Source organism: Stenotrophomonas sp. YJH_SMC_133 (assembly GCF_059370655.1).
Genome location: NZ_JCAFTW010000002.1, coordinates 224,128 through 279,906 on the forward strand (window position 1 = coordinate 224,128; position 55,779 = coordinate 279,906).

General features: G+C 66.2%; 53 protein-coding genes (2 of these 53 cut by a window edge). 34 read left to right on the top strand and 19 right to left on the bottom strand.

The window, feature by feature from the left end:
- From AC5P78_RS03565 to lpdA, 3 genes are all read left to right on the top strand, one after another.
- Positions 1-362: the 3' portion of a DNA-deoxyinosine glycosylase gene (locus tag AC5P78_RS03565; protein WP_005411139.1), read on the top strand. 154 nt of this gene lie to the left of the window's left edge; 362 of the gene's 516 nt are visible here — the last part of the coding sequence; its start codon lies off the left edge, out of view; the stop codon is at positions 360-362.
- A 167-nt stretch (positions 363-529) separates the two neighbouring features.
- Positions 530-2,242 carry a dihydrolipoyllysine-residue acetyltransferase gene (gene aceF / locus AC5P78_RS03570; protein ID WP_154329612.1) on the top strand — a complete coding sequence of 571 codons (1,713 nt, stop codon included), beginning with the start codon at positions 530-532 and terminating at the stop codon, positions 2,240-2,242.
- Between the two features lie 108 nt (positions 2,243-2,350).
- Positions 2,351-4,159: a dihydrolipoyl dehydrogenase gene (lpdA, locus tag AC5P78_RS03575; RefSeq protein ID WP_165711010.1), complete on the top strand. Its 1,809-nt coding sequence runs from the start codon at positions 2,351-2,353 to the stop codon at positions 4,157-4,159.
- Between the two features lie 441 nt (positions 4,160-4,600).
- Here lpdA and AC5P78_RS03580 read toward each other — a convergent pair whose 3' ends face one another.
- Positions 4,601-5,419 carry a hypothetical protein gene (locus AC5P78_RS03580; RefSeq protein ID WP_032967007.1) on the bottom strand — a complete coding sequence of 273 codons (819 nt, stop codon included), beginning with the start codon at positions 5,417-5,419 and terminating at the stop codon, positions 4,601-4,603.
- Positions 5,420-5,876: 457 nt separating this feature from the next.
- On the opposite strand from AC5P78_RS03580, the gene AC5P78_RS03585 reads away from it, so the two are divergent.
- From AC5P78_RS03585 to AC5P78_RS03625, 9 genes are all read left to right on the top strand, one after another.
- On the top strand, positions 5,877-6,242 hold the full coding sequence (locus tag AC5P78_RS03585) for a hypothetical protein (RefSeq protein ID WP_006394654.1): 366 nt from the start codon (positions 5,877-5,879) through the stop codon (positions 6,240-6,242).
- Positions 6,243-6,273: 31 nt separating this feature from the next.
- Positions 6,274-7,074, top strand: coding sequence for a F0F1 ATP synthase subunit A (atpB, locus tag AC5P78_RS03590; protein ID WP_005411134.1), 801 nt, complete (start codon positions 6,274-6,276; stop codon positions 7,072-7,074).
- Between the two features lie 73 nt (positions 7,075-7,147).
- Positions 7,148-7,453 (top strand): F0F1 ATP synthase subunit C, encoded by a 306-nt coding sequence (gene atpE, locus AC5P78_RS03595; RefSeq protein ID WP_005411133.1) that lies wholly within the window; start codon positions 7,148-7,150, stop codon positions 7,451-7,453.
- Positions 7,454-7,559: 106 nt separating this feature from the next.
- Positions 7,560-8,030, top strand: a complete 471-nt coding sequence (locus AC5P78_RS03600) for a F0F1 ATP synthase subunit B (RefSeq protein ID WP_005419512.1) — start codon at positions 7,560-7,562, stop codon at positions 8,028-8,030.
- 2 nt (positions 8,031-8,032) lie between these two features.
- Complete coding sequence (locus AC5P78_RS03605) at positions 8,033-8,560, top strand: F0F1 ATP synthase subunit delta (protein ID WP_005411131.1); 528 nt, start codon at positions 8,033-8,035, stop codon at positions 8,558-8,560.
- A 44-nt stretch (positions 8,561-8,604) separates the two neighbouring features.
- Positions 8,605-10,152 (top strand): F0F1 ATP synthase subunit alpha, encoded by a 1,548-nt coding sequence (gene atpA / locus AC5P78_RS03610; RefSeq protein WP_005411130.1) that lies wholly within the window; start codon positions 8,605-8,607, stop codon positions 10,150-10,152.
- 97 nt (positions 10,153-10,249) lie between these two features.
- Entirely contained in the window at positions 10,250-11,113 is an 864-nt protein-coding gene (gene atpG / locus AC5P78_RS03615; RefSeq protein WP_005411129.1) for a F0F1 ATP synthase subunit gamma, read from the top strand.
- A 37-nt stretch (positions 11,114-11,150) separates the two neighbouring features.
- On the top strand, positions 11,151-12,557 hold the full coding sequence (atpD, locus tag AC5P78_RS03620; RefSeq protein WP_005411128.1) for a F0F1 ATP synthase subunit beta: 1,407 nt from the start codon (positions 11,151-11,153) through the stop codon (positions 12,555-12,557).
- A gap of 113 nt (positions 12,558-12,670) precedes the next feature.
- On the top strand, positions 12,671-13,093 hold the full coding sequence (locus tag AC5P78_RS03625) for a F0F1 ATP synthase subunit epsilon (RefSeq protein WP_005411127.1): 423 nt from the start codon (positions 12,671-12,673) through the stop codon (positions 13,091-13,093).
- A gap of 303 nt (positions 13,094-13,396) precedes the next feature.
- Here the strand turns inward: AC5P78_RS03625 and AC5P78_RS03630 are convergent, their stop codons facing one another.
- The gene (locus AC5P78_RS03630) at positions 13,397-13,780 is read right to left on the bottom strand and encodes a GtrA family protein (protein WP_414498273.1); all 384 of its coding nucleotides are present in this window, start codon (positions 13,778-13,780) and stop codon (positions 13,397-13,399) included.
- Positions 13,781-13,864: 84 nt separating this feature from the next.
- Between AC5P78_RS03630 and glmU the strand changes: the two genes are divergently transcribed.
- A complete protein-coding gene (gene glmU / locus AC5P78_RS03635; RefSeq protein WP_059035493.1) occupies positions 13,865-15,232 on the top strand; it encodes a bifunctional UDP-N-acetylglucosamine diphosphorylase/glucosamine-1-phosphate N-acetyltransferase GlmU in 1,368 nt (455 codons plus the stop codon).
- A complete protein-coding gene (locus AC5P78_RS03640) occupies positions 15,201-15,734 on the top strand; it encodes a GNAT family N-acetyltransferase (RefSeq protein ID WP_241876328.1) in 534 nt (177 codons plus the stop codon). Before glmU ends, AC5P78_RS03640 begins: the two co-directional genes overlap by 32 nt.
- A gap of 56 nt (positions 15,735-15,790) precedes the next feature.
- On the opposite strand, the gene AC5P78_RS03645 is transcribed toward AC5P78_RS03640, so the two are convergent.
- The 7 genes from AC5P78_RS03645 to AC5P78_RS03675 all read right to left on the bottom strand — a co-directional run bounded on the left by AC5P78_RS03645 (position 15,791) and on the right by AC5P78_RS03675 (position 23,589).
- Entirely contained in the window at positions 15,791-17,143 is a 1,353-nt protein-coding gene (locus AC5P78_RS03645; protein ID WP_005414539.1) for a sensor histidine kinase, read from the bottom strand.
- The gene (locus AC5P78_RS03650) at positions 17,140-18,486 is read right to left on the bottom strand and encodes a sigma-54-dependent transcriptional regulator (RefSeq protein ID WP_495217149.1); all 1,347 of its coding nucleotides are present in this window, start codon (positions 18,484-18,486) and stop codon (positions 17,140-17,142) included. The genes AC5P78_RS03645 and AC5P78_RS03650 overlap by 4 nt, the downstream gene beginning before the upstream one ends.
- Positions 18,487-18,609: 123 nt before the next feature.
- Positions 18,610-18,987, bottom strand: coding sequence for a PDZ domain-containing protein (locus AC5P78_RS03655; RefSeq protein WP_024957071.1), 378 nt, complete (start codon positions 18,985-18,987; stop codon positions 18,610-18,612).
- A 16-nt stretch (positions 18,988-19,003) separates the two neighbouring features.
- Positions 19,004-20,221, bottom strand: coding sequence for an ABC transporter permease (locus AC5P78_RS03660; RefSeq protein WP_414498272.1), 1,218 nt, complete (start codon positions 20,219-20,221; stop codon positions 19,004-19,006).
- 20 nt (positions 20,222-20,241) lie between these two features.
- Positions 20,242-21,540, bottom strand: coding sequence for an ABC transporter permease (locus AC5P78_RS03665; RefSeq protein WP_043035642.1), 1,299 nt, complete (start codon positions 21,538-21,540; stop codon positions 20,242-20,244).
- A 10-nt stretch (positions 21,541-21,550) separates the two neighbouring features.
- The gene (locus AC5P78_RS03670; protein ID WP_005411118.1) at positions 21,551-22,276 is read right to left on the bottom strand and encodes an ABC transporter ATP-binding protein; all 726 of its coding nucleotides are present in this window, start codon (positions 22,274-22,276) and stop codon (positions 21,551-21,553) included.
- Positions 22,277-22,311: 35 nt separating this feature from the next.
- Positions 22,312-23,589, bottom strand: coding sequence for an efflux RND transporter periplasmic adaptor subunit (locus AC5P78_RS03675; protein WP_005414536.1), 1,278 nt, complete (start codon positions 23,587-23,589; stop codon positions 22,312-22,314).
- A gap of 203 nt (positions 23,590-23,792) precedes the next feature.
- Here AC5P78_RS03675 and glmS point away from each other — a divergent pair, with 203 nt between their 5' ends.
- Together glmS and AC5P78_RS03685 are read left to right on the top strand one after the other, a co-directional pair.
- Complete coding sequence (gene glmS, locus AC5P78_RS03680) at positions 23,793-25,631, top strand: glutamine--fructose-6-phosphate transaminase (isomerizing) (RefSeq protein ID WP_005414535.1); 1,839 nt, start codon at positions 23,793-23,795, stop codon at positions 25,629-25,631.
- A 446-nt stretch (positions 25,632-26,077) separates the two neighbouring features.
- Positions 26,078-26,509: a CBS domain-containing protein gene (locus tag AC5P78_RS03685; protein ID WP_005411115.1), complete on the top strand. Its 432-nt coding sequence runs from the start codon at positions 26,078-26,080 to the stop codon at positions 26,507-26,509.
- A gap of 67 nt (positions 26,510-26,576) precedes the next feature.
- On the opposite strand, the gene AC5P78_RS03690 is transcribed toward AC5P78_RS03685, so the two are convergent.
- Both AC5P78_RS03690 and gloA read right to left on the bottom strand, forming a co-directional pair.
- A complete protein-coding gene (locus AC5P78_RS03690; protein WP_005414534.1) occupies positions 26,577-27,005 on the bottom strand; it encodes a VOC family protein in 429 nt (142 codons plus the stop codon).
- Between the two features lie 94 nt (positions 27,006-27,099).
- Entirely contained in the window at positions 27,100-27,618 is a 519-nt protein-coding gene (gene gloA / locus AC5P78_RS03695; RefSeq protein ID WP_005414533.1) for a lactoylglutathione lyase, read from the bottom strand.
- A 125-nt stretch (positions 27,619-27,743) separates the two neighbouring features.
- Here gloA and AC5P78_RS03700 point away from each other — a divergent pair, with 125 nt between their 5' ends.
- Positions 27,744-28,856 (top strand): PLP-dependent cysteine synthase family protein, encoded by a 1,113-nt coding sequence (locus tag AC5P78_RS03700; RefSeq protein WP_005411112.1) that lies wholly within the window; start codon positions 27,744-27,746, stop codon positions 28,854-28,856.
- Between the two features lie 138 nt (positions 28,857-28,994).
- Here AC5P78_RS03700 and AC5P78_RS03705 read toward each other — a convergent pair whose 3' ends face one another.
- Positions 28,995-29,399 (bottom strand): hypothetical protein, encoded by a 405-nt coding sequence (locus AC5P78_RS03705; protein WP_044570892.1) that lies wholly within the window; start codon positions 29,397-29,399, stop codon positions 28,995-28,997.
- Positions 29,400-29,569: 170 nt separating this feature from the next.
- On the opposite strand from AC5P78_RS03705, the gene AC5P78_RS03710 reads away from it, so the two are divergent.
- On the top strand, positions 29,570-31,600 hold the full coding sequence (locus AC5P78_RS03710) for a M3 family metallopeptidase (RefSeq protein WP_262247932.1): 2,031 nt from the start codon (positions 29,570-29,572) through the stop codon (positions 31,598-31,600).
- A gap of 103 nt (positions 31,601-31,703) precedes the next feature.
- Here AC5P78_RS03710 and AC5P78_RS03715 read toward each other — a convergent pair whose 3' ends face one another.
- The 3 genes from AC5P78_RS03715 to AC5P78_RS03725 all read right to left on the bottom strand — a co-directional run bounded on the left by AC5P78_RS03715 (position 31,704) and on the right by AC5P78_RS03725 (position 33,654).
- Positions 31,704-32,507, bottom strand: coding sequence for an SDR family oxidoreductase (locus tag AC5P78_RS03715; RefSeq protein WP_060380788.1), 804 nt, complete (start codon positions 32,505-32,507; stop codon positions 31,704-31,706).
- Positions 32,504-33,070, bottom strand: coding sequence for a DUF1415 domain-containing protein (locus AC5P78_RS03720; RefSeq protein ID WP_005414530.1), 567 nt, complete (start codon positions 33,068-33,070; stop codon positions 32,504-32,506). The genes AC5P78_RS03715 and AC5P78_RS03720 overlap by 4 nt, the downstream gene beginning before the upstream one ends.
- A 101-nt stretch (positions 33,071-33,171) precedes the next feature.
- Positions 33,172-33,654: a YajQ family cyclic di-GMP-binding protein gene (locus AC5P78_RS03725; RefSeq protein ID WP_005411107.1), complete on the bottom strand. Its 483-nt coding sequence runs from the start codon at positions 33,652-33,654 to the stop codon at positions 33,172-33,174.
- Positions 33,655-33,780: 126 nt separating this feature from the next.
- On the opposite strand from AC5P78_RS03725, the gene AC5P78_RS03730 reads away from it, so the two are divergent.
- The 3 genes from AC5P78_RS03730 to AC5P78_RS03740 all read left to right on the top strand — a co-directional run bounded on the left by AC5P78_RS03730 (position 33,781) and on the right by AC5P78_RS03740 (position 36,572).
- A complete protein-coding gene (locus tag AC5P78_RS03730) occupies positions 33,781-34,677 on the top strand; it encodes a DMT family transporter (protein WP_005411106.1) in 897 nt (298 codons plus the stop codon).
- 201 nt (positions 34,678-34,878) lie between these two features.
- A complete protein-coding gene (locus tag AC5P78_RS03735) occupies positions 34,879-35,886 on the top strand; it encodes a methionine ABC transporter ATP-binding protein (protein WP_005411105.1) in 1,008 nt (335 codons plus the stop codon).
- Positions 35,883-36,572 carry a methionine ABC transporter permease gene (locus AC5P78_RS03740; RefSeq protein WP_005411104.1) on the top strand — a complete coding sequence of 230 codons (690 nt, stop codon included), beginning with the start codon at positions 35,883-35,885 and terminating at the stop codon, positions 36,570-36,572. The genes AC5P78_RS03735 and AC5P78_RS03740 overlap by 4 nt, the downstream gene beginning before the upstream one ends.
- A 70-nt stretch (positions 36,573-36,642) precedes the next feature.
- Here the strand turns inward: AC5P78_RS03740 and AC5P78_RS03745 are convergent, their stop codons facing one another.
- Positions 36,643-37,245 (bottom strand): lipocalin family protein, encoded by a 603-nt coding sequence (locus AC5P78_RS03745; protein ID WP_005411103.1) that lies wholly within the window; start codon positions 37,243-37,245, stop codon positions 36,643-36,645.
- 128 nt (positions 37,246-37,373) lie between these two features.
- Here AC5P78_RS03745 and AC5P78_RS03750 point away from each other — a divergent pair, with 128 nt between their 5' ends.
- Both AC5P78_RS03750 and AC5P78_RS03755 read left to right on the top strand, forming a co-directional pair.
- On the top strand, positions 37,374-37,700 hold the full coding sequence (locus AC5P78_RS03750; protein WP_024957062.1) for a hypothetical protein: 327 nt from the start codon (positions 37,374-37,376) through the stop codon (positions 37,698-37,700).
- Between the two features lie 69 nt (positions 37,701-37,769).
- A complete protein-coding gene (locus AC5P78_RS03755; protein ID WP_414498271.1) occupies positions 37,770-39,866 on the top strand; it encodes a prolyl oligopeptidase family serine peptidase in 2,097 nt (698 codons plus the stop codon).
- A gap of 128 nt (positions 39,867-39,994) precedes the next feature.
- Here AC5P78_RS03755 and AC5P78_RS03760 read toward each other — a convergent pair whose 3' ends face one another.
- Positions 39,995-41,188 (bottom strand): pyridoxal phosphate-dependent aminotransferase, encoded by a 1,194-nt coding sequence (locus AC5P78_RS03760; RefSeq protein WP_414498270.1) that lies wholly within the window; start codon positions 41,186-41,188, stop codon positions 39,995-39,997.
- A gap of 220 nt (positions 41,189-41,408) precedes the next feature.
- On the opposite strand from AC5P78_RS03760, the gene AC5P78_RS03765 reads away from it, so the two are divergent.
- The 8 genes from AC5P78_RS03765 (at position 41,409) to hslU (ending at position 48,973) form a co-directional block, all read left to right on the top strand.
- Positions 41,409-43,520, top strand: a complete 2,112-nt coding sequence (locus tag AC5P78_RS03765) for a S9 family peptidase (protein ID WP_180872573.1) — start codon at positions 41,409-41,411, stop codon at positions 43,518-43,520.
- A gap of 54 nt (positions 43,521-43,574) precedes the next feature.
- Positions 43,575-44,000: a YbaN family protein gene (locus tag AC5P78_RS03770; RefSeq protein WP_024957059.1), complete on the top strand. Its 426-nt coding sequence runs from the start codon at positions 43,575-43,577 to the stop codon at positions 43,998-44,000.
- A 161-nt stretch (positions 44,001-44,161) separates the two neighbouring features.
- Entirely contained in the window at positions 44,162-44,434 is a 273-nt protein-coding gene (gene lptM / locus AC5P78_RS03775) for an LPS translocon maturation chaperone LptM (RefSeq protein ID WP_005411097.1), read from the top strand.
- Positions 44,427-45,278 carry a diaminopimelate epimerase gene (gene dapF, locus AC5P78_RS03780; protein WP_033834522.1) on the top strand — a complete coding sequence of 284 codons (852 nt, stop codon included), beginning with the start codon at positions 44,427-44,429 and terminating at the stop codon, positions 45,276-45,278. Before lptM ends, dapF begins: the two co-directional genes overlap by 8 nt.
- On the top strand, positions 45,275-45,949 hold the full coding sequence (locus AC5P78_RS03785) for a DUF484 family protein (RefSeq protein ID WP_005411095.1): 675 nt from the start codon (positions 45,275-45,277) through the stop codon (positions 45,947-45,949). The genes dapF and AC5P78_RS03785 overlap by 4 nt, the downstream gene beginning before the upstream one ends.
- 13 nt (positions 45,950-45,962) lie before the next feature.
- Complete coding sequence (gene xerC, locus AC5P78_RS03790; RefSeq protein ID WP_005411094.1) at positions 45,963-46,859, top strand: tyrosine recombinase XerC; 897 nt, start codon at positions 45,963-45,965, stop codon at positions 46,857-46,859.
- An 85-nt stretch (positions 46,860-46,944) separates the two neighbouring features.
- Positions 46,945-47,496: an ATP-dependent protease subunit HslV gene (hslV, locus tag AC5P78_RS03795; protein WP_005411093.1), complete on the top strand. Its 552-nt coding sequence runs from the start codon at positions 46,945-46,947 to the stop codon at positions 47,494-47,496.
- Between the two features lie 103 nt (positions 47,497-47,599).
- Positions 47,600-48,973 carry an ATP-dependent protease ATPase subunit HslU gene (hslU, locus tag AC5P78_RS03800; RefSeq protein ID WP_005414521.1) on the top strand — a complete coding sequence of 458 codons (1,374 nt, stop codon included), beginning with the start codon at positions 47,600-47,602 and terminating at the stop codon, positions 48,971-48,973.
- Between the two features lie 96 nt (positions 48,974-49,069).
- Here hslU and AC5P78_RS03805 read toward each other — a convergent pair whose 3' ends face one another.
- Positions 49,070-50,062, bottom strand: a complete 993-nt coding sequence (locus AC5P78_RS03805) for a Gfo/Idh/MocA family protein (protein WP_065183237.1) — start codon at positions 50,060-50,062, stop codon at positions 49,070-49,072.
- 45 nt (positions 50,063-50,107) lie between these two features.
- Positions 50,108-50,767, bottom strand: coding sequence for an efflux transporter SmeDEF transcriptional repressor SmeT (gene smeT, locus AC5P78_RS03810; RefSeq protein WP_005411090.1), 660 nt, complete (start codon positions 50,765-50,767; stop codon positions 50,108-50,110).
- Between the two features lie 224 nt (positions 50,768-50,991).
- Between smeT and smeD the strand changes: the two genes are divergently transcribed.
- The 3 genes from smeD to smeF all read left to right on the top strand — a co-directional run.
- Positions 50,992-52,176, top strand: coding sequence for a multidrug efflux RND transporter periplasmic adaptor subunit SmeD (smeD, locus tag AC5P78_RS03815; RefSeq protein WP_005411089.1), 1,185 nt, complete (start codon positions 50,992-50,994; stop codon positions 52,174-52,176).
- A gap of 12 nt (positions 52,177-52,188) precedes the next feature.
- Entirely contained in the window at positions 52,189-55,311 is a 3,123-nt protein-coding gene (gene smeE, locus AC5P78_RS03820) for a multidrug efflux RND transporter permease subunit SmeE (protein WP_005411088.1), read from the top strand.
- A 92-nt stretch (positions 55,312-55,403) separates the two neighbouring features.
- On the top strand, positions 55,404-55,779 hold the beginning of the coding sequence (gene smeF, locus AC5P78_RS03825; RefSeq protein ID WP_012481298.1) for a multidrug efflux RND transporter outer membrane subunit SmeF. It continues 1,025 nt past the right edge of the window; 376 of the gene's 1,401 nt are visible here — the first part of the coding sequence; it begins with the start codon at positions 55,404-55,406; the stop codon falls past the right edge of the window.

Genomic DNA, 55,779 nt, shown 5'->3' on the forward strand with positions numbered 1-55,779 from the left:
TCTGCGGTTTCGACGCGGCTCTGCCCTATGTGCAACGGCTGCAGGCGTTGAACGCCGCGGGCATCGGCCTGTGGGATGTGATCGGCCGCTGCGAGCGGCGCGGCAGCCTGGATGCCGACATCGTGCGTGGCACGGAAGTGGCCAATGCGCTGCCGGAACTGATCGCCACGCTGCCTGAGCTGAAGCTGATCGGCTGCAATGGTGGTGCCTCGCTGCAGGCATTCCAGCGCTGGGTGCTGCCACGGCTGGAAACCCCGCCGAAGCTGGTCGCATTGCCGTCGACCAGCCCTGCCAATGCGGCGTGGTCGTTGCCGCGCCTGCGGCAGGCCTGGCAGCCGGTGGCCGACGCGCGGGCGACATGAAGCGGACATCGTCCGGACAATACGCTACCGACTGGTCGCGGCCGCGACCCATGGGCAACAGCCTGTCCCGGCTGCGTGCGTACTGAAAACACCTGTAACGGTTGGCGCTGGCCCCCGCTGGCCGCACAATAGACGTTTCCCTACACCAGATTGCCGGAGTTATCCCCATGGCCGAAATCAAGGAAGCACTTGTCCCCGATATCGGTGACTACAGCGATATCCCGGTAATCGAGGTGCTTGTCGCCGTCGGCGACACGGTCAAGAAGGACCAGGGCCTGGTGACGCTGGAAAGCGACAAGGCGACCATGGAAGTGCCGTCCTCGGTGGCGGGCGTGGTCAAGGAACTGAAGGTCAAGGTCGGCGACAGCCTGTCCGAAGGCAAGGTCGTGGCCCTGATCGAAGTGGCCGCAGGCGAAGCCGAAGCCGCCAAGCCGGCGGCTGCCGCGCCGGCCAAGGCCGCTGCCCCGGCTGCCGCTACCCAGAGCGCGCCGGCTCCAGCCGCAGCTGCGCCGGCCGCTCCGGCTGCCAGCGGTGGTGCGGTTGAAGCGCTGGTGCCGGACATCGGCGACTACTCCGGCATTCCGGTCATCGAAGTGCTGGTCGCCGTCGGCGACACGGTCAAGAAGGACCAGGGCCTGGTCACGCTGGAAAGCGACAAGGCCACCATGGAAGTGCCGTCGTCGGTGGCCGGCGTGGTCAAGGAGATCAAGGTCAAGGTCGGCGACACTCTGTCGCAGGGCAATGTGGTCGCCATCATCGAGGCCGAGGGCGCTGCCGCGCCGGCGCCGACCAAGGCGGCCGCTGCGGCCGCTCCGGCTGCCGCCGAGACCGCCACCAAGGTCGAGCCGGTCGCTGTGCCGGTGCAGCCGGACAAGCTGGCGGCCCGCGAGATCGCCTCGGCCGGTACCCCGTCCAGCCCGCCGGTGCAGTTCAACGCCGATGGCGTGCTGCCCGCCAAGGTGCCGTATGCCACCCCGGCGGTGCGTGTGTTCGCCCGCGAACTGGGCGTGGACCTGCTGCAGATCAACGGCACCGAGAAGGGTGGCCGCATCACCAAGGGTGACGTGCAGAAGTTCGTCAAGGCCGCGCTCAGTGGTGGCGTGCCGGCTGCCGGCGGTACTGCTGTCGCTGCCGGTGGTGGCCTGAACCTGCTGCCGTGGCCGAAGGTCGACTTCAGCAAGTTCGGCGAGACCGAAGTGCAGCCGCTGTCGCGCATCAAGAAGATCTCCGGTGCGAACCTGGCCCGCAACTGGGCGATGATCCCGCACGTCACCCAGTTCGAGCAGGCCGACATCACCGACCTGGAAGGCCTGCGCGTGGCGCTGAACAAGGAGAACGAGAAGGCCGGCATCAAGCTGACCATGCTCGCCTTCCTGATCAAGGCCAGCGCCGCAGCGCTGAAGAAGTTCCCGGAGTTCAACGCCTCGCTCGATGCCAGCGGTGAAAACCTTACCCTGAAGAAGTACTTCCACATCGGCTTCGCCGCCGACACGCCGAACGGCCTGGTCGTGCCGGTGATCCGCGACGTGGACAAGAAGGGCGTGGTGCAGATCGCGCAGGAAACCGGCGAACTGGCCAAGAAGGCGCGCGACGGCAAGCTCGGCCCGGCCGACATGAGCGGCGGCTGCTTCTCGATCAGCTCGTTGGGCGGCATCGGCGGCACCGCGTTCACCCCGATCGTCAATGCACCGGAAGTGGCCATCCTCGGTGTCTCCAAGTCGTCCATCCAGCCGGTCTGGAACGGCAAGGAATTCGCACCGAAGCTGATGCTGCCGCTGTCGCTGAGCTACGACCACCGCGTCATCGACGGCGCCCTGGCCGCACGCTTCACCACGTACCTGTCCCAGGTACTGGCCGACATGCGCCGCGTGCTGCTGTAAGGCACCCGCTTCGCCCCCACCGTGCGGCCGCAGCCCCTGGCGCGGCCGCGTGAACAGATGCAGTGACAGCCCACCGGCCATGCCGGGCGGGCATGAGGAAAACCCACCATGGCCACGATTGAAGTCAAGGTTCCCGACATCGGCGATTACAGCGATGTGCCGGTGATCGAAGTGTTGGTCGCCGTCGGCGACACGGTGAAGAAGGACCAGGGTCTGGTGACCCTGGAATCGGACAAGGCCACCCTGGAAGTGCCGTCCTCGGCTGCCGGCGTGGTCAAGGAGATCAAGGTCAAGCTGGGCGACACCCTGTCCGAAGGCGCCGTGGTCGTGGTGCTGGACGCTGAAGGCGCCGCCGAAGCCCCGGCCAAGGCCGCTGCGCCGGCTCCGGCTGCAGCCGCTCCGGCCAGCAAGCCGCCGGTGACCCCGTCGCACCGCGCCCCGGCCGAACCGGCTGCGCCGAAGCCGGCGCTGTCCAGCGGCAAGCCGGCCGACATCGAATGCGAGATGGTCGTGCTGGGCTCGGGCCCGGGCGGCTACACCGCCGCCTTCCGCGCTGCCGACGTCGGTCTGGATACGGTGCTGGTCGAACGCTACGCCAGCCTCGGCGGCGTCTGCCTCAATGTGGGCTGCATTCCGTCCAAGGCGCTGCTGCACGCCGCAGCGGTCATCGACGAAGTGGCCCACGCGGGTGATTTCGGCGTCGAATTCGGCAAGCCGACCATCACCCTGGACAAGCTGCGCGAGTACAAGGAAAAGGTCGTCAACCAGCTGACCAAGGGCCTGGCCGGCATGGCCAAGCAGCGCAAGGTCCGCAGCGTGCAGGGCGTCGGCAAGTTCATCTCGGCCAACGAGCTGGAAATCACCGCTGCTGACGGCAGCACCCAGCTGCTGCGCTTCCAGAAGTGCATCATCGCCGCCGGTTCGCAGGCGGTGAAGCTGCCGAACTTCCCGTGGGACGACAAGCGCGTGATGGATTCCACCGACGCGCTGGAGCTGGCCGAAGTGCCGGGCTCGCTGCTGGTCGTCGGCGGCGGCATCATCGGCCTGGAAATGGCCACCGTGTACAGCGCGCTGGGCAGCAAAGTCACCGTGGTCGAGTTCATGGACCAGCTGATGCCGGGCGCCGACAAGGACCTGGTCAAGCCGCTGGCCGACCGCCTGAAGAAGCAGGGCATCGAAGTGCACCTGAAGACCAAGGCCTCGGGCGTCACCGCCGATGCCAAGGGCATCACCGTCACCTTCGACGCCGCCGAGGAAGGCCAGGCGCCTGCGCTGGCGCAGGGCACCTTCGACCGCGTGCTGGTGGCCGTGGGCCGTTCGCCGAACGGCAGGAAGATCGATGTCGAGAAGGCCGGCGTGCAGGTCACCGACCGTGGCTTCATCCCGGTCGACCGCCAGATGCGCACCAACGTGCCGCACATCTTTGCCATCGGCGACATCGTCGGCAACCCGATGCTGGCCCACAAGGCCACGCATGAGGGCAAGCTGGCCGCCGAAGTGGCTGCTGGGCACAAGAAGGAATGGGTGGCCCGCGTGATTCCGTCGGTGGCCTATACCAACCCGGAAATCGCCTGGGTTGGCGTGACCGAGACCGAAGCCAAGGCCAAGGGCCTGAAGGTCGGCGTGGCCAAGTTCCCGTGGGCCGCCAGTGGCCGCGCGATCGGCATCGGCCGCACCGAGGGCTTCACCAAGCTGATCTTCGACGAAGAAACCCACCGCATCATCGGCGGTGCGATCGTCGGCGTGCACGCCGGTGACCTGCTGGCCGAGATCGGCCTGGCGATCGAGATGGGTGCGGAGGCGGAAGACATCGGCCACACCATCCATGCCCACCCGACGCTGAGCGAGTCGGTGGCGATGGCGTCGGAAATCTACGACGGCACGATCACCGATCTGTACATGCCGAAGAAGAAGTAAGGCGCCCGCGCCGTTCCGAACGAAAAGCCCTGGCATCTGCCGGGGCTTTTTGTTTCTCCGCTCCGGATTTTTGCGAGCGGTGGGGCCGCTGCGCGGGTGGCAGGTGTTTGGACAAATGTCCCCCGCCGCCCGCCTGCGGCGGTCGCCTCCTCCTTTACTTTGTCCAAACGCCTGCCACCCGCGCAGCGGCTCGGCTTGCGGATAGTCAGAGCCAGTGCCAAAGCCGCCCGGATTCCTGACACGCGGGGGGAGAGGGGCTTGTGTGCGAAGTAAAGGAGGAGGCGTCGGCCGTAGGCCGGCGCCGGGGGACATTCGCACGCAAGCCCCTCTCCCCCCGCGCTCGACCAACCTGCTTCTCTGCTCGACGATGCCACAAAAAACGCGGCCCCGATGTTCCGGAGGCCGCGCCAGGAGAGAGGGTGCCGTGGAAGGGGCGGGGGATCAGAACACGAAGCTGATACCGGCCACCGGGCCCTTGAATTCCTGCTTCAGGCCGACAGTACCGTCGCTGCCCTTCTTGTCCACGTCCAGCTTGAACCAGTCGTAGCCGGCGAACACGCCGAAGTTCTTGGTGAAGCGGTAATCGACGATGGCATTGGCGCGGCTCAGGTCGCCCTTGTAGTCATCGAAGCTGCCCCAGCGCGTGTTGAGGTACTGGCCCTGCAGCGTGATCATCCAGCGCTCGGACGGAGTGAAGGTCATGCGGGCGCCCACCACGGGTGCCACGCCATCGGCCTTCTCGTCGAGGAACTGGCCTTCGTACACCGTGCCCAGGTCGGCGTAGCCCTTGGTGCTGACCTTGGCGTATTCGCCACCGATCTGCAGGCCGAGGTCGAAGGTGTCGGTATCAACCACCGAGTAGTCATAGACCAAGCTGGCCACCTGGTACTTCAGCTCACCCTTCACGAAGCTGCCGGCCGGCACGTTCTCACCGCCGAAGGAAATGCCCTGGTCGAGGGTCTCGCGGCGGTCCTTGTCGTACTTGAAGTAGTTGAACAGGAGGCGCTGACGGTTGCTGATGCGGAACATGCCGTCGATGCGCGGCTCCCATTCCTTGCCACCCAGCTTGAAGTCCTGGTTCAGGGAGATGTCCTGGCCGGCCACGGTGGTGCTGCCGCGGAGGGTGTTGTCCGAATCGATGTTCATCGCACCCAGACGGATGGCAAAGCGGTCATCGCCTTCGGCGGCGTGGGCCGCATTGGCGAACGAGGCGCCGGCAGCGAGCAGGGAGAGGGCGAGCAGGGTGGGTACGGGGCGCATCGAAGAGTCCTTGCAGTGGTTCATCAGAATGAAGGCCACTGTGCCGGACAGGCCCGTCCACCATGCGTGAACGTATGGTCCATGGCATGTGTACGGTTCAGTGCTGTCGCGACGATGCAAAAAGATGGCCCCGGAGCCGGGCTTCGGGGCCATCGTGGGACCTGCGGGGCGGAGCCGACGAGGATGCTGCAGGCAGGTCGAATGATCGGACCGGCATGTCTGACGAAAGTTCCGCAGCCTGCGACCAAAGTTCAATAGTGCGTCGCAACATGGTGCGGACGTCATTGTCCCCCTGGTGGCACGCAAAAATGTAACCGTTACCGCAACTTGCGGCTTCCAGGGATGAACAGGGAGCGGTTGTCTCGCAAATTGTCCCATTGCTATAATTTGGCGGCTCGATGAGGCCCCCCTGCTGTAGCCGCCTCAGCCCTCCACTTGCAACCACGCGGGACGTCCTGTGCTGAACTCCGTTGATGCGGGTCGGCGACTGATGCTGCGCGCCGCGGTCTACCCGCTGGCCGCAGTGGCTGTCCTGGCCCTGGCCTTCCTGCTGGTAGGTCCGAAATACGCCCTCGGCGCGCTGGCGTCCGGTGTGGCCATTTCGGCCGGTGGCTGGGTGGCGGCACGGATGGCACTGGGCGGTGGGGCACTGGCCGCAGGATCGGCGATGGCTCGCCTGATCATTGCGATCGTGGCCAAGTGGGTCGTGGTTTTCGGCGTCCTGCTGGTGGGGTTCCTGGTCTTCAAGCTGCCTGCATTGGCGCTGTTGGCCGGTATCGCCGTCGGCTTGATGTTCCAGGTCCTGGCGATGGCCAGGCGTTGACAGAATTCAATTAACTGAAGGTTCCGGACACATGGCGGGCGAGGCTCTAACCCCTACCAGCTACATCCAGCATCACCTGCACAACCTGACCGCGCCGGTCGGCAAGGGTGAGGGTATGTTCTGGCATATCCACGTCGATACCTTCCTCACCGCGGTCCTGATGGGCCTGGTGATCGTTGTCGCGTTCTGGCTGGGCACCCGCAAGGCCACCGCCGGCGTGCCGGGCAAGTGGCAGGCCTTCGTTGAAATCTGCCTGGAGTTCGTCGACCGCCAGGCCAAGGACACCTACCACGGCAAGAGCAAGCTGGTCACGCCGATCGCCATCACCATCTTCTTCTGGATTCTGCTGATGAATCTGCTGAAGATGATCCCGGCCGATTTCATCGCCAAGCCGCTGGAATGGGCGGGCGTGCACTACTGGAAGCCGGTCCCGACCGCTGACGTCAACGCCACCCTGGGCATGGCCATCAGCGTGTTCTTCCTGATGCTGTTCTTCGCGCTCAAGTCCAAGGGCCTGGGCGGCTTCATCAAGGAATTCCTGACGGCCCCGTTCGGCAAGTGGATGATGCCGTTCAACCTGATCCTCAACATCGTCGAGTGGCTGAGCAAGCCGATCTCGCTGGCGATGCGACTGTTCGGCAACATGTTCGGCGGCGAAATCGTGTTCCTGCTGATCTGGGTGCTGGGTGGTGCCGGTTTCTTCGGTGCCATTGCCGGTGGTGTGTTCGGCCTCGGCTGGATGCTGTTCCACCTGCTGGTGATCCCGCTGCAGGCCTTCATCTTCATGATGCTGTCGATCGTGTACCTGAGCCTGTCGGAAGACGCTCACTGAGTTTCAAGCTTCAACGCGTTTCAACCTTCATCCGTTTCATCACCCTTAGCAACTTAAGTTCCTGGAGATAACCATGTACTTCGCCGTCCTGACCAACTTCGCGCAGATTCAGAGCTCCACCGCCCTTGCCGTCGGCATCATGATCGGCCTGGCCGCGCTGGGCGCCGGTCTGGGTCTGGCCATCATGGCTGGTAAGTTCCTGGAGTCGGCCGCCCGCCAGCCGGAACTGATCCCGGTCCTGCAGGTCCGCATGTTCATCACCGCCGGCCTGATCGACGCCGCGTTCATCATCTCGGTCGCCGTTGGCCTGCTGCTGGCCTTCGCCAACCCGCTGTCGGCTGCCTTCGCTGGCGCCGTCACCAAGGCTCTGGCCGGCTGATACAGCGGTTTGAGACGACCGGGTGCTGATGCACCCGGTTTCGGATGAAGGCCGGATGTGCCGCTACGGCGGCGCGTCCACCCCGAAACCAGCGATCGAGCTAACCATGAATATCAATTTCACCCTTCTTGCGCAGGCGCTGGCCTTCGCTGGTCTGATCTGGATCATCGCGACCAAGATCTGGCCGCCGCTGATGAACGCGATCGAAGAGCGCCAGCAGAAGATTGCTGAAGGCCTCGCTGCTGCCGACCGCAGCCAGAAAGATCTGGCCCAGGCGCAGGAGAAGGTCAACGAAGCGCTGAAGGAAGCACGCACCAAGGCCAACGAGATCATCGATCAGGCCCACGCGCGTGCCAACCAGATCGTTGATGCTGCCCGTAACGAAGCGATCACCGAAGCCACCCGTCAGAAGGAACTGGCCCAGGCTGAAATCGACGCCGCCGCCAACCGTGCCCGTGAAGATCTGCGCAAGCAGGTGTCCGCGCTGGCCGTGACCGGTGCCGAAAAGCTGCTCAAGCGCGAAATCGACGCCAACGCCCACAAGGCGCTGCTCGACGAGCTGGCCTCGGAGATCTAAGGATGAGCCAGGCCCTCACGCTTGCCCGCCCGTACGCCCGCGCCGCGTTCGCGACCGCGCGCGACGAAGGCGCGTTCGCGCCGTGGTCGGACGCCCTCGCGTTCTCCGCCCACGTCGCCGCCGACCCGCGCGTGGCGGCCCTGCTCGCCAACCCGGAGCTGGGTCGTGACGACGCCGTCGCCCTGCTGGCGCCGGTGTCCCACGGCGAGACCTACTCGCGCTTCCTGGCCATCCTGGCCGAATCGCATCGTCTGCCGCTGCTGCCGGAGATTTCCGGCATGTTCGACGCACTGCGCGCCGAAGCCGAGCACGTGGTCAAGGCTACCGTCACCTCGGCCGCCGAACTGTCGGCCGGTGAGCTGGACGCGATCAAGGTCGCGCTGCGCAAGCGCTTCAACCGCGAGGTCGACGTGACCACCGCGGTCGATGCCTCGCTGATCGGCGGCGCCGTGATCGACGCCGGCGACGTGGTCATCGATGGTTCGCTGAAGGGCAAGCTGGCCCGTCTGCAGACCGCGCTCGCTAACTGAATTCATTTAACGTCCGGCCCCGCTGCCGGCACTAGGACTTGACGATGGCAACCACGCTCAACCCCTCCGAAATCAGCGAACTGATCAAGAACCGCATCGAGAAGGTCAAGCTGGCCGCGGAATCGCGCAACGAAGGCACCGTGACCAGCGTGTCCGACGGCATCGTGCGCATCTTCGGTCTGGCCGACGTGATGCAGGGCGAAATGATCGAACTGCCGAACAACACCTTCGCACTGGCCCTGAACCTGGAGCGCGACTCGGTCGGCGCCGTGGTGCTGGGTGACTACGAGCACCTGCGCGAAGGCGACGTCGCCAAGACCACCGGCCGCATCCTGGAAGTGCCGGTCGGTCCGGAACTGCTGGGCCGCGTCGTGAACGCGCTGGGCGAGCCGATCGACGGCAAGGGCCCGCTGGGCACCGACCTGACCGCTCCGGTGGAGCGTGTTGCGCCGGGCGTGATCTGGCGCAAGTCGGTCGATCAGCCGGTGCAGACCGGCTACAAGTCGGTCGACTCGATGATCCCGATCGGCCGTGGCCAGCGTGAGCTGATCATCGGTGACCGCCAGACCGGCAAGACCGCGATGGCGATCGATGCCGTGATCAACCAGAAGGGCACCGGCATCAAGTGCGTGTACGTTGCGATCGGCCAGAAGGCTTCGACCATCGCCAACATCGTGCGCAAGCTGGAAGAGAACGGCGCGCTGGCCCACACCATCGTGGTGGCCGCGACCGCTTCCGAATCGGCTGCCATGCAGTACATCAGCGCCTACTCGGGCTGCACCATGGGTGAGTACTTCATGGACCGCGGCGAAGACGCGCTGATCGTGTACGACGATCTGTCCAAGCAGGCTGTCGCCTACCGCCAGATCTCGCTGCTGCTGAAGCGCCCGCCGGGCCGTGAAGCCTACCCGGGTGACGTGTTCTACCTGCACTCCCGTCTGCTCGAGCGCGCTGCCCGCGTGTCCGAGGAATACGTCGAGAAGTTCACCGAAGGCAAGGTCACCGGCAAGACCGGTTCGCTGACCGCGCTGCCGATCATCGAAACCCAGGCCGGCGACGTGTCCGCCTTCGTTCCGACCAACGTGATCTCGATCACCGACGGCCAGATCTTCCTGGAAACCGATCTGTTCAACGCCGGCATCCGCCCGGCCGTGAACGCCGGTATCTCGGTGTCGCGCGTCGGTGGCTCGGCCCAGACCAAGATCATCAAGAAGCTGTCCGGCGGCATCCGTATCTCGCTGGCCCAGTACCGCGAGCTGGCTGCGTTCGCGCAGTTCGCATCGGACCTGGACGAAGCGACCCGCAAGCAGCTGGAGCGTGGCCAGCGCGTCACCGAGCTGATGAAGCAGAAGCAGTACGCGCCGATGTCGATCGCCAACCAGGCACTGTCGATCTACGCCGTCAACGAGGGTTACCTCGACGACGTGCCGGTCAACAAGCTGCTGGCGTTCGAAGAAGGCCTGCACGCCCACTTCGCCAACACCCAGGGCGAGCTGGTCAGCAAGGTCAACGCCACCGGCGGTTGGGACAACGACATCGAAGGTGCCTTCAAGAAGGGCATCGCCGAGTTCAAGACCACCGGCAGCTGGTAATCGCGGTCCTGTAGAGCGGAGCCGCTGGCTCCGCTGGACCAGATGACAAACGGTTGAACAACGCGGGGCAGCAGCCCCGCGCCACGGGAAACAAGAGATGGCAAGCGGACGCGAAATCAAAACCAAGATCAAGAGCGTGCAGAACACCCGCAAGGTGACGCGCGCCCTGGAAATGGTCTCGGCCTCCAAGATCCGCAAGGCGCAGGATCGGATGAAGACCTCGCGTCCGTACGCGCAGGCGATGAAGCAGGTGATCGGTCACCTGGCCCAGGCCAGCACCGACTACCAGCATCCGTTCCTGGTCGAGCGTGAGCAGGTCAAGCGGGTCGGCTTCATCGTGATCTCCTCCGATCGCGGCCTGGCCGGCGGCCTGAACAACAACCTGTTCCGCAAGATGCTGGGCGAAGCCAAGGCATGGCAGGACAAGGGTGCGGAAGTGGACCTGGTGACCATCGGCCAGAAGGCTTCGACCTTCTTCCGCCGCGTGAAGGTCAACATGGTCGGCAGCGTGACCCACATCGGCGACGTGCCGAAGCTGGAATCGCTGATCGGTGTGATCAAGGTCATGCTCGACGCCTTCACCGAAGGCAAGATCGACCGCGTGTACCTGGTCTACAACCGCTTCGTGAACACCATGGTGCAGAAGGCCAGCTTCGATCAGCTGCTGCCGCTGCCGCCGGCTGAGAAGCAGGTCGCTCACCACGACTGGGACTACCTGTACGAACCCGATGCCGCGACCGTGCTCGAGCACGTGATGACGCGTTACATCGAGTCGCTGGTGTACCAGGCACTGCTGGAAAACGTCGCCTCCGAGCATGCGGCACGCATGGTTGCGATGAAGGCGGCGAGCGACAACGCCAACAAGCTGATCGGCACCCTGCAGCTCGTCTACAACAAGGCGCGCCAGGCAGCGATCACCCAGGAAATCTCCGAAATCGTCGGCGGCGCGGCAGCAGTCTGACCGCGTTCGTTCAAAGCACACATTAGAGGATGCAGCAATGAGTCAGGGCAAGATCGTTCAGATCATCGGCGCGGTCGTCGACGTCGAATTCCCGCGTGAATCGGTGCCGAAGGTGTACGACGCACTGAAGGTGGAAAACACCGAGATCACCCTCGAAGTCCAGCAGCAGCTGGGCGACGGCGTGGTGCGTACCATCGCCCTCGGTTCCACCGACGGCCTGAAGCGCAACCTGGTTGCCGTCAACACCGGCCGTGGCATCTCGGTGCCGGTCGGCGCCGGCACCCTGGGCCGCATCATGGACGTGCTCGGCCGTCCGATCGACGAAGCCGGCCCGGTGGCCGCCAGCGACAGCTGGGAAATCCACCGTGCGGCCCCGTCGTACGAAGACCAGTCCCCGGCCACCGAACTGCTGGAAACCGGCATCAAGGTCATCGACCTGATGTGCCCGTTCGCCAAGGGCGGCAAGGTCGGCCTGTTCGGCGGCGCCGGCGTCGGCAAGACCGTCAACATGATGGAGCTGATCAACAACATCGCCAAGGCGCACAGCGGTCTGTCCGTGTTCGCCGGCGTGGGTGAGCGTACCCGTGAGGGCAACGACTTCTACCACGAAATGAAGGACTCCAACGTCCTCGACAAGGTGGCGATGGTGTACGGCCAGATGAACGAGCCGCCGGGCAACCGCCTGCGCGTCGCCCTGACCGGCCTGACCATGGCCGAGTACTTCCGCGACGAGAAGGACGAAAACGGCAAGGGCAAGGACGTCCTGCTGTTCGTCGACAACATCTACCGCTACACCCTGGCCGGTACCGAAGTGTCGGCACTGCTGGGCCGCATGCCGTCCGCCGTGGGTTACCAGCCGACCCTGGCCGAGGAAATGGGCGTCCTGCAGGAGCGCATCACCTCGACCAAGAACGGTTCGATCACCTCGATCCAGGCCGTCTACGTTCCCGCGGACGACCTGACCGACCCGTCGCCGGCAACCACCTTCGCCCACCTGGACTCGACCGTTACCCTGTCGCGTTCGATCGCCTCGCTGGGTATCTACCCGGCCGTCGATCCGCTGGACTCCACCAGCCGCCAGATGGACCCGCTGGTCATCGGCCACGAGCACTACGACACCGCCCAGCGCGTCCAGCAGACCCTGCAGAAGTACAAGGAACTGAAGGACATCATCGCGATCCTGGGCATGGACGAACTGTCCGAAGAGGACAAGCAGGCCGTGTCGCGCGCCCGTAAGATCGAGCGCTTCTTCAGCCAGCCGTTCCACGTGGCCGAAGTGTTCACCGGTTCGCCGGGCAAGTACGTGCCGCTGAAGGACACCATCCGTGGCTTCAAGGCCATCGTCGATGGCGAGTACGACCACCTGCCGGAGCAGGCGTTCTACATGGTTGGCGGCATCGAAGAAGCGGTCGAGAAGGCCAAGAAGATGGCCGAGAAGGCCTGATCCGGGGCGGGCGGGAGCGATCCTGCCCGACCTGACGCCGGCGCCGGGCAACCGCCCGCGCCGGTGGACCCCCACGGTGGCATTGCGCCGCCGCGAACAGCGAAGAGATTTGCATGAGCACGATCCGTTGCGACATCGTCAGCGCCGAGCAGGAAATCTTCCGTGGCGAAGCGACCCTGGTCGTGGCCACCGGTGAGCTGGGCGAACTGGGCATCGCGCCCAAGCACGCGCCGCTGATCACCCGCCTGAAGCCGGGCAAGGTGGTGGTGACCACGCCGAATGGCGAGCAGCTGGATTTCGCCATTTCCGGCGGCATCCTGGAAGTGCAGCCGCAGGTGGTGACCGTGCTGGCCGACACCGCGATCCGCGCGCAGGACATCGACGAAGCCTCGGTCCGCAAGGCCAAGGAAGAAGCCGAGCGCATCCTGGCCAACCGCGGTGAAGCCATGGAAGTGGCCGAAGCCCAGCAGAAGCTGGCCGAAGCCGTCGTCCAGCTGCAGGCCCTGGAACGCCTGCGCAAGACCCTCAAGCACTGAGGTTCCGCGCTGCATCCACGAAAACGCCGGCCCTGCGCCGGCGTTTTTGTTCGGGTGGCTGGGTAGAGTCGACCGGGTGGATTCGACCGGGTAGAGTCGACTGGGTAGAGTCGACTGTTAGTCGACTGCTCTACGTTCAGGCCGCGAAAATCCCGCGCTGCGCGCGTTAGTCGACTACCAGTCGACTCTACCAGTCCCGGTCCCCAGTCCCGATCCCGATCACCGATCCCGATCACCGATCACCGATCCCGGTCCCCGATCCCGGTCCCCGATCCCGATCCCGATCCCGATCCTGGTGCCGTCTCAGCGATACACCACGTACCGCATCAGCAGGAACGACACACACGCCAGGCCGCCTTCCACCAGCGGTTTGGCAAGCCAGGTGTACTGCAGGCCCAGCGCATGGTCCACCAGGCTCACCAGCAATGTGCTCGCCACGGTGAGCAGCAGCCATAGACTGAAAAAGCGTGCAAATCGCTTCCATCCCAGCTTGCGGGTGCCAGCCTCGGCAAAGGTGTAGCGGCCGTTGAGCCAGAAGCCCAGCAGCATGCCGGCCAGGCGCCCGGCGATGTTGGCCGGCGCCACGGGCACGCCCAGCGCGGTGGTGACCACGAACACGAGCCAGTCGAGCAGCAGCTGCACGAGCCCGATGACGAGGTAGGCGCTTCCCTGGCGGACGAGGCTCATCGGCATGGCGAAGGGAGGAGGGATGCCCATGTTAACGGCGCACGCTCTAGAATCACCGGCAACGAACCACGGACCGCCGTTCCCATGACCCAACCCCTGCACGTCATCATCCTCGCCGCCGGCGCAGGCAAGCGCATGAAGTCGGTGCTGCCGAAGGTGCTGCAGCCGATCGCGGGCCAGCCGATGCTGGCGCACGTGATCGACGCGGCCCGTGAGCTCCAGCCGGCGGCGATCCACGTGGTCCATGGCCATGGCGGCGAGGCGGTGCGCCAGTACTTCGCCGGCCAGCCCGACCTGCAATGGGCCGAACAGGCTCAGCAGCTCGGCACCGGCCATGCGGTAGCGCAGGCGATGCCCCAGGTTCCCGACCTGGCGCAGGTGCTGGTCCTGTACGGCGACGTGCCGCTGATCCGTGCGCAGACCCTGCGCGACCTGCTCGCACAGCCGGGCCGGCTGGCGGTACTGGTGGCCGATGTCGATGACCCGACCGGATATGGCCGCGTGCTGCGCGATGCCGAGGGCAAGGTTGGCGCGATCATCGAGCAGAAGGACGCCACCGATGACCAGCTGCGCGTGCGTACGATCAATACCGGCATCATCGCCGCCGAATCGACTGCGCTGCGCCGTTGGCTGTCGCAGCTTTCCAACAGCAATGCACAGGGCGAGTACTACCTCACCGATGTCTTTGCGTTTGCCGCCCATGAATACACGCCGGCCGAAATGGCGCTGGTGGCCGACGCGCAGGAGGCCGAAGGGGCGAACGACCCCTGGCAGCTCTCGCAGCTGGAGCGTGCCTGGCAGCGTCGTGCGGTGCGGGCCTTATGCGCACAGGGGGCGCGCGTGCGCGATCCCGCCCGGCTCGACATCCGCGGCACTGTCACCGTGGGCAGCGACGTGCTGATCGACGTCGATGTCGTGCTCGAGGGCAACGTGGTGCTCGGCGACGGCGTCACCGTCGGTCCGTTCAACCGTTTGAAGGACGTCAACCTTGGGCCGGGCACCGAAGTGCGTGCGCACTGCGATCTGGAGGGGGTGGTTACCGAGGGTGCCGCGCAGATCGGCCCGTTCGCGCGCCTGCGACCGGGCACCGTGCTGGCCGATGGCGTGCACGTCGGCAACTTCGTCGAGACCAAGAAGGTCATGCTGGGTGTCGGTAGCAAGGCCAATCACCTCACCTACCTGGGCGATGCGGTGATCGGCAGCAAGGTGAACATCGGCGCTGGCACCATCACCTGCAACTACGATGGCGTGAACAAGTCGACCACCACCATCGGCGACAACGCGTTCATCGGCTCCAACAGTTCGCTGGTGGCACCGGTGACCATTGGCGACGGCGCGACCATTGCCGCCGGTTCGGTCATCACCCGCAACGCGCCGGACGGCAAACTGACACTGGCACGTGCCCGGCAGGAAACCATCGATGGCTGGAAGCGCCCGCTCAAGAAGTCCTGAGCCCCGCATTCCCCGCGCCGATGAACTCGGTGTGCTGCCCGGCATCGAGCAGCGCGCCGGCGAGGTGTTGAGGGGCCATGAGGCCTATCCGGTGTTCGCCGGGCATGGCCTGGACCTGCCGACACTACAGGATGGCCTTGAACGCGGGCAGCTGTGGGTGGTGGATGCGGCTGACGTTGGCATCGCCGGCTATCTGCTTGCCGGCGAACTGGCAGGTGAGTTCCACGTGCTGCAGATGGATGTGGATCCTGCACACGCGCGGCAAGGTCATGGGCGCACGTTGTTGCGCCATGCATTGGTACAGGCCCGGGCGAAAGGCTATCGCTCGGCCGTGCTGACCACGTTGTCCGACGTGCCGTGGAATGCGGCCTTCTATGCCAGCGAAGGTTTCGTCGCCGCACCGGAGGCGGAGTGGGGTGCAGGGCTGCAGGCGGTGATGGCCGAAGAGGCCGCGCTGGGGTTTCCGATGCATCTACGCGTGGCGATGCGGCAGGCCTGGTAGATGCCGGCCTCGGTCGGCATATCCACGCATCGCGTGGATCTACCCGATCGGTCCGCTCAACCCACCGGCAGCAGGATCGACACGCACAACCCGCCATCGCCGCGGTTCTGCAGTGACACCCGTCCGCCGTGGGCCTCCACGATCTCCCGCGTCAGCGCCAGCCCCAGCCCGGTGCCATTGCGCTTGGTCGAATAGAACGGCATCAGTGCGTTCTGCAGCACCTGCTCGTTCATGCCCTTGCCGCGGTCAAGCACGTCCAGGCGCAGCCACTGCGGCAGCCGGGTCAGCTGTACCTGCACATCGTCGTTGGGCGGCTCGGCTTCAGCGCAGGCTTCGTGCGCATTCTTCAGCAGGTTCAACAACGCCTGCCCGAACTGCGCGATGTCGATGCGGCTGCTCAGCTCCTCGTCCGGCTCACGTTCCATGCCGAACGGGATCTGCTGGCGCAGGCTGGACAGGAACGGCGCCCAGTGCACGGTCTGCAGCTGCGGCTGTGGCAGCTTGGCAAAGCGCGCATAGCCACGGATGAAGCCTTCCAGATGGCGTGCGCGATCCTCGATGGTGGTGAAGATCTCGGGCAGCCGGTCAAAGCGCTCACGCTGCACCAGCACGCCGCCGGAATGGGCGAGCGAAGCAATCGGTGCCAGTGAGTTGTTGAGCTCGTGGCTGATCACCCGGATCACCTTCTTCCAGGTCTGCACTTCCTGGCGGCGCAGCTCGGCGGTCAACAGGCGCACCAGCAGCAGGTCGTGCGGACGACCGTTGAGCTGGAAGGCACGCCGCGAGAGGTGATAGACCTGCTCGTCATCCTCATCGCCATCCTCGCCTTCGGCGTGCACCGCGAACAGGCTGTCACCGCCACGGGCGATGGCATCGCGCAGTTCCACCGGCACCTGTTCCAGCACGTCTTCCAGGCGCTGGCCTTCCAGCTTCCAGCCGCCGTGCAGCAGCTTGCGCGCGGCCAGGTTGGAGAACACCACGCGGGCGATGCCATCACCGCCGGAGGCGATCAACAGCATCGCAACCGGCGTGTTCTGCACCATGGTGTCCAGCAGCAGCTCACGTTGCACCAGACCCTGCCGCTGCTCACGCAGTACATCACCCAGCTCCCGGTGTGCCTGCACCAGGTCGCCGAGCTCGTCATTGCCGGGCCAGTGCACGCCGAAGTTGTATTCGCCGTCGCGATAGCTGCTGGTGGTGCCCGCCAGGGCCCGCATCAGCGACCGCACCGGGGCGGTGGCCCGACGCAGCGTCCACCACATCAGCGACAGCAGGATCAGCGCCGACACCGTGGTCACCACCCAGCCATGGTCCATCCAGTAGGCCAGCAGCCACGGCAGTGCCGCAGCCAGTGCCAGCACCGGCAGCAGGCGCAGGAACAGGCGGAAAGTGAACGAGCGCCGCTTCATTCGCGTGGAATACCGTGGCGGTCCATGCGCCGGTACAGCGCCTGGCGGCTCAGGCCGAGCTCGGCGGCAGCCTGGGCGATGACGCCATGGTTACGCGCCAGCACCTCCTCGATGCGTGCGCGGTCGGGATCATTGCCTGCGCTGGGTGCCGGTCGTGGTACGAAGGCTGCGCGCGGCAGGTTGAGATCGGCCACTTCGATGCGGTTGCCGGTGGCCAGCAGTTCGGCACGCTGGATCACGTTGCGCAGCTCGCGCACGTTGCCTGGCCACGGATGCCGCTGCAGTGCCGCGGTGGCGGCGCTGGACAGCGGCTTGCCAGCGGTCAGGAATCGCTCGGCCAGCGGCACGATGTCGCCCGGCCGGTCGGCCAGCGGCGGCAGCACCAGTTCCACCGTGTTGAGGCGGTAATAGAGATCTTCGCGGAAGGTACCGTCGCGGATCATCGCCGGCAGGTCGGCATTGGTCGCGCTGACCACGCGGACCTTGACCTGGCGCTCGCGGTTGGAACCCAGGCGCTCGAAGCGGCCGGTTTCCAGCACGCGCAGCAGCTTCATCTGCCCGCCGAGCGACAGGTTGCCGATCTCATCCAGGAACAGGGTGCCACCATCGGCGGCCTCGAACTTGCCTTCGCGCGCCTTGTTGGCGCCGGTATACGCACCGGCCTCGGCACCGAACAGTTCGGCTTCGATCAGTTCCGAGGGCAACGCGCCACAGTTGACCGCCACGAACGGGCCCTTGGCCACCAGCGAATTGGCCTGGATGATCTGCGCGATCTTCTCCTTGCCGGCACCATTCGCGCCGGTGATCAGTACCGGCAGTTCCGAGCGTGCGACCTGGCAGGCGAGGGCGATGACGCGCTCGCTGGCGGGGTCGGCGAAGACCGCGCCGCACAGGTCGTACTTCTCTTCCAGCGCGTTGCGCTGGTGCAGTTCACGGCTGCGGCGCCGGTCCAGTTCGCGGCGTGCCTCGGACAGTTCCAGCAGGTTGTTGACCGTGGTCATCAGCTTGCGGTCGTCCCAGGGCTTGGGCAGGTAGTCGGCCGCACCGGCCTTGACCAGGTCCACGGCACTGCTCAGGTGGGTCCAGGCGGTCAGCAGGATCACCGGCAGGTCCGGATGGCGCGCACGGATCTGCGCGAACAACGCTTCGCCCTCCTCACCGGAGGTGGTGTCCTCGCTGAAGTTCATGTCCTGGATCACCAGATCGACCGGCTGCGACTCGAGCAGGGCCAGCCCATCGGCGGGCGTGTGCGCCTGCAGGGTGTCGATGTCGTGCAGGGAGAACAGCACGTCCAGCGCAGTACCCACGCTGGCGTTGTCGTCGATGATCAGGATCGCAGGCATCAAGCGGTTCTGCAGAAAGGGATGGGCGGCGCCGATGGAGCCGTTCGTGTCCACGCACCGGGAGAGCCCGACGCCACCCATCAAGCATAGCCAAACCTGTGGCCGTGCAGGAGCGGATGATGCTCAGCGCCCGGGTGGGGCTGGCGGAGGTGGTGGCGCGGGTGGTGGCGGGACCTCCAATGCCTGTCGCCACGCAGCGGCGTTGACCGCCACCGTCAGTTCGCGCTTGTCGCGGCGCAGCAACAGATAGGCGCTGGCCGCGTGGGAATGGCGCAGTGCCTCGGCCAGATGTTCAACCCGGCGCACCGCCGTGTCGTCCACGCGGAGGATGCGATCGCCACTGCGCACGCCGAAGCGCACTTCCGGGCTGGCGGCCTCCACATGCACCTGGCCTTCGGTCGAGCGCAGCGACAGCCGCGCTCCATCGCGGCGCCATTCCAGCGTCTGTGCGCTGCCACCACCGGCCAGCGCCGGCAGGGGCAGGAGCAGCATCAGGCACATCGCGCAGGCACGCATCTCACGCGCCCCGCGTGGCGACCGCAGGCGGTACCGCCGCCGCACGCCGTGCCGGACCGAACACCGCAATCTGGCCCAGTATCCACAGCAGCAGCGCACCCAGCGGCAGGTAGTACAGCGGCATGCGCGGCAGCTCGTACAGGTTCATCAGGGCCAGGTTGATCGCGTACGCCGCCAGCATGCCCAGCACGATGCCCAGCGAGGCCAGCAGGAAGTTCTCGGTCTGGAAGTAGCGCAGGATCTGCCCGCGGGTGGCGCCCAGCGCACGGCGGATGCCGATCTGCTTGCTGCGCTGCTGCACCCAGAAGCTGGCCAGGCCGATGATGCCCAGCGCAGTGACCACCAGCAGCGAGATGCTGACGGTGATCAGCAGGCCGACCATCGCGCGGTCGTTCTTGAAGAAGTCCTTGCGCTGGTCTTCATAGGTCAGCTTGTCGCGCATCAGGCGGTTGGGGTCATTGCGCTCCAGCGCGGCGGCACCGGCATCGAGCACCTCCTGGCGGCGTTCCGGCGAAGTGCGCAACACGTACGTGCCACCCTTGTCGAAGCTGACCCGGATCGGCAGCAGCATCGAGTTGGTCCAGTTGTCATTCCAGCCATTGGGCGTGCTGAGCGTGTCGACGATGCCGACCACATGCAGCGACTGCTTGCCCATGTAGTAGGTCTTGCCCAGGGCGCTGCCGTTGGGCTCCATCTTGGCGGCGGTGGCCTGGGTGAGGATGACCGGGATGGCCTTTTCCTTGGCGCCACCCTTGCTGACGTCTTCGAAGTTCTGGTACTCGTCGGGCAGGAAATCGCGGCCGGCGATCAGATTGATGCCCATCGTGGCCAGCCCGTTCTCGGACAGGGTGTACATCGAAGCGTTGGTGGTCGGCCGTTCCTGGTCGATCACCCGCGAGATGCTGCTGCTGGAGGAGCCGTTGCGGAAGGGGACCTGGTTGATGATGGTGACGTTGCTGACGCCGGGAATCGCGCGCAGCGATGCCAGGTCCTCGCGGGTGCGGGACATGGCGTCGGTCTGCTTGCCGATGCCGCTGACGCGCAGCATCACCAGTTCTCTCTCGGCGATACCGCTGGGCATGCTGATTTTCTCCACGCGCTGGCTGACCAGGAACAGCGCGTTGCAGACGATGGCGCAGGTCAGTGCGACTTCCAGCACGATCAGGGCGGCAGCGGTCTTGTGCCGGCGCAGCGTGCTGAGGATGGGGCGGATGTCCATGGGAGTCCTCGTTCGGGTGCTTACTGCGACTTGAGCTGGATGGCCGGGGTGACCTGCATCGCGCGCCAGGCGGGCAGGAATCCGGCGGCGAGGCTGGCGAACAGGGTCAGGCCCAGCGCGAGCAGCAGCATGTTGCCGTCCAGGTGGGCCAGCTTTGCGTATTCCACCGGCTGCTGGCGCACCGCGAACAGGCCAAGCAGGGCAAGGCCGATACCCAGCACGCCACCGACCACGCCCACCGCGCCGGCTTCCACCAGGCACTGCAGGAAGATCTGGCCACGGCTGGCGCCGAGTGCACGGCGCACGCCGATCTCACCACTGCGGCGCAGGAACTTGGCCAGCAGCAGGCCTACCGTGTTGACCAGGCAGACACCGAGGAAGCCCAGCGCCAGCCACAGCTGCAGGCGCACGTCGCTGGGCACGGCACCATTGAAGTCCAGCCATTCCATCACGGTGCGCAGGCGCACGTTCGGTGGGTGCTTGAAGCGGCCTGCCTCGCGCTGCTGGGTCGAATAGTTCTCCAGGTAGCGGCGGTAGTCGCCGGCCTTGGCCGGGTCCATTTCCACCCAGTACTGCAGCCACGCGCACGGTGCATTGAGCGAGTAGCTGTTGCCGTCCGGGTTTTCGCCGAAGCAGTTCATGTTGCCGTTGTTGCCGAGCTTCAGGTCGAACGAGGTGGAGATCGGCAGCAGCAGGTCTTCGTTCTTGCCGTAGCTGCCGGTGGTCAGGTCGTAGAAGTGCGGCTCCGGGCTCCATTCCTTCATCACGCCGACGATGCGGTAACTCTGGCCTTCCATGCGCAGGTCGCGGCCCACGCTGTTGGCGCCCTGGTACAGCTTGTCGTTGAGCGCCTTGGAGATGACCACCACGCGTGCGCGGCCTTCATCGTCCTCGCGCGTCCAGGGGCGGCCGTACTGCATGGGCACCTCGAACATCGGGAAGAAATCGGCCGAGGTCCAGCGGGTGTCGATGCTGAAGGGCTTGAGCGTGCTGTTGTCCGGTTCGATGGTGCCGCCGCCGCCGCTCATCAGCGCCTGGCGCTCGCCCTTGGCCTCGCGCAGCAGCGCTTCACCGTCGAAGCGGGTCAGCTGGGTTTCCGGTTCCTCGCCGGCGACATAGGCGCCGGTCGCGGCATCGAGCTGCACGTAGAACAGGCGGTCACTCTTGCCCGGAATCGGGTCGCCGGACAGCACGTGGAATACGGTCAACGTGGTCATCGAGGCGCCGATGCCGAGCGCGATGGCGATCACCATCAGCGCGGTCAGGACCTTGTTGCGGCGGAAACTGCGCGCCGCCAATCGGGCGTAGTAGGCGAACATGGTCGGGCCCTCACTCGTTGACGGCGACGATGTGGCGCAACGGCGTGGCCAGCACCGGCTCGCGCACCAGGTCGGTCACCTGGCCATCGACGATGTGCACGTTGCGCTGCGCACGCGCGGCCAGTTCCGGGTCGTGGGTGACCATCACGATGGTGGTGCCGGCGGCGTTGATCTCCTCCAGCAGCTCCATCACGCCCCGGGCCATCTGCGTATCCAGATTGCCGGTCGGTTCGTCGGCCAGCAGCAGGCGCGGGCTGCCGGCCAGCGCACGCGCGATGGCCGCGCGCTGCTGCTGGCCACCCGACAGTTCATTCGGATAGTGCTTCATGCGCGAGCCCAGGCCGACCTGGGTCAGTGCCTTCTCGATGCGTTCGCGGCGCTCGTTGGCGCTCATCCTGCGATAGCGCAGCGGAACGTCGACGTTGTCGAACAGGTTCAGGTCGGGGATCAGGTTGAAGCCCTGGAAGATGAAGCCGATCTTCTGGTTGCGCAGGCGGCTGCGGGCGTCGTCGCCCAGCGTGCTCACGTCCTGGCCGTCCAGCATGTAGGTACCGCTGGTGAAGGTTTCCAGCAGGCCGGCGATGTTGAGGAAGGTGGTCTTGCCGGAGCCGGACGGGCCGGTGACCGCGACGAACTCACCTTCCTTGACCTGCAGTTCCAGCGAGCGCAGTGCGTGGGTTTCCACCTGTTCGGTGCGGAAGACCTTGGCGACCGAACGCATTTCGAGCATGTACATGGGGTGTCCTCTCTCCAGGATTCAGGTATCAGGTATCAGTTGACGGAGACGCGTTCGGCGTCCTTGAACAGGTCGCTGCCGGAGACCACGATGCGGTCGCCCGGCTGCACACCCGACTTGATTTCCACTTCGCCCAGGCTGCTGACGCCCAGTTCCACCGGACGGCGCACGGCGGTGCGGCCATCCATCACGTAGGCCATGCCATTGCCCTGTTCGACGAACGGGCCGCGCTCGACCTTGAGCACGTTCCTGCGGGTATCGAGCAGCACGCGCACCGACATCCGCTGGCTCTGGCGCAGGCCTTCCGGCTGCGCGCTGGCAAAGCGCACGCGGGCATTGACCTCGCCGTTGACCACTTCCGGCGACACCGCGCTGATCTCACCCGGGAACGGCTGGCCGTTGCCACCGGTCAGCTGTGCCGGCATGCCGATCGCCAGGTCGCGGGCGAAGCTCTCCGGCACCTTGATCTCGACTTCGAACTTGGACAGGTCGACCACGCCCAGCACCGGGGCATTGGCGGCCAGGTTGGTGGACTGCACCGCCTGCACCTGGCCGACCTGGCCATCGAACGGGGCACGCAGCGTCAGCGCATCGACCTGGCGCTGTACTTCGGCCACCACCGCCTTCTGGCGATCGGCCAGCAGGCGCTTGTTGCGGGCATCCAGATCCGCGCCCTGGCTCTGCAGGCGGGCATCGGTGGTGGCGTTGGCCAGGGTGATGTCGGCCTTCTTCAGCGAGTCCTTGGCCTTGGCCAGGTCGATCTGCGGCACCGCCCCGCCGTCGTAGCCGCGCTGGTAGCGCTGCAGGTCGCGGTCGGCGGCCTGCCGTTCGATGGTGGCCTGGTCGGTTTCCTTGCGCGACTTGGCGCGGGCCAGGGTGGCGTCCAGCGCGGCACGGCTGGCCTCGGCCTCCAGGCCGGCCAGGGTGGCCTGTTCCTGGGCCAGCTTGCTGCGCAGTTCGGGGCTGTCGATGACCGCCAGCTCCTGCCCCTTCTTCACCACGTCACCGGCGACCACCTTCAGGTCCACGGTGCCCGCAGAGATGGCATACAGAACCGGGCTGTTGGCGGCGATCACGCGGCCGTCGGCGGCGATGTCACGGACCAGGTCGCCCCGCTTCACTTCGGCGATGCGCACGCGGCTGCTGTCGAAGGAGCGGCTGGCGTTGGACCAGGCGTGCACGGCCCAGCCGATGCCGGCGAGCAGGGCGATCGTGCCCAGCGCCGGCCAACGGTAACGGAGCCAGTTGGCGCGCGGAGCGCTGGCCGGAGCGGAGGAAACGATCTGGTCCTGGGCGGAAGTGTCGCGGATCATCGGGTGCGTGCCTGACGGTGGTAGCCAGTACCAAGCACGTAGCGTGCCAACTTTAATTCCTTATGGGTCAATGAGTTGGGGTGTGATGTGAAGTGTCCGGGTGTCCGCGGACACCTTTCCGGACACTTTCATTAAGCGGACAGGAGGGGGAAGCCGGGCACGCAGGCTAGAATGCGACAATCGTCTTCAAGGAAACGCGTGACATGTGTGGAATCGTGGGTGCGATCGCTGATCGCGACGTAGTGCCGGTGCTGATCGAGGGTCTGAAGCGCCTTGAGTACCGTGGTTACGATTCCTCGGGTATCGCGGTGATCGACCATGCCGAGCGGTCGGAGGTGCGTCGCGTGCGTCGTACCGGCCGAGTGTCGGAAATGGCCACGGCGGCCGAGGCCGAGGGCTTCAACGCGGTGCTGGGCATCGGCCATACCCGCTGGGCCACCCACGGTGGTGTCACCGAGGCCAATGCGCATCCGCACATCAGCCAGGGCGTGGCGCTGGTGCACAACGGTATCATCGAGAACCACGAAGAGCAGCGCGAGAAGTTGCGCGCGCTGGGCTACACCTTCGAGTCGCAGACCGATACCGAAGTCATCGCACACCTGATCCACCACCACCTGAAGGATGGCGACGACCTGCTGGTGGCGCTGCAGCACACGGTGAAGGAACTGACCGGCGCCTACGCGCTGGCCGTGGTCAGCCGCGCCGAGCCGGAGCGCTTCGTCTGCGCGCGCATGGGCTGCCCGCTGCTGATCGGCCTGGGCGAGGGCGAGAACTTCGTTGCCTCCGACGTCTCGGCGGTGATCTCGGCCACCCGCAAGGTCATTTTCCTGGAAGAGGGCGATACCGCCGAGATCCGTCGCGATGGCGTGCGCATCTTCGACGAGCACGACCGGCCGATCGAGCGCGACGTGCATCTGTCCGATGTGTCGCTGGCATCGCTGGAGCTGGGCCCGTACCGCCACTTCATGCAGAAGGAGATCCACGAGCAGCCGCGCGCGCTGGGCGACACCATCGAGGCGGCGATCGACGCCGGTGGTTTCCCGGCCGGGCTGTTCGGCAAGAACGCCGAAGCGGTGCTGTCGGGCATCGAGGGTGTGCAGATCATCGCCTGCGGCACCAGCTACTACGCCGGCCTGACCGCGCGCTACTGGATCGAAGCCATCGCCGGCCTTCCGTGCAGCGTGGAGATCGCCAGCGAGTACCGCTATCGCGCGGCCTACGCGAACCCGAAGCATCTGATCGTCACCATCTCCCAGTCCGGCGAAACGCTGGATACGATGGAAGCGCTGAAGTACGCCAAGTCGCTCGGCCACAAGCACACGCTGTCGATCTGCAACGTGCCGGAAAGTGCGATTCCGCGCGCCAGCGAACTGGTGTGCTACACCCGTGCCGGTGCCGAGATCGGCGTGGCCTCGACCAAGGCCTTCACCACCCAGCTGGCGGCACTGTTCCAGCTGACCGTGGTGCTGGGCAAGCTGCACGGCCGCATCGACGCGGCGCAGGAAGCGGACTACCTCGAGCAGCTGCGCTTCCTGCCGGGCAGCGTGCAGCACGCATTGAACATGGAGCCGCAGATCGCTGCCTGGGCCGAGCGTTTCGCACGCAAGAGCAGCGCGCTGTTCCTGGGCCGTGGCCTGCATTACCCGATCGCGCTGGAAGGCGCGCTCAAGCTCAAGGAAATCTCCTACATCCACGCCGAGGCCTACCCGGCAGGCGAGCTGAAGCATGGCCCGCTGGCGCTGGTGGACGAGGACATGCCGGTGGTGGTGATCGCGCCGAACGACAGCCTGCTGGAGAAGGTGAAGTCGAACATGCAGGAAGTGCGCGCGCGTGGCGGTGAACTGTTCGTGTTCGCCGACCAGGACAGCAACTTCAACGAGTCCGAAGGCGTGCACGTGATCCGTACGCCGCGTCATGCCGGCGTGCTCAGCCCGATCGTGCACACCATTCCGGTGCAGTTGCTGGCCTACCACACCGCGCTGGCGCGCGGCACCGACGTGGACAAGCCGCGCAACCTGGCCAAGAGCGTGACGGTGGAGTAACACCCGTCAGCTCGGTTGGAGGTTGCAAGCGAAGGGGGCCGTGTGGGCCCCCTTTCGTTTGTGCCGGTGGCAGCGGCAAGTGGGACAGTCACAGGGTGTTCTGTCCACCGTCGGCAGCAGGCAATCAATCTTTAACGCGTGGCATCGCGTGTATTCAGCGGCGGTTTCAGCCGCGGTGCCATTCTCTGGATCGTCGGTTGGTTCCCACGACGAACTGTCCCATCGATGCCGGTAGTGACCGATGGTCGCAGTCGTAGAATCGATTTGACCGAGGTCCGGGTTGAGCGGTTGAGCCCACCTCGTTCGCGTTGCAGCACGTCGTCTGCCGATCCGTTCCAAGTGGCAGCCGGGTGCGCCAGACGTGCGCTGAAAGGTCTGTTCCCGGGGAGGGGGCGTATCGGAAGAGCACACTTTTTGACTTCAGTGACCTGCACCAGGAAACAAGAATGAACGTCCGCGAACTCCTGCAATCCAAGAAAGAAGCTGTCATCACCATCGATGCCGAAGACACCATCGGTGCCGCCGCCCACAAGATGAGCGCGAACAGGATCGCTGCACTGGTGGTGATGAAGGACGATGCCCCGGTCGGCATCATTTCCGAGAAGGACATCGTGCGTACCCTGGCCGACGACGGCCCGCAGGCCGGCCGCCGGGTGATTTCCAGCCTGCCGTCCACCGGCCTGGAGGGCATCGCCCCGGAGGCCACCCTGAAGCAGGCCATGTCGTTGATGACGTACTCGCGGCGCCGTCATCTGATGGTCACCGAAGGCACTCGTCTGGTCGGCATCCTCAGCCTGGGCGACATCGTGAAGAACCTGCTGGGCGAGCTGGAGCTGGAAAAGGCCGTGCTGCAGGACATCTACATGGCCGCCCACTGAGGGCTGCAGCGCTGGAAGCAGAGAAGCCGGGCATTGCCCGGCTTCTTCGTTCACGGCATCGGTGAAATCAGAAAGTGACCTTCACCGAGTCGGCGCTGTAGTTGGCTGGGCCGTGGTAGACCACTTCGATGTTGTTGCCATCCGGGTCGAGCACGAACGCACCGTAGTAGCCCGGGTGGTAAGGGCGTTCACCGGGCGCGCCGTTGTCGGTGCCGCCGGCGGCGATCGCGGCGGTATGGAAGGCATCGACGGTGGCGCTGTCGCGGGCCTGGAAGGCCAGATGGTGGCGGCCGGTCAGCTGGCCGGCGGCGGCCGTGCTGCTGGCGCTGGAAATGAACAGCTCATCGGCCCAGAAGTAGTCATCGCCTTCACCGGCGATCGGGATGCCGATCGTATCGAACACCGCCTGGTAGAAGCGGCGGCTGGCCGCCAGGTCGCGCACTACCAGCTGGATGTGGTCGATCAGGCGGCCACGGTGCAGTTCCATCGTTTCCATACCAACCTCGCAGAAAAAGGGGACGGAGGGGATTAAGTCGCTTCCAGCCCAATAATGCCAGAAACGACTTAATCCCCTCCGTCCCCTTTTCGGGTCAGACGTTGGCGATGATCTCGACCCAGTAGCCGTCCGGGTCCTTGATGAAAGCCAGGTTCTTCATGCGGCCGTCGGTCAGGCGTTTCTGGAAGGTCACGCCCAGATCCTCGAAGCGCTGGCAGGCAGCCTCGATGTCCGGCACCGACACGCAGATGTGGCCGAAGCCGCGCGGGTCGCTGTTGCCGTCGTGGTAGACCGCGCCGTCCTGGGTTTCGGTGCCGTGGTTGTGGGTCAGTTCCAGCACGCCCGGCAGCCCGGCCATCCACAGGCGGCGGGCGTTGTCATCTTCCGGCACCGTGACGCCAGCGGGCACGTAGGCCAGGAAGTACAGGCTGAACTGGGCCTCGGGGAAGTCGCGCTTGTCGATCAGCTGGTAGCCGAGCACGCGGGTGTAGAAGTCCAGCGAAGCGGCAATGTCCTTCACGCGCAGCATGGTGTGGTTGAACACGAAGCCGGTGGTTTCGGCCGGGGCCTGGGCGGCGACGCCGGGAACATCGCGCAGGGCGGGAATGGTCATGGGGGAGGTCCTTCAGACAGGGCCGTTGCCGGCCGGATGGCGCCATTCTACCGGCCAGCACCTGACGGCACTGCGACGTACAATGGCCGGATCGCACCGTTCCGTCCTGACAACGATTGCCCGCCATGTCGCAGCGTGAATGGGTGGCTGCCGCCATCCGCAAGATCGAAGCTGATTTCAACCGTTCCGCCGATACCCACCTGATCCCGCTGGCGCTGCCAGGGTTCGAGGGCATCGACCTGTACCTGAAGGATGAGTCGAGCCATCCCACCGGCAGCCTGAAGCACCGGCTGGCGCGCTCGCTGTTCCTGTATGCGCTGGCCAATGGCTGGTTGCGTGAAGGGCGTCCGGTGATCGAGGCCTCCAGCGGCTCGACCGCCGTGTCCGAAGCCTATTTCGCGCGGCTGCTCGGCCTGCCGTTCATTGCGGTGATCCCGGCCTCCACCTCGCCTGAAAAGATCGCCGCGATCGAGTTCCACGGCGGCCGTTGCCACCTGGTCGAACGTGCCTGCGACCTCAACTGTGATTCGGAAAAGCTGGCCCGTGAAACCGGTGGCCACTTCATGGACCAGTTCACCTATGCCGAGCGCGCCACCGACTGGCGTGCCAACAACAACATCGCCGAGTCCATCTTCAAGCAGATGGCCGAGGAGCCCAGCCCGGTTCCGGAATGGATCGTGTGCAGCCCCGGTACCGGCGGTACCGCAGCGACGCTGGGGCGCTATGTCAGCTATCGCCGGCATGACACCCGCATCCTCTGTGCGGACCCGGAAGTGTCGGTGTTCTTCGATGGCTACAAAGCCGCCGTGGCCGGTGAGCAGGACTGGCGCGGCCTGACCTGCAGCGGTGGCTCGCGCGTGGAAGGCATCGGCCGGCCGCGGGTAGAGGCGAGCTTCATCCCGACCAGTGTCGATGCGATGGTGAAGGTGCCCGATGCGCTGAGCCTGGCCGCGATGCGCCATGTCAGCCGCCAGCTGGGCCGCCGTGTCGGTGGCTCCACCGGCACCAACTTCATCGGTGTGCTGCAGGCGGCGCAGTGGATGCGCGAGGCGGGCCATCAGGGCAGCATCGTCAGCATCCTGTGCGACAGCGGCGAGCGCTACGCACAGAGCTACTACGACCCGTCGTGGTATGCGCGCCAGGGCATCGATGTCGACGGCGCCGATGCGCAACTGGCGGCGGCGGTGGCCGGGCAGGGACTGCCCGAATTGCCGTGGTGCAGCCTGGAAGCGTTGTAACGCGGCAACGCACGGCCGGCTGTGCGTCGGCTGGGTAGAGTCGACTGTTAGTCGACTGCTCCGGGTTCAGGTCACGAAAATCCCGCGCTGCGCGCGAAAGTCGACTAACAGTCGACTCTACCCGGTCGCCGGGGCGGCTCAATATCCCGCTGCAGTGAACGCGTCCAGCACCGCGTCGCGCAGTGCATCGGGCAAGGCCTCGATGTCCATCGCGCGATCATCCAGATGCAGGCTCGGGTCCAGGATGCTCGCTCGGCCCTGGGCCAGCGCCTGCAGCCACAGCAGCACGCAGATCACGAACTCGCGCTCATGGCCCAGCCGCAGTTGGCTGGCGCCGCGTTCGATCACCTCGAACGGGTACCACTCCTGGGCGTCGTTGAACGTGCCGCCCTGCTGCAGCACTGCCTGCAGTTGATGCAGGTGACGCTGGGCATCGTCGCCGGCATCGCACAATGCGGCGATCCAGGTCAGTTCGGCCGGGCTGGCGGACAATGCCAGTGACCGGGCCGGTGAGGCGGATGCAACTGCAGCCAGACCTTCCATGTAGGGCCTCGTTCGGTGCGTACCGCTGCGGACTCCCCCGCAGCCAGAGCTTCGGTGCGCGACCGTAAGGCCGACGTGAATGCCGGGCCGTGCCCCCTTGTCAGCCCCGCCTGCCAGCGCCATATCCTGCATGCTGCCCGCCTGCCGGGCCCGTACCCTGGAGATCTGCCGTGACCGTTGCCAACCCCCTGCTCGATTTTTCCGGCCTGCCGCGCTTCGAGGCCATCCGCCCCGAGCAGGTGGCGCCGGCGCTGGACGTGCTGCTGGCCGAGGCCGAAGCCGCCGTCAGCGCCGCCGAGCAGGTGCAGCCGGTCACCTGGCAGACCTTCGTTGCCCCGCTGGATGACGCCACCGAGCGCCTATGGCGCGCCTGGGGTCTGGTCGGCCACCTGCAGGGCGTGGTCAACACCCCGGAACTGCGTGAGGCCTACAACAGCAACCTGCCGCGGGTGACCCGCTTCGCCAGCGCGCTGGGCCAGAACCTGGCGTTGTACCGGCAGTACCAGACGCTGGCCGCCAGTGCCGAGGCGGCGCGATTCGACGCGGCCCAGCGCAAGGTGCTGGACAACACCCTGCGCGATTTCCGCCTCGGTGGTGCCGAGCTGGCGCCGGAGGCGCAGCAGCGCTTCGCGGCGATCAAGGAAGAACTGTCGGCGCTGTCGGCGAAGTTCTCGCAGAACGTGCTCGACGCTACCGATGCCTGGTCGCTGATCATCGAGGACGAAGCGCGGCTGAAGGGCCTGCCGGAAGACGTGAAGGCCGCCGCACATGCCGCAGCACAGAAGGACGGCAAGGCCGGCTGGAAACTGACCCTGCAGATGCCGTGCTACCTGCCGGTGCAGACCTGGGGTGAGGACCGCGACCTGCGCGAGATCCTGTACCGCGCCAGCGCACAGCGTGCGTCCGAATTCGGCGATGAGTCCCTGGACAACAGCGGCAACATCGATCGGATCCTCGCCCTGCGCGCTGAACTGGCCGCGCTGCTCGGCTTCGATTCGTATGGCGATTATTCGGTAGCGACCAAGATGGCGCAGGACCCGGCCGAAGTGCTGGGTTTCCTGCGTGACCTGGCCGCGCGCGCCAAGCCGTTCGCGGCCAGGGACCGGGCCGACCTGGAGCAGTTCGCACGCGAGCAGCTGGGCATCGACAGCCTGCAGGCCTGGGACCTGGCGTTCGCCGCCGACCGCCTGAAGCAGGCCCGTTACAGCTATTCCGAACAGGAAGTGAAGCAGTACTTCACCGAACCGAAGGTGCTGGGCGGCCTGTTCTCGGTGATCGAGCAGCTGTACGGCCTGCGCGTGCAGGAGGACAGCGCACCGGTGTGGCATGACGACGTGCGCTTCTTCCGTCTGGTCGATGCACAGGGCGCGCTGGTCGGCCAGTTCTATCTGGACCTGTATGCGCGCGAGGGCAAGCGTGGCGGCGCGTGGATGGACGATTGCCGTAACCGTCGCGTGCGCGCGGACGGCAGCGTGCAGACGCCGCTGGTCTACCTGGTGTGCAACTTCGGCTGCGGTGCCAATGGCAAGCCGGCCACCTTCAGCCACAACGAAGTGACCACGCTGTTCCATGAGATGGGCCATGGCCTGCACCAGCTGCTGACCCGCATCGGTGAGCTGGGCGTGGCCGGCATCAATGGCGTGGAATGGGATGCAGTGGAACTGCCCAGCCAGTTCATGGAGAACTTCTGCTGGGAGTGGGAGCACCTGCAGGCCATGACCGCGCACGTGGACACGGGCGAACCGCTGCCGCGCGCGCTGTACGAGCGCATGCTGGCCGCGCGCAACTTCCACAGCGGCATGGCCACGGTGCGCCAGCTTGAGTTCGGCCTGTTCGACATGCTGTTGCACAGCCAGTTCGAACCGGCGCAGGACAGCGTGCTGGCGCTGCTCGATCGCGTGCGTGCGGAGGTGGCGGTGAACCATCCGCCGGCCTGGAATCGCTTCCCGCACCAGTTCAGCCACATCTTCGCGGGCGGTTACGCCGCCGGCTACTACAGCTACAAGTGGGCCGAAGTGCTCAGTGCCGACGCCTATGCGGCGTTCGAGGAAGCACCGCAGGCGCTGGCAGAAACCGGCGCGCGCTTCCGCGATGAGATCCTGTCGCGTGGTGGCAGCCGTCCGGCGGCGGAGAACTTCAAGGCCTTCCGTGGGCGCGCGCCGCAGATCGACGCGCTGCTGCGCCACTCGGGCATGGCGTAAACCGTTGTGGTGGGTGCCAACCCTGGTTGGCACTTCACCGCCATCCACGCATGGCGTGGATCTACCGGAATGCCGGCCAGCGGCCGGCACTACCGAAGACCGGTCATTCGGCGTAGATCATCTTCCGGGTCATGCCGCCGTCGACGATGAAGTCCTGGCCGGTGCTGAAACCGGACAGCGACGACAGCAGGTACACCGCCAGTGCACCGATATCTTCAGGGCGGCCGACCCGGCCGACCGGATGCTGTGCGTGGTCGATGGCCGAGTACTCTGGTTCATGGCGCCGTGAGGGTGCCTGCCACGCAGTGGTACCGACCCAGCCGGGGCTGATGCTGTTCACCCGCACCGCCGGGCCGGCGCTGATCGCCAGCGCATGGGTGAAGGCCACCAGGCCACCCTTGGCTGCCGCATAGGCCTCGCTGTGCGCTTCGGATTGCCAGGCGCGGGTGGAGGCGATGTTGATGATCGCGCCCGCAGCACTGTCCGTCAGCGCCGGCAGCGCGTGCTTGCTGCACAGGAAGGCGCCATGCAGCGACGACAGCCGGCGTTGCCATTCGTGCCAGTCCATGTCCTGCAGCCGCGTGCCGTGCGGCCCGGCGATGCCGGCATTGTTGACCAGCCCGTCGATGTGGCCGAAACGCTGCAGCGCCTCGGCGATGAAGTCGCGCACGCTGGCTTCGTTGGTGATGTCCAAACGCTGGAACGCGGCATCCTCACCGCGCTGCCATTCGTCCAGGCAGGCCTGGCCGGCCTCCCTGTCGAGGTCGCCGATCAGCACGCGTCCGCCGGCACCGAGCACGGCCTGGGCAATACCGCGACCGATGCCGTTGGCGCCGCCGGTGACCAGCACCACCTTGCCCGACAGTGGCGCGGCCGGCCATGCGGCAATCGGCGGCACCGTGCTCACGTCAGGTCTTCGCCGCGCAGGCGACGACGCCAGCCGTCCACGCCGATGCGGTCCAGGGTCTGGATGTTGCGCTCGACGATCACGTCCGGGTCCGGATACACATCCACCGCGCGCGCCACGCTGTCTTCGCGCAGCAGGTGCAGGGTGGGGAAGGGCGCGCGGTTGGTGTAGTTGCTGGCGTCGTCGGCGGCCACGCCCTCGAACTGGTAATCCGGATGGAAGCTGGCCACCTGCAGGATCCCCTGCAGGTCCAGTGCCTCGATCGCCGCATCGGCGTTGTCGAGGAAGTCGTTGTAGTCGAGGAAATCGGTCAGCACCTGCGGATGCACGATCAGCGTCGTGTCGATCTGCTCGGCCGGCGTGTCGCGCAGCAGCACCAGCTCCTCGGCCAGCTGTTCAACCAGCGCTTCTGTCGTGGTCGCATCGCTGAGCACGATGCGGACCTGGTCCTTCACGTATACCGCCTTGGCGAACGGGCACAGGTTCAGGCCGATGACGATGCGCTCCAGCCACAGGCGGGTGGCGGCGATCGGGTCATCGGTGGACAGGTCGGAATCGGTCATGGCGGGCACGTCGGCTGGCGGGGCCGACATTGTAGGCGCGTCGCTGGCAACGCGCCGTCGTACCTGTCGGTGGCAGCGCCGGGCGATGCCCGGCAGGTGGCTCAGTCGCGGAAATTGTTGAACTGCAGCGGCAGCTCGAACTTGCCGGCCTTGAGCACGGCGATGGCGTCCTGCAGGTCATCGCGCTTCTTGCCCTGCACGCGCAGCTTGTCGCCGTTGATCTGGCTTTCCACCTTCAGCTTGGCGTCCTTCAGGGCCGCCGCGATCTTCTTGGCGATCTTCTGCTCGATGCCCTGCTTGACGGTGATCTTCTGCCGGGCCTGGGCCAGGTTGGTCTCGATGTCGCCGAACTCCAGGCTGAGCACGTCGATGCCGCGCGCGGCCAGGCGAGCACGCAGGATGTCGTTCATCTGCTTGAGCTGGAATTCGGTCGGCGCGAACTGATTGATGACATCGCCGTCGCGCTCGAACTTTGCGTCCACGCCCTTGAAGTCGAAGCGGGTGGCCAGTTCGCGGTTGGCCTGGTCGATGGCGTTGGTCAGCTCGTGGGTGTCGACTTCGGACACGACGTCGAAGGAAGGCATGGGCGATGCTCCGCAGGTTTCAGTGGCGATCATTCTATCGTGCCGGCCCGCGTGCCCGCTTTCTGTGGAGCCCGGCCCATGCTCGGCGGCCGCCCTACAATCCGGTGCGGTCGGCGATAATGGGCCATGAACGTGCAACGCTCCCCTTCGCGTGCGGTGGCCTGGATGGTCGCTGCGGTCGCCTGTTTCTCGCTGATGGACGCTGGCATGAAGCAGCTGTCGGCCAGCTATCCGACCCTGGAAGTGACTTTCCTGCGTGGTGCGGCCTCGTTGCCGTTCGTGCTGGTGTGGGTGCTGGTCAGTGCCGGCCCACGTTCGCTGGTGCCGCGGCGCTGGGGCCTGCACCTGCTGCGTGGCGCGTTGGGCATGGCGATGATCGGCTGCTTCGTGTTCGCCCTGCGCGACCTGCCGCTGTCCACCGCCTACACCATCTACTTCGTTGCCCCGCTGCTGATCGCCGCGCTGTCGGTGCCGTTGCTGGGCGAGCGGGTCGGGCCGCGGCGCTGGGTCGCCATCGGCATTGGCCTGGTGGGCGTGCTGGTGGTGCTGCGGCCGGGCGTGGATGGCTTCATTTCGGTGCCCGGCCTGATGGTGCTGGCGGCGGCAACGGCCTATGCCGTGGCGGCGATCACGGTCAGCCTGCTGACCCGCACCGATACCTCGCAGTCGATGGTGGTCTGGTTCCTGGTGATCATGGCCATCGGCGCCGGCCTGCTCGCCATTCCCGGCTGGGTACCGCTGCAGCTGGCACACGCGCCTTTGATTGCCGGCATGGGCCTGGCCGGGGCGCTGGGCCAGATTGCCCTGACCAAGGCCTTCCAGCTGGGCGAGGCCTCGATGATCGCGCCGCTGGAGTACAGCGGCCTGGTCTGGGTGATCGGCTGGGATCTGGCCTTCTGGGGCCAGCTGCCGGACGGCTATACCTGGGTGGGAGCGGCGATCATCGTCGCCTCGGGGCTGTACCTGCTGCATCGCGAGCGGGTAAACCGGCAGGAACCGCCGAAGCCGCTGGATCATCCCTGAGCCCGGGGGTAGTGCCGGCCGCTGGCCGGCAACCCCTTGCGCCGGAGGGACCGCTGCAGGTGCCGGCCAGCGGCCGGCACTACCGGGGACAGTTTCTTAGAACCAAAAGGAATAACATTCTGGGCCATGGCGCGGGCGCGCGACCGCCTGCGCTGGTAGGCTGCACGCCCCCTTCCGTCACCCAGCCGGTGAGCCACGCCCGTGATCGAGTTCCAGCGCCTGCACAAATCCTATGCCGTTGCCGGCCGCGAAGTCAGCGCGCTGCAACCGTTGGACCTGACCATCGAGGCCGGTGAGGTGTTCGGCATCATCGGCCATTCCGGCGCCGGCAAGTCGACACTTATCCGCATGATCAACCGCCTGGAAGAACCCAGTGGTGGCCGGCTGCTGATCGGCGGTGAGGATGTCACCGCGCTGGACGCGGACGGCCTGCGCGCGCTGCGCCGGCGCATCGGCATGATCTTCCAGCACTTCAACCTGCTGTCCTCGCGCACGGTGGCCGGCAATGTCGCCTTCCCACTGGAACTGGCCGGCACGCCGAAGACGGAGATCGACGCGCGCGTGGCCGAGCTGCTGCAGACTGTGGGCCTCGAAGCGCATGCGCAGAAGTATCCGGCGCAGCTGTCCGGTGGCCAGAAACAGCGCGTCGGCATCGCCCGCGCGCTGGCGACCCGTCCGCAGATCCTGCTGTGCGACGAGGCCACCAGTGCGCTCGACCCGCAGACCACCGCTTCGGTGCTGTCGCTGCTGTCGAAGATCAATCGCGAGCTGGGCCTGACCATCGTGCTGATCACCCACGAGATGGACGTGATCCGCCGTGTCTGCGACCGCGTTGCGGTGCTCGATGCCGGCCAGATGGTCGAAACCGGTCCGGTCACCCGGGTGTTCCTGCACCCGCAGCACCCGACCACGCGCCGTTTCGTCAGCGAATCGGAGCATGTGGACGAGGGCACGCTGCACCGCGATTTCGATGCCGTCGGTGGCCGCATCGTGCGCCTGACCTTCCTCGGTGGCGACACCTACGAACCCCTGCTCGGCCGCGTCGCGCGCGAGACCGGGGTCGACTACAACATCCTGTCCGGCCGCATCGACCGGATCAAGGACACCCCGTATGGCCAGCTGGTGGTCGCCCTGGTGGGCGGCGACCAGTCCGCCGCGCAGGCCGCGTTCGTGGCCGCCGGCGTGCATGTTGAGGAGCTGCGTCGATGATCATCGCTACTGCCGGCGGATTCTTCCGCCACCTGGACGCGGGCAAGTGGGCCGACATCGGCCAGGCCACCATCGACACCCTGCTGATGCTGCTCGGTTCGCTGCCGCTGACCCTGGCCATCGGCCTGCCGCTGGGCGTGCTGCTGTACCTGTTCGGCGCACCGCAGATGAAGCGCCGGCCATTTGCGTACGGCGTGCTGGCGCTGGTGGTGAACCTGCTGCGTTCAGTGCCCTTCATCATCCTGATGATCGTGCTGATCCCGGTCACCCTGTTCCTGATGGGGACGTCGCTGGGTGTACGCGGTGCGATCGTGCCGCTGGTCATCGGTGCCGCGCCGTTCTACGCGCGCCTGGTCGAGACCGCACTGCGCGAAGTGGACCGTGGCGTGATCGAAGCGACCCAGGCGATGGGAGCCACCACCTGGCAGCTGGTCACCCGCGTGCTGCTGCCGGAAGCGCGCCCGGGCCTGATCGCTGGCGCAACGGTCACCACCGTCGCGCTGATCGGCTTCACCGCGATGGGCGGTGCGATCGGCTCCGGTGGCCTTGGCGACCTGGCCTTCCGCGACGGCTACCAGCGCTCGCACACCGACGTGGCGCTGGTCACCGTGGTCCTGCTGCTGATCCTGGTGCAGCTGCTGCAGATGCTTGGCGACCGCCTGGTCGCGCATTACAGCCGCAGATAACAGAATGCCGGGCGGCGCCCGGCATCTCGTTCGGGTAGTGCCGGCCGCTGGCCGGCAATCCCACGTGCGGTCAACGCACGTTCGGTACTTCGTAACCCAGCTTCCCGACCTGCTCCGGGTGCTGCGGCACGCGCTTGAGCTTGTCGGTGTTCACCCCGTACTCGTCACGCAGGCGTTCGGCCAGCTCCTTGTACAGGGCTTTGTCCATGTCCGGCGTACGCGAGAAGATCCAGGCCATCTCGCGGCCCGGGTAACCGATCAGTGCCCACGAGTAATCCGGTGCCACTTCCAGCACCCGCGAATGGGTAGGCACGACGCGGTAGAACCAGGTGCGCCAGCCGTGGTTGCCGCTGTCCGGGTCGACGCTGGCGCGGGCACGCACTTCCTGCAGCGGTTCGCCGAAGCCATCACGGTAGCGGTAGGTGATGCCGACCTTGTGCTCGTCGCGCAGTTCGTAGTCGTTGACGCTGGCCACATGGCCACGTTCGATGAAGTTCGGCACGCGGCCGATCACGTACCAAGTGCCCATGAAGCGCTTCAGGTCGATCGGCGCATCCGGGTCGGTCGCGCGCGGGGTGCTGGCGCGGGGCGATGGCGGCTCACTGGCGGCCACGGCGGGGCCCGCCAGGGACAGGGCCAACAGCATGGCGCAGAGCGGGCGGATCGAAGTCATGCGGGAGCGGGCTCAGAAGGGCTTTGCCTGAGCATGGTCGACTGAGCGTGCGCGATCCGTCAATGGTGTCGCAACCTGTGAGAAGGGCCTTGCCCAAGCTGTGTTGCATTGTCCACCGGAGAAGCCCCATGAACGCACGTTCCGTCCGCCGCCCTGCAACTGAACGCGTCATCATTGAACGCGCCGATCCGCGCCTGCTGCGCAGCGTGCAGCAGGTGGCCCTGGCCGGCCTGGCGCTGGTACTGGTCTGGCCAGCCGCGCGCGGCAGCAACGCCTGGCTGGGCTGGCTGCCGATGTGGCTGGTGGGCATGCCGCTGGTGGCCTGGTGGGCGCTGCTGCGCTTCCCTGTGCCGCGCCTGTCGTGGCTGCGGCTGGCCCGTCGCACCGGTGGACAGGCACATCGTCGCACCGCCGGGACGCCCCGCCGTCGCCGCCGCGCTACGGCCACGGCCTGACCTTCGACACGGGGGCGGCTGCAGCGATCCATGCTAGCGTTCCACGGCTTATGACTGCCTGGAGCTGCAATGTCTCGACTCGCTTCCGCCTGCCTGCTGGCTGGCATGATGACCGCTGCCTCGGTGGGGACCGCCGTGGCTGCTGAAGACACCGATCGCTACGCCTGGCTGGAGGACGTCACCGGCGACAAGCCGCTGTCCTGGGTCAAGGAACAGAACGCCAAGTCCGAGGCGCGCCTGGCGCAGACCCCGGCCTTCAAGCAGATGGAGACCAGCATCCGCGAGGTGCTCGACTCCGATGCCAAGATTCCCGCCGTGCAGAAGATCGGTGACTACTATTACAACTTCTGGAAGGACCAGCAGCACGAGCGTGGCCTGTGGCGCCGCACCACGCTGGCCGAGTACCGCAAGGCCTCGCCGCAGTGGGAAACCGTGCTTGACCTCGATGCCCTGAACAAGGCCGAGGGCGAGAACTGGGTCTGGCACGGCGCCGACTGCCTGCGCCCGGATTACAGCCGCTGCCTGATCGCGCTGTCGCGCGGTGGTGCCGACGCCGACGTGACCCGCGAGTTCGACCTGGCCAACAAGACCTGGATCAAGGACGGCTTCTTCCGTCCGGAGTCGAAGGGCGGCCTGAACTGGATCGATCGCGACACCGTATTCGTCTACACCGACTTCGGTGCCGGCTCGATGACCACCTCCGGCTACCCGCGCGTGGCCAAGCTGTGGAAGCGTGGTACGCCGATGGCCTCCGCCAGCGTGGTGTATGAAGGCAAGCCGGAAGACATGTACATCGCGGCGATGCACGATGACACCCCGGGCTTCGAGCGCAACCTGGTCAGCCGCACGCTGGCGTTCTACAACAACGAGATCTACCTGCGTGGCGACGATGGCACGCTGACCAAGATCGATGCGCCGAACTCGGCCGAGAAGGGCCTGCACAAGCAGTGGCTGACCCTGGAGCTGCGTGATCCGTGGACCGTGGGTGGCAAGACCTATGCGTCCGGTTCGCTGCTGGCGACCAGGCTGGATGACTTCCTGGCCGGCAAGCGTGAGTTCGACGTGCTGTTCACCCCGACCGCGACCACCTCGCTGGCCAGCGCCACCTGGACCAAGAGTCACCTGGTGCTGAACGTGCTGGATGACGTCAAGAACCGCCTGTCGGTGCTGACGCCGGGCGCCAATGGCTGGCAGACCAGCCGTTTCGTCGGCGCGCCGGCCTTCGGCACGCTGGGCGTGGCTGCTGTCGACAGCAACGACAGCGACGCGGTATGGCTGACCGCCACCGACTACCTGACCCCGACCACCCTGGCGCTGGCCGAGATCGGGCAGGCTCCGGAAACGCTGAAGACCATGCCGGCCTTCTTCGATGCCAAGGGCAAGGTGATCGAGCAGCACTTCGCCATCAGCAAGGACGGCACCCGCGTGCCGTACTTCGTGGTGCACGACAAGGCGATGAAGCTGGACGGTTCCAACCCGACCCTGCTGTACGGTTACGGTGGTTTCGAGATCTCGCTGACCCCGGGCTACTCCGGTGGCATGGGCCGCGCTTGGCTGGAGAAGGGCGGCGTGTACGTGGTTGCCAACATCCGTGGCGGCGGCGAATACGGCCCGCGCTGGCACCAGGCGGCGCTGAAGCAGAACCGCCACAAGGCCTATGAAGACATGGCCGCGGTGGCACGCGATCTGGTCAAGCGCAAGATCACCAGCGCCAGTCACCTGGGCGTGCAGGGCGGCAGCAACGGTGGCCTGCTGACCGGCAACATGCTGACCCAGTACCCGGAACTGTTCGGTGCGGTGGTGGTGCAGGTGCCGCTGCTGGACATGAAGCGCTACAGCCACCTGCTGGCCGGTGCCTCGTGGATGGCCGAGTACGGCAACCCGGATACCAGCGACTGGGCGTTCATCAAGACCTTCTCGCCGTACCACCTGTTCGACGCGAAGAAGAAGTACCCGCCGGTGCTGTTCACCACCTCCACCCGCGATGACCGCGTGCACCCGGGCCACGCCCGCAAGATGGCGGCGAAGATGATCGACGCCGGCAAGGACGTGACCTACTACGAGAACATCGAAGGTGGCCACGGCGGTGCAGCCAACAATGCGCAGGCCGCACACATGTCGGCGCTGGCCTACAGCTTCCTGTGGGAGCGGTTGGGCGGTAAGTAAGCAGACAGGCAGAACGGAAAACGCCGCCCCCGGGGCGGCGTTTTTCTTTATCCGGTAGTGCCGGCCGCTGGCCGGCAACCGCATCATTCACGCATTCCCGGGTTGCCGGCCAGCGGCCGGCACTACCGTCAACGTGATCCCTGCCAACGCTGCAACCCACGCGCGATCCGTGCCACCGCCTCCTGCAACCGCGGCACTTCCTGGGTATAGGCCAGGCGCACGTGCTGGTTGGCGCGATGGAAGCCGAAATCCAGCCCGGGCGTGAATGCCACGTGCTCGGTTTCCAGGAAATGGGTGCAGAACGCCTGTGCGTCATCGGTGAATGCGCTGACATCGGCGTACAGGTAGAACGCACCCTGCGGCTCGACTTCGATGCGGAAGCCCAGCTCGCGCAGCGCGGGCAGCAGGAAGTCGCGGCGCTGGCGGAACGCTTCGCGACGCTGCTCGAAGATCGCCATCGACTCCGCGCTGAAGCAGGCGAGCGCGGCATGCTGGGCGATGCTCGACGCGCTGATGTACAGGTTCTGCGCGAGTTTCTCCAGGTCCGGCACGGCTGCTGGCGGTGCCACCAGCCAGCCCAGCCGCCAACCGGTCATGCCGAAGTATTTGGAGAAGCTGTTCAGCACGAATGCGCTGTCATCCACCTGCAGCACGCTGGGTGCATCCAGGCCATAGGTGAGGCCGTGGTAGATCTCGTCCACCACCAGGTGACCACCGCGCGCGTGCAGGGTCTTCGACAGGGCGGCCAGTTCGTCGGCGGAGAGCACGGTGCCGGTCGGGTTGGCCGGTGAGGCAACCAGCGCGCCGACGCTGTCGGCATTCCAATGCTGTTCCACCAGCGACGGTGTGAGCTGGTAGGCAGTGTCCGGGCCGACCGGCACCAGCTGTGCGCCGCCTTCAACGAGGCGCAGGAAGTGGCGGTTGCACGGATAACCCGGGTCGGCCAGCAGCCAGTGGCGGCCGGGATCGACCAGCAGGCTGCTGGCCAGCAGCAGCGCACCGGAGCCGCCGGGGGTGACCAGGATGCGTTCGGGGTCGATGTCCAGCCCGTAGTGGCTGCGGTAGAAGCCGCTGATCGCCTGGCGCAGGGCGGGCAGGCCACGTGCGGCGGTGTAGCGGGTATGGCCGGCGGCCAATGCGGCCTGGCCGGCACGCACGATCGGTTCGGCGGTGGTGAAGTCCGGTTCGCCGATTTCCAGGTGGATCACGTCGTGGCCGGCCTGTTCCAGCGCCTGCGCGCGGGCCAGCAGGGACATCACGTGGAACGGAGCGATTTCATGGCTGCGCCGGCTGTAGCCCGGCGTATGGGGCAGGGTACTCATGCAGCCCATGGTACGCCGCGCACCGGGGTCACGCGCTCTGGCAGTGCCGACCGCTGGCCGGCAACCGACCCACCCGCAGGCCGTGAGGGTGCCGGCCAGCGGCCGGCACTACCGACAGGCATGGCCACCATGACGTTCCGCAGGGTTGCCCACCGTCCTTCCGCAACCCAGACTCGGGCGCAAGGACGCCATTGCATTGCCCCTCAAGGAGCCCTATCTCATGAATTCCACCCTCTGCCTGTTGCTTGCCAGCCTGATGACCACCACTGCCACCGCCGCCACTCCGCCCGTTCCGCCGGATGCCGCCAAGCATCCGCATGTGGTCAAGGCGCCGTTCGGCGCGACCCGCAACGATGACTATTACTGGCTGCGCGACGACAAGCGCGGGAACAAGGACATGCTGGCCTACCTGCAGGCCGAGAATGCCTATGCCGACCAGCTGCTGGCGCCGCTGAAGCCGCTGGAAGACACCCTTTACAAGGAGATCGTCGGCCGCATCAAGCAGGACGATTCCAGCGTGCCGGCGCGCGAGCGTGGCTACTGGTACTACAGCCGCTTCGAAACCGGCCAGGACTACCCGATCCACGCACGCCGCAAGGGCAGCATGGAGGCCGCCGAGGAAATCCTGCTGGACGTCAACGCGATGGCTGCCGGCAAGGGCTATTTCAGCGTCGGCTCGATGGAAGTCAGCCAGGACAACCAGCTGCTGGCCTGGGCCGATGATGATGTCGGCCGCCGCCAGTACACCATCCGCTTCAAGGACCTGGCCACCGGCAAGGTGCTGCCCGATGTGATCACCGGCAGCTCGGGCGACCTGGTCTGGGCCGACGACAACCGCACCGTGCTGTATGTCGAGAACGATCCGGAAACGCTGCTGACCGTGCGCGTGAAGAAGCACGTGCTGGGCACCCCGGCCAGCGCCGACACCGTCGTATACGAAGAGAAGGACGACAGCTTCTACATGGGCATCGGCCGCACCCGCGACGATCGCTTCATCACCATCGGCGTGCACAGCACCGTGTCCTCGGAAGAGCGTTACGCGCCGGCCAGCGACCCGACCCACTTCACCGTGCTGGCGCCGCGCCAGCGCGATGTCGAGTACGACGCCGACCACTACGATGGCCGCTGGGTGATCCGCACCAATGACGGTGCGAAGAACTTCAAGCTGGTCACCGCACCGACCGATGCGACCTCGCGTGCGCAGTGGAAGGACTGGATCGCGCACGACGATGCGGTGTTCATCGAAGGCTTCGAACTGTTCGATGGCTACACCGCCATCGCCGAACGCTCCGAGGGCCTGGAACGCATCCGCCTGCTGTTCAAGGATGGCCGCAGCGACTACGTGAAGGCCGACGAGCCGGCGTACTCGATGGGCCTGGGCGACAACACCGAGGCCGATACGCCCTGGTTGCGCTACGTCTACACCTCGATGACCACCCCCACCACCGTGTTCGAACTGAACACCGCCACCGGTGAGCGCCGCCAGCTGAAGGTGCAGCCGGTGATCGGCTATGACGCGTCGAAGTACGAAACCGACCGCGTCTGGATCACCGCGCGCGATGGCGTGAAGGTGCCGGTGTCGCTGGTCTACCGCAAGGGCTACCAGAAGGATGGCAAGGGCGCGTTGTTCCAGTACGCCTATGGCAGCTACGGCATGTCGATGGACCCGTACTTCAACCAGACCGCGGTGAGCCTGCTCGACCGCGGCGTGGTGTATGCCATCGCCCACATCCGCGGTGGCCAGGAAATGGGCCGCGACTGGTACGAGAACGGCAAGCTGCTGCACAAGCAGAACACCTTCAACGACTTCATCGACGTCACCCGTGGCCTGGTGGCGCAGGGCTGGGCGGCGAAGGATCGCGTGGCGGCATCCGGCGGCAGTGCCGGTGGCCTGCTGATGGGCGCGGTGGCCAACCAGGCGCCGCAGGACTACCGCGTGATGGTGGCCCAGGTGCCGTTCGTCGATGTGGTGACCACCATGCTCGACCCGACCATTCCGTTGACCACCAACGAGTACGACGAGTGGGGCAACCCGGAGCACAAGCAGTTCTACGACTACATGCTGTCCTACTCGCCCTACGACAACGTCAGCAAGCAGGCCTATCCGGCGCTGTTCGTGGGCACCGGCCTGTGGGATTCGCAGGTGCAGTACTGGGAACCGGCCAAGTGGGTGGCCAAGCTGCGTGACAACAACACCGGCCACTACCCGATCCTGTTCCGCACCAACATGGAAGCCGGCCACGGCGGCAAGTCGGGGCGCTTCCAGCGCTACCGCGAGCTGTCCGAGTCGTACGCATTCGTGCTGCAGCAGCTGGGCATCGCCCAGCCGTGATCGCGACAGGGTGCCGGGCACTGCCTGGCACCCTGAACCGGTATCCTTGCGGCCATGAGCGCGCCAGATCCTTCCGTCCCTCGCGATGCCACCACGCCTCCGCGCGTGGTGCGTTTCCGCTGGGCGTGGTGGCTGCTGGCCTATGTCAGCCTCGGCACCGGCATCGTCGGCATCTTCGTGCCGGGCCTGCCGACCACCGTATTCATCCTGATTTCGGCCTGGGCCGCCTCGCGTGGCTCCGAGCGCCTGCACAACTGGCTGCTGCAGCATCCACGCTTCGGCCCGGCCATCGCCAACTGGCAGGCACACGGGGCGGTCAGCCGCTACGGCAAGTGGATGGCCACGATCACCATGGCGGTATGCGCCGGCATCATGCTCTGGTGCGTGCCGATTGCCTGGGTGAAGTGGTTCTCGATCGGCAGCATGACCGTGGTGGCGATCTGGCTGTGGACCCGGCCGTTGCCACCGCCGGAAGGCTGAACATGGCCCGCCCCGGGGCGGCCCGTGGGGCGGTCAGGGGGGTAGAGTCGACTGTCAGTCGACTATCGCGCGCAGCGCGGGTTTTTCACGGCCGTTGCAGGAGCAGTCGACTCACAGTCGACTCTACCAACCGCTCAGCCGCCAATGGCTATACTCGGGGCATGAAGATCCCCCATCGAAACGCCATCCTGATTCCGCTGGCAGCGGCTTCGCTGCTGTTCCTCGCCGCCTGCGGCAACAAGGGCCCGCTGGTACTGCCGCAGAAGCCGGTGCCGGTGGAAGAAACCGTCGAACCTGTTGCCGAGCCCGCTACCGAAGCGACCCCGGCGCAGACCGAAGGCAGCGGCACCCCGGCCACGACCGTGGAGCCGGCTGCACCGACCACGCAACCGGCGCCTGCGCCTGCGAAGAAGGTGGGCGGCGGGAATGAGTAAGGCCGGTTCCAAGGCCCTGCGCTTCAGCAAGATGCATGGCGCGGGCAATGATTTCGTAGTGATCGACCTGCGTGACGGCACCGCGCCGCCCACGCCTGAACTGGCCGCGCAGCTGGCCGACCGCCACACCGGCGTCGGCTGCGATCAGATCCTGACCATCGAAGCGCCGCGTGCGGAAGGCTCGGTGGCGTCGTACCGCATCTGGAATGCCGACGGCTCCAATTCCGAACAGTGCGGCAATGGCGCGCGCTGCATCGCCGCCTGGCTGGTGCGCGAAGGCAGTGCGCAGGGCGACCGCTTCGTCATCGACAGCCCGCTGGCCAGCCATGAGGTGGAAGTGCTGGGCGATGGCCAGTTCGCGGTGACCATGGGCGTGCCGGCGTTCGAGCCGGCCAACGTGCCGCTGGTGGGTTTCGCCCACGCGCGCGAGGAATACCTGCTGCCGCTGCAGGGCGAAAGCGTGCGTTTCGCTGCGGTGTCGATGGGCAACCCGCATGCAGTGATCGAAGTGGGCCTGATCGATGCTGCACCGGTCGAGCGCGTCGGTGCGCTGCTGCAGCAGCATGCCTCGTTCCCGCGCTCGGTGAACGTGGGCTTCGCCCAGGTGATGGGCCCGGCGCATGCACGTCTGCGTGTGAATGAACGCGGCGTCGGCGAAACCCTGGCCTGCGGCAGTGGCGCCTGCGCCGCTGCGGTGACCCTGATGCAGCGCGGCCGCCTGCAGCGTGATGCACGCATCAGCCTGCCCGGTGGTGACCTGCGCATCCAGTGGCCGGGCGATGGCCAGCCTGTGGTGATGGCCGGCCCGACCGCATTCGTCTTCGAAGGGGAGTGGATGGCATGACCGAAACCGTCGACAAGCTCGGGGCCCACGAAGTCGCTGCCTGGTTGCGGCGACATCCCGGCTTCCTCAAGCAGTTCCCGGACCTGGCCCTGACCCTGGTGGTGCCGCGTGACGACGGCCCGACCGCGTCGCTGGCCAGCTACCAGCTGGAGGTGCTGCGCGAGAAGAACCGCGAGCTGGCACGACGGTTGGCCGACCTGGGCGCGACTGCCCAGGTCAACGAACGCCTGGCGGTGCGCACGCACCAGCTGACCCTTGCGTTGATGAAGCAGGACAACGCCGCCGACACCCTGCGTGCGATGGCGGCCTCGCTGCAGGAAGATTTCGCCGGCGACCTGGTGCGATTGGTGGTGCACACGCCGGTGGCCGGGCTGGAACAGGCCGACTGGTTGCAGGTGATCGCCGCCGATGATCCGCAGCTGGGCCCGTTCCGCGACTGCCTGAAGGACGGCGAGCCGATCTGCGGCCGCCTGCAGCCGGAAAAGAATGCCGTGCTGTATGGCGTGCGCAGCGAGGAAGTGCAGACCACCGCGCTGCTGCCGTTGCCGGGCGTGGGCCTGATTGCGGTGGGCAGCCACGATCCGAACCGTTTCTATCCGGGCATGGGCACGCTGTTCCTGCGCATGATGGGCGACGCCCTGGTCGCCGGCCTGAAGCGCTTCCCGGGCTGAGCAGGACACGACGATGAGCGCGGTACAGGCCTTCCTGCAGCATCTGCAGGTAGAGCGGCGGATGTCGGCGCATACGCTCGATGCCTACCGCCGTGACCTGGACGCGCTGTCGGTCTGGGCCGAGCCGCGCGGTGTTGCGGTGGAGGCACTCGATGCCGACGCGCTGCGCCAGTTCGTCGCCGATGAGCACCGCCGTGGCCTGTCGGCCAAGAGCCTGCAGCGCCGCTTGTCCGCCTGCCGCAGCTTCTATGCCTGGCTGCTCAAGCACGGCCGCATCGAGGTCAGTCCTGCAGCAACGCTGAAGGCGCCGCGCGCGCCGCGCCGGTTGCCACAGGTCCTCGACGCCGATGAGGCCGTGCAGCTGGTCGAGCTGGAGCCGGAAGGTGAACTCGGCCGCCGTGACCGCGCGCTGCTGGAACTTTTTTATTCTTCCGGCCTGCGCCTGAGCGAAGTCTGCGCGCTGACCTGGCGCGATCTGGATTTCGACAGCGGGCTGGTCAACGTGCTGGGCAAGGGCAATCGGCAGCGCCGCGTGCCGTTCGGCCGGCCGGCGCGCGAAGCGCTGCAGGCGTGGCGCGCCGAAAGTGGCGGTGGTCCGGCCTCGCCGGTATTTCCCGGCCGCAACGGACCGATCAGCCAACGCGCGGTGCAGATCCGCATCCGCCAGCTGGCGCAGCGCCAGGGCCTGTTCAAGCACGTGCACCCGCACATGCTGCGGCACAGTTTCGCCAGCCATATCCTGGAATCATCCGGTGATCTGCGCGGCGTGCAGGAGCTGCTGGGCCATGCCGACATCGCCACCACCCAGATCTACACCCACCTGGATTTCCAGCACCTGGCCAAGGTCTACGACGCGGCGCATCCGCGCGCGAAGCGTCGAAGCAGCAGCGAGGGCAGCGGAGAAAGCTGAACGTTGCCCGTGCGGCAGCCGCTCGCGGGTGGCTTGAAGGGCGCAGGGCAGTCCCCACCTCTGGTTCTGTCACCCCGGAGGCATCATGGACCCCAGTCAGAACCCCAACGTTTTCCACGCCACCACCATCGTCTGCGTCCGTCGCGGCGAGCACGTGGCCATTGCCGGCGACGGCCAGGTCACGCTGGGCCACACCGTGATGAAGGGCAATGCGCGCAAGGTGCGCCGCCTCGGTCGTGATGGCCAGGTGCTGGCCGGCTTTGCCGGTGCCGCCGCCGATGCCTTCACCCTGTTCGAGCTGTTCGAGGCCAAGCTGGAAAAGCACGGCCAGTTGCAGCGCGCTGCGGTCGAACTGGCCAAGGATTGGCGCACCGAGCGCCGCCTCGGAAAGCTTGAAGCCCTGTTGGCCGTGGCCGACAAGGAAACCTCGCTGATCATCAGCGGCACCGGCGATGTGATCGAACCGGAGGACGGCATCATCGCCATCGGCTCGGGTGGTTCCTATGCGCTGTCGGCTGCACGCGCGTTGATGGCACACACCGAACTGGATGCGCGCACCATCGCCAGCGAAGCGATCGGCATTGCCGGCGATATCTGCATCTACACCAACCGCAACGTGGTGGTCGAGGAACTCTGAGGGTCGCGCCGGCTGCTGGCCGGCAACCTCATGATCCCCCACACGCGTGCCTGGTTGCCGGCCAGCGGCCGGCACGACCGACAACGAATTCGTGAGCACATCCATGTCGAAGATCGAAGTTTCCTCCGCCACCATGACCCCGCGCGAGATCGTGCAGGAACTGGACCGGCATATCGTGGGCCAGCACGACGCCAAGCGCGCCGTGGCCATCGCCCTGCGCAACCGCTGGCGCCGCATGCAGCTGGTGCCTGAGCTGCGCAATGAAGTGATGCCGAAGAACATCCTGATGATCGGCCCGACCGGCGTCGGCAAGACCGAGATCGCGCGTCGCCTGGCCACGCTGGCCAACGCGCCGTTCGTGAAGGTCGAAGCCACCCGCTTCACCGAAGTCGGCTACGTCGGCAAGGACGTCGAGCAGATCATCCGCGACCTGGCCGATACCGCAGTGAAGCTGTACCGCGAACAGGCCAAGGTGCGCGTGCGTACCCAGGCCGAGGAACGCGCCGAAGACCGCATCCTCGATGCGCTGCTGCCGCGCCGCAGCGGTGGCATCGGCTTCGATCCGGAAGTCGCCCGCAACGAACCGTCGGCGCAGGACAACGAGACCCGCATCAAGTTCCGCAAGATGCTGCGCAACGGTGAGCTGGACGAGCGCGAGATCGAACTCGACCTGGCCGCCAATGTCAGCATGGACATCATGACCCCGCCGGGCATGGAGGAAATGGGCCAGCAGCTGAAGTCGATGTTCGCCAACCTTGGCGGCGGCGCGAAGGCGCACAAGCGCACGCTGACCATCAAGGCCGCGCGACCGCTGCTGATCGAAGAAGAGGCCGGCAAGCTGGTCAACGAGGACGATATCCGCACTGCGGCGATCGAGGCCTGCGAGCAGCACGGCATCGTCTTCATCGACGAGATCGACAAGGTCGCCAAGCGTGGCGATAACGTGGGCGGCGGCGATGTCTCCCGCGAAGGCGTGCAGCGCGACCTGCTGCCGCTGGTGGAAGGCTCCAACGTGTCCACCAAGTACGGCACGATCAAGACCGACCACATCCTGTTCATTGCATCCGGTGCGTTCCACCTGGCCAAGCCCAGCGATCTGATTCCGGAGCTGCAGGGTCGCTTCCCGATCCGCGTTGAACTGGGTGCGCTGAGCAAGGGTGATTTCGTGCGCATCCTGACCGAGCCGAAGGCCGCGCTGACCAAGCAGTACGAAGCGCTGCTGGCTACCGAGGGCGTCAAGGTCAGCTTCACCGCCGACGCCATCGAGCGCCTGGCCGAAATCGCGTTCCAGGTGAACGAACGCCAGGAGAACATCGGTGCCCGTCGCCTGCATACGGTGCTGGAGCGCCTGCTGGATTCGCTCAGCTACGAGGCACCGGACCGCGATGGCGAAAGCCTGGCGATCGACAGCGCCTACGTCGACAAGCACCTGGGTGAGCTGGTGCAGGACCCGGACCTGAGCCGCTACATCCTGTAATGCCCGTTGGAGTCGGATCCCTCGCCCCAGCGAGGGCTCTGACTCCGCCCGCTGCAACAGAAAGGGCCGCCGCAGGGCGGCCATTTTCTTGTGCGGTCAGCGCGACTGCCGGGTGCGGTAGTCCCGCAGCACCTGGTCGATCACCGCACTGGTGCGGGCGGCGCTGATGCCGCTCGAGGGCGAACGGCCGTTGCCGCGCAGTTCGTCCACGAGGTGCGCGATCAACGGCTGCTGGACCGATGGCGGGTTCGGGATGTCGAATGCCTGCATGCCCGCTTCGGTCTCCAGAACCACTGGAACGTCCTCGAAGGTGGCAAAGCGCAGCTGCCCGCGGTCGCCGGTGATCTCGACCTCATCCTGGCGCCGGAACGCGCAGAAGCTCCATTGCGCGATGCCGTGCGCCCCACTGCCGGTACGGAAGCACATCGAGACACTGTCCTCGGCGGCGTAGGCGCCGGTCAGCGAACTGGCCAGGCCACGCACGTCGCCCAGCGGCCCCAATAGATGGTCGAGCAGGTCCAGGGTATGCGAGCCCAGATCGACGAACAGCCCGCCGCCGGCGATCGACGGATTGGTCCGCCAGAAGTCGGGCGATGCGGCATTCGCCGAATGCGGCCGATGCAGGGTGGCGCGCACGCTGCGCGGCGTTCCGATCGCGCCGTTGTCCAGCAGCTGCTTCACCTGTGCGAAGCGGGGCAGGGCACGGCGGTAGTAGGCCACGAACACGGGCACGCCGCTGCGGGCGCTGGCCGCGATGATGCGCTGGCACTCGTCGTGGTCCATGGCCATCGGCTTTTCGATGTAGACCGGCTTGCCCGCGGCGATCGCCTGCAGCGCGTAATGCATGTGCGTCGAGGGCGGCGTTGACACGTAGACCGCGTTCACTTCGGGATCGGCGATGAGTGCGTCGGCGTCGGCGTACCAGCGCGGAATCGCGTGGCGCCGCGCATAATCCTCGGCCAATCCCGCATTGCGGCGCATGACCGCTGCCACCCGTGAGCCGGGTGTGCTGGCCAGGGCGGGGCCGCTCTTCTTCTCGGTGACGCTGCCACAGCCGATGAAGCCCCACACCACGTTGTCCAGGATCACGGGGCTGTCCTCAGATGGGCGCGGCGGTGGCGGCAGCAGCGCCACTCACGCTTCGGGCAGCGGCTCGGGCACAGTGCCCGGCACGAACACGCCGTCCTTCACGTAGGCGGCCAGGGTCATGTCCAGTGCGAGCATGCCGTCGCGCTTGAGATCCATCAGGTCCGGTTCGACCATCGCCCCGTGCAGCACGCCCAGCACGGTGGCATGCAGCATGCGCGCGGCGATCTTGGGGTCGGCGCCTTCGCGCAGCTGGCCCAGATCGCGGGCGCGGCGCAGGGCACGCTCCATCCGGTCCAGCGCATCGCGGAATCCGGCCTGCTGCATTTCGGTCAGCACCCTGGTGTCGGCCGAGGCATCGCTGCGCAGCATGATCTCCATGGTCTTGCGCAGGCGCTCGTCTTCGGACAGCTCGATGAAGGAGTGGATCATCACCGCGCGCAGGTCGTGCACGGGGGTGTCGCGCTGGTCGGTGGAGGTGCGCTCCAGTTCCTGCATGAAGGGCAGGTGCACCCGTTCGACGATCGCGGCCAGCACCTCGCTCTTGTTCTTGAAGTGCCAGTAGACCGCGCCACGGGTATAGCCGGCGCGGGCGCCGATCATCTCCAGCGTGGTACGGGCCACGCCGTGTTCATGGAAGCAGGCTTCGGCGGCGTCAAGGATGCCTTCCCGGGTTGCCTGGGTGTCCTCTTTGGTCTTGCGGGCCATGTAGGTACGAGTGCGGGTGAAACGTGGCTGAATTGTACCGGTTTACAAACAAACAAGCATGTATGTATATTTCGCTCCCATCATTCCCGTCGTGTGCGTGGCAGGCCGGTCCGGCTCCCGCTCCACCCGGGTGGGCGCTGTTCTCACGGTCTTCACCTTTACCGGTCGAAGGGTCCGCCGTATCAGCGCCGGCTGAGATCCTTTCCTTCAAGAGCCTTTCCGTCATGTTGCTGAGCCGAATCCGACCCTTTGCACTGTCGCTGGCCATCGCCGCAGCCGTGGCTGCCTGCGGCGGCCAACCCCAGGCCCCCGAGCAGGGCCCGGGTGACGTCACCGTGGTCACGCTGAAGTCCGAGACCGTGGGCCTGACCCGCGAACTGCCGGGCCGTACCAACGCCTTCCTGGTCGCCGAAGTGCGCCCGCAGGTCAACGGCATCGTTGCCAAGCGCCTGTTCACCGAAGGCGGCATGGTCAAGGCCGGCGAGCCGCTCTACCAGATCGAGGACGCCAGCTACCGCGCCCAGGCCAACAGCGCCCGCGCCCAGCTGGCCCGCGCCGAAGCCACGGCCAACGCCGCGCGCCTGAGCGCCAAGCGCATCACCGAGCTGGCCAAGGTCGACGCGGTCAGCCAGCAGGATCTGGAAAACGCCGTGGCCGCGCAGAAGCAGGCCGAGGCCGATGTCGGTGCCGCCAGGGCCTCGCTGGATGCGGCCAACGTCACCCTCGGCTATGCCCGCATCACCGCGCCGATCAGCGGCCGCATCGGCAAGTCCAGCGTTACCCAGGGTGCGCTGGTCAGCGCCGGCCAGGCCAATGCACTGGCCACCGTGCAGCAGCTGGACCCGATCTACGTCGATCTGACCCAGTCCTCGGCCGAGCTGCTGCAGCTGCGCCGCGAACTGGCTGCCGGCCGCCTGCAGGACAACCAGACGCTGCCGGTCAGCATCCTGATGGAAGACGGCAGCACCTTCGAGCACAAGGGCACGCTGGAGTTCTCTGAAGTGAGCGTCGATCCAGCCACCGGCAGCTTCGGCCTGCGCGTGAAGGTGGACAACCCGGACGGCCTGCTGATGCCGGGCACCTACGTGCGCGCGGTGATCGGCGGCGGCGTGCGCAGCGATGCGGTGCTGGTACCGATGCAGGGCATCGCCCGCGATCCGAAGGGCGACACCACCGCGATGGTGGTCGGCAAGGACAACAAGGTCGAAGTGCGCCCGGTCAAGGTCAGCCGCACGGTCGGCGACAAGTGGCTGGTCGAGGACGGTCTGAAGGCCGGCGACAAGGTCATCGTCGAAGGCCTGCAGAAGATCGGCCCCGGCATGCCGGTCAAGGCCACCGAGAAGGGCGCTGCTCCGGCCAAGCCGGCAGCGGCCGCCCAGCCTGCCGCCCCGGCCGGCGACGCGAAGTAAGCGGAGAACCCCATGGCACGCTTTTTCATCGATCGACCCATCTTCGCGTGGGTGATCGCCATCATCATCATGCTCGCCGGCGGCCTGGCCCTGTTCAAGCTGCCGGTCTCGATGTACCCCAACGTCGCACCGCCGGCGGTGGAAATCAGCGCCACCTACCCGGGTGCATCGGCCAAGGTGGTCGAGGACTCGGTGACGCAGATCATCGAGCAGAACATGAAGGGCCTTGATGGCCTGATCTACTTCTCCTCCAACAGCTCGTCCAACGGCCAGGCCACCATCACCCTGACCTTCGAGAGCGGCACCAACCCGGACATCGCCCAGGTGCAGGTGCAGAACAAGCTGCAGCTGGCCATGCCGCTGCTGCCGCAGGAAGTGCAGCGGCAGGGCATCAACGTGGCCAAGTCCAGCTCGGGCTTCCTGAACGTCATCGCGTTCGTGTCCGAGAACGGCAGCATGGACGCCAACGACATCGCCGACTACGTCGGTTCCAATGTTGTCGATCGCCTGAGCCGCGTGCCAGGCGTGGGTAACATCCAGGTGTTCGGTGGCAAGTACGCCATGCGCATCTGGCTGGATCCGAACAAGCTGCATACCTATGGCCTGTCGGTTGCGGAAGTGACCGCAGCGATCAAGGCACAGAACGCGCAGGTGGCCATCGGCCAGCTTGGCGGTGCACCGTCGATCAAGGGCCAGCAGCTCAACGCCACCATCAACGCGCAGTCGCGCCTGCAGACCCCGGAACAGTTCCGCAACATCATCGTGCGCGGTGCGCAGGACGGTGCCGAGCTGCGCCTGGGGGATGTCGCCCGCGTCGAGCTGGGTGCCGAGTCCTACGACTTCGTCACCCGCTACAACGGCCAGCCGGCCAGCGGCCTGGCGGTGACCCTGGCCACCGGCGCCAACGCGCTGGATACCGCCGCCGGCGTGAATGCTGCGCTGGAAGACATGAAGAGCTTCTTCCCGGCCGGGCTGAAGGCCGAGGTTCCGTACGACACCACCCCGTTCGTGCGCGTGTCGATCAAGGGCGTGGTGCAGACCCTGATCGAAGCGATCGTGCTGGTGTTCGTGGTGATGTACCTGTTCCTGCAGAACTTCCGCGCCACCCTGATCCCGACCATCGCCGTGCCGGTGGTGCTGCTGGGTACCTTCGGCGTGCTGGCCATGCTCGGCTTCTCGGTGAACATGTTGACCATGTTCGCGATGGTGCTTGCGATCGGCCTGCTGGTGGACGATGCCATCGTGGTGGTGGAGAACGTCGAGCGCATCATGTCCGAGGAAGGACTGTCGCCGCTCGAGGCGACCCGCAAGTCGATGGGCCAGATCACCGGCGCGCTGGTGGGCATCGGCTTGGTGCTGTCGGCGGTGTTCGTGCCGATGGCCTTCATGAGTGGCTCCACCGGCGTGATCTACCGCCAGTTCTCGGCCACGATCGTCTCGGCGATGGCATTGTCGGTGCTGGTCGCGATCGTGCTGACCCCGGCGCTGTGCGCGACCATGCTCAAGCCGCTGAAGAAGGGTGAGCACCACGTCGCCCACCGCGGCCTGGCCGGTCGCTTCTTCAATGGCTTCAACCGTGGATTCGACCGCACCAGCGAAAGCTACCAGCGTGGCGTGCGCGGCATCATCCATCGCCCGTGGCGCTTCATGGGCATCGTGGCGGCGCTGTTCGTGCTGATGGGCGTGTTGTTCGTGCGCCTGCCCAGCTCATTCCTGCCCAACGAAGACCAGGGCGTGTTGATGGCGCTGGTGCAGGCCCCGGTGGGTGCCACCCAGGAACGTACGCTGGAATCGATCGCGGCACTGGAAAACCACTTCCTGCAGAACGAGAAGGATGCAGTGGACTCGGTGTTCTCGGTGCAGGGCTTCAGCTTCGCCGGCATGGGCCAGAACGCCGGCATGGCGTTCGTCAAGCTGAAGGACTGGAGCGAGCGTGACGCCAACAATGGCGTGATGCCGATCACCGGACGCGCGATGGCGGCCCTGGGCCAGATCAAGGATGCCTTCATCTTCGCCTTCCCGCCGCCGGCCATCCCGGAACTGGGCACCGCCTCGGGCTATACCTTCTTCCTGAAGGACAACAGCGGCCAGGGCCACGAGGCACTGGTGGCCGCGCGCAACCAGCTGCTCGGCCTCGCCGCCGGCAGCAAGAAGCTGGCCAACGTGCGCCCGAACGGCCAGGAGGACACGCCGCAGTTCCGCATCGACATCGACGCGGCCAAGGCGACCTCGCTGGGGCTGTCGATCGACCAGATCAACGGCACGCTGGCCGCCGCGTGGGGCAGCTCGTACATCGACGACTTCGTCGATCGTGGCCGCGTCAAGCGTGTGTTCGTGCAGGCCGACCAGCCTTTCCGCATGGTGCCGGAGGACTTCGATCTCTGGTCCGTGAAGAACGACAAGGGTGAAATGGTGCCGTTCAGTGCCTTCGCTACCAAGCACTGGGATTACGGTTCGCCGCGCCTGGAACGCTACAACGGTGTGTCGGCCATGGAAATCCAGGGCGAACCGGCCCCGGGTGTCGCCTCCGGTGATGCCATGGCCGAGATCGAACAGCTGGCCAAGCAGCTGCCGGCGGGCTTCGGCATCGAATGGACGGCGATGTCGTACCAGGAGCGCCAGGCTGGCTCGCAGACGCCACTGCTGTACACGCTCTCGCTGATGATCGTATTCCTGTGCCTGGCCGCGATGTACGAAAGCTGGAGCGTGCCGACCGCAGTGCTGCTGGCGGCCCCGCTGGGCATCCTCGGCGCGGTGCTGGCCAATACCTTCAAGGGCCTGGAACGCGATATCTACTTCCAGGTGGCGATGCTGACCACGGTGGGCCTGACCAGCAAGAACGCGATCCTGATCGTGGAGTTCGCCAAGGAGAACCTGGAGAAGGGCGCAGGCCTGATCGAATCGATCATGCATGCCGTGCGCGACCGCCTGCGTCCGATCGTGATGACCTCGCTGGCCTTCGGCATGGGCGTGGTACCGCTGGCGATCTCCACCGGTGCCGGTTCCGGCGCCAAGCAGGCGATCGGCACCGGCGTGCTCGGCGGCATGATCGTCGGCACCGTGCTCGGTGTGTTCTTCGTGCCGCTGTTCTTCGTGGTGGTGCAGCGCGTGTTCAAGCGCAAATCCACGACGTGACCTGAAACGGTCATGCCGGCCTCAGGCTGGCGTTGTCGAAACGGTAGTGCCGGCCGCTGGCCGGCATGACCTCCTGCCATCCGGCAGTACCGATGGAAGTCATTCCCATGAAAAGTGCATCCCTGTTCCTTTCCATTGCCGCTGTGCTCGCGCTCGCCGGCTGCTCCACCCTGGTGCCGAAGAACACCGCTGTCGCCCCGGCGATCCCGGCGCAGTGGCCGGCCGAAGCCGCGCAGGGCGAGGTGGCCGATGTCGCCGCCGTCGGCTGGCGCGACTTCTTCACCGATGCGCGCCTGCAGCAGGTGATCGACCAGTCGCTGCAGAACAACCGCGATCTGCGCGTGGCCGTGCTCAACGTTGAGCGCGCGCGCGGCCAGTACCGTGTGCAGCGCGCTGATCGCGTGCCCGGCGTGGCCGTTACCGGCCAGATGCAGCGCCAGGGCACCGACGCCGGTGTCAACGAACAGT

What these genes read in the sequence shown, in the direction of transcription:
- AC5P78_RS03655 (WP_024957071.1), bottom strand. Translation starts at nt 18,987, where the DNA reads ATGTGCCTGATGCTGCTCCTGCCCCTGCCGGCGCTGGCCGGTGGTGGC.
- glmU (WP_059035493.1), top strand. Translation starts at nt 13,865, where the DNA reads ATGACCCAACCCCTGCACGTCATCATCCTCGCCGCCGGCGCAGGCAAG.
- atpD (WP_005411128.1), top strand. Translation starts at nt 11,151, where the DNA reads ATGAGTCAGGGCAAGATCGTTCAGATCATCGGCGCGGTCGTCGACGTC.
- AC5P78_RS03670 (WP_005411118.1), bottom strand. Translation starts at nt 22,276, where the DNA reads ATGTACATGCTCGAAATGCGTTCGGTCGCCAAGGTCTTCCGCACCGAA.
- AC5P78_RS03600 (WP_005419512.1), top strand. Translation starts at nt 7,560, where the DNA reads ATGAATATCAATTTCACCCTTCTTGCGCAGGCGCTGGCCTTCGCTGGT.
- lptM (WP_005411097.1), top strand. Translation starts at nt 44,162, where the DNA reads ATGAAGATCCCCCATCGAAACGCCATCCTGATTCCGCTGGCAGCGGCT.
- AC5P78_RS03750 (WP_024957062.1), top strand. Translation starts at nt 37,374, where the DNA reads ATGAACGCACGTTCCGTCCGCCGCCCTGCAACTGAACGCGTCATCATT.
- atpA (WP_005411130.1), top strand. Translation starts at nt 8,605, where the DNA reads ATGGCAACCACGCTCAACCCCTCCGAAATCAGCGAACTGATCAAGAAC.
- glmS (WP_005414535.1), top strand. Translation starts at nt 23,793, where the DNA reads ATGTGTGGAATCGTGGGTGCGATCGCTGATCGCGACGTAGTGCCGGTG.
- AC5P78_RS03630 (WP_414498273.1), bottom strand. Translation starts at nt 13,780, where the DNA reads ATGAGCCTCGTCCGCCAGGGAAGCGCCTACCTCGTCATCGGGCTCGTG.
- smeD (WP_005411089.1), top strand. Translation starts at nt 50,992, where the DNA reads ATGTTGCTGAGCCGAATCCGACCCTTTGCACTGTCGCTGGCCATCGCC.
- AC5P78_RS03705 (WP_044570892.1), bottom strand. Translation starts at nt 29,399, where the DNA reads ATGGAAGGTCTGGCTGCAGTTGCATCCGCCTCACCGGCCCGGTCACTG.
- AC5P78_RS03665 (WP_043035642.1), bottom strand. Translation starts at nt 21,540, where the DNA reads ATGTTCGCCTACTACGCCCGATTGGCGGCGCGCAGTTTCCGCCGCAAC.
- AC5P78_RS03745 (WP_005411103.1), bottom strand. Translation starts at nt 37,245, where the DNA reads ATGACTTCGATCCGCCCGCTCTGCGCCATGCTGTTGGCCCTGTCCCTG.
- AC5P78_RS03660 (WP_414498272.1), bottom strand. Translation starts at nt 20,221, where the DNA reads ATGGACATCCGCCCCATCCTCAGCACGCTGCGCCGGCACAAGACCGCT.
- AC5P78_RS03700 (WP_005411112.1), top strand. Translation starts at nt 27,744, where the DNA reads ATGTCGCAGCGTGAATGGGTGGCTGCCGCCATCCGCAAGATCGAAGCT.
- AC5P78_RS03725 (WP_005411107.1), bottom strand. Translation starts at nt 33,654, where the DNA reads ATGCCTTCCTTCGACGTCGTGTCCGAAGTCGACACCCACGAGCTGACC.
- AC5P78_RS03685 (WP_005411115.1), top strand. Translation starts at nt 26,078, where the DNA reads ATGAACGTCCGCGAACTCCTGCAATCCAAGAAAGAAGCTGTCATCACC.
- AC5P78_RS03645 (WP_005414539.1), bottom strand. Translation starts at nt 17,143, where the DNA reads ATGAAGCGGCGCTCGTTCACTTTCCGCCTGTTCCTGCGCCTGCTGCCG.
- smeE (WP_005411088.1), top strand. Translation starts at nt 52,189, where the DNA reads ATGGCACGCTTTTTCATCGATCGACCCATCTTCGCGTGGGTGATCGCC.
- AC5P78_RS03740 (WP_005411104.1), top strand. Translation starts at nt 35,883, where the DNA reads ATGATCATCGCTACTGCCGGCGGATTCTTCCGCCACCTGGACGCGGGC.
- gloA (WP_005414533.1), bottom strand. Translation starts at nt 27,618, where the DNA reads ATGACCATTCCCGCCCTGCGCGATGTTCCCGGCGTCGCCGCCCAGGCC.
- AC5P78_RS03755 (WP_414498271.1), top strand. Translation starts at nt 37,770, where the DNA reads ATGTCTCGACTCGCTTCCGCCTGCCTGCTGGCTGGCATGATGACCGCT.
- xerC (WP_005411094.1), top strand. Translation starts at nt 45,963, where the DNA reads ATGAGCGCGGTACAGGCCTTCCTGCAGCATCTGCAGGTAGAGCGGCGG.
- atpG (WP_005411129.1), top strand. Translation starts at nt 10,250, where the DNA reads ATGGCAAGCGGACGCGAAATCAAAACCAAGATCAAGAGCGTGCAGAAC.
- AC5P78_RS03580 (WP_032967007.1), bottom strand. Translation starts at nt 5,419, where the DNA reads ATGCGCCCCGTACCCACCCTGCTCGCCCTCTCCCTGCTCGCTGCCGGC.
- AC5P78_RS03785 (WP_005411095.1), top strand. Translation starts at nt 45,275, where the DNA reads ATGACCGAAACCGTCGACAAGCTCGGGGCCCACGAAGTCGCTGCCTGG.
- AC5P78_RS03765 (WP_180872573.1), top strand. Translation starts at nt 41,409, where the DNA reads ATGAATTCCACCCTCTGCCTGTTGCTTGCCAGCCTGATGACCACCACT.
- AC5P78_RS03730 (WP_005411106.1), top strand. Translation starts at nt 33,781, where the DNA reads ATGAACGTGCAACGCTCCCCTTCGCGTGCGGTGGCCTGGATGGTCGCT.
- AC5P78_RS03605 (WP_005411131.1), top strand. Translation starts at nt 8,033, where the DNA reads ATGAGCCAGGCCCTCACGCTTGCCCGCCCGTACGCCCGCGCCGCGTTC.
- hslV (WP_005411093.1), top strand. Translation starts at nt 46,945, where the DNA reads ATGGACCCCAGTCAGAACCCCAACGTTTTCCACGCCACCACCATCGTC.
- AC5P78_RS03690 (WP_005414534.1), bottom strand. Translation starts at nt 27,005, where the DNA reads ATGGAAACGATGGAACTGCACCGTGGCCGCCTGATCGACCACATCCAG.
- AC5P78_RS03650 (WP_495217149.1), bottom strand. Translation starts at nt 18,486, where the DNA reads ATGCCTGCGATCCTGATCATCGACGACAACGCCAGCGTGGGTACTGCG.
- AC5P78_RS03770 (WP_024957059.1), top strand. Translation starts at nt 43,575, where the DNA reads ATGAGCGCGCCAGATCCTTCCGTCCCTCGCGATGCCACCACGCCTCCG.
- lpdA (WP_165711010.1), top strand. Translation starts at nt 2,351, where the DNA reads ATGGCCACGATTGAAGTCAAGGTTCCCGACATCGGCGATTACAGCGAT.
- aceF (WP_154329612.1), top strand. Translation starts at nt 530, where the DNA reads ATGGCCGAAATCAAGGAAGCACTTGTCCCCGATATCGGTGACTACAGC.
- AC5P78_RS03640 (WP_241876328.1), top strand. Translation starts at nt 15,201, where the DNA reads ATGGCTGGAAGCGCCCGCTCAAGAAGTCCTGAGCCCCGCATTCCCCGC.
- dapF (WP_033834522.1), top strand. Translation starts at nt 44,427, where the DNA reads ATGAGTAAGGCCGGTTCCAAGGCCCTGCGCTTCAGCAAGATGCATGGC.
- hslU (WP_005414521.1), top strand. Translation starts at nt 47,600, where the DNA reads ATGTCGAAGATCGAAGTTTCCTCCGCCACCATGACCCCGCGCGAGATC.
- atpB (WP_005411134.1), top strand. Translation starts at nt 6,274, where the DNA reads ATGGCGGGCGAGGCTCTAACCCCTACCAGCTACATCCAGCATCACCTG.
- smeT (WP_005411090.1), bottom strand. Translation starts at nt 50,767, where the DNA reads ATGGCCCGCAAGACCAAAGAGGACACCCAGGCAACCCGGGAAGGCATC.
- AC5P78_RS03760 (WP_414498270.1), bottom strand. Translation starts at nt 41,188, where the DNA reads ATGAGTACCCTGCCCCATACGCCGGGCTACAGCCGGCGCAGCCATGAA.
- AC5P78_RS03675 (WP_005414536.1), bottom strand. Translation starts at nt 23,589, where the DNA reads ATGATCCGCGACACTTCCGCCCAGGACCAGATCGTTTCCTCCGCTCCG.
- AC5P78_RS03720 (WP_005414530.1), bottom strand. Translation starts at nt 33,070, where the DNA reads ATGACCGATTCCGACCTGTCCACCGATGACCCGATCGCCGCCACCCGC.
- atpE (WP_005411133.1), top strand. Translation starts at nt 7,148, where the DNA reads ATGTACTTCGCCGTCCTGACCAACTTCGCGCAGATTCAGAGCTCCACC.
- AC5P78_RS03625 (WP_005411127.1), top strand. Translation starts at nt 12,671, where the DNA reads ATGAGCACGATCCGTTGCGACATCGTCAGCGCCGAGCAGGAAATCTTC.